Annotated in this window: 62 protein-coding genes, 1 pseudogene and 1 riboswitch (1 of these 64 running past the window's edge); of the genes and pseudogenes, 19 read left to right on the top strand and 44 right to left on the bottom strand. The window is 31.1% G+C overall.

All coding sequences use genetic code 11. From position 1 onward, the window contains the following. The 4 genes from ACO6VN_RS02035 to ACO6VN_RS02020 all read right to left on the bottom strand — a co-directional run. Nucleotides 1-162, bottom strand: the beginning of a protein-coding gene (locus tag ACO6VN_RS02035) for an SA0632 family lipoprotein (protein WP_194201054.1). The gene continues 696 nt to the left of window position 1, outside the view; the window shows 162 of its 858 coding nt (coding positions 1-162); it begins with the start codon at nucleotides 160-162; the stop codon falls past the left edge of the window. A 70-nt stretch (nucleotides 163-232) separates the two neighbouring features. After that, the gene (locus ACO6VN_RS02030) at nucleotides 233-2,275 is read right to left on the bottom strand and encodes a cation:proton antiporter (protein WP_194201055.1); all 2,043 of its coding nucleotides are present in this window, start codon (nucleotides 2,273-2,275) and stop codon (nucleotides 233-235) included. 19 nt (nucleotides 2,276-2,294) lie between these two features. Further along, the gene (locus tag ACO6VN_RS02025; RefSeq protein ID WP_135031332.1) at nucleotides 2,295-2,732 is read right to left on the bottom strand and encodes a GNAT family N-acetyltransferase; all 438 of its coding nucleotides are present in this window, start codon (nucleotides 2,730-2,732) and stop codon (nucleotides 2,295-2,297) included. 13 nt (nucleotides 2,733-2,745) lie between these two features. Then, nucleotides 2,746-3,489, bottom strand: coding sequence for a sulfite exporter TauE/SafE family protein (locus tag ACO6VN_RS02020; RefSeq protein ID WP_194201057.1), 744 nt, complete (start codon nucleotides 3,487-3,489; stop codon nucleotides 2,746-2,748). Nucleotides 3,490-3,642: 153 nt separating this feature from the next. On the opposite strand from ACO6VN_RS02020, the gene ACO6VN_RS02015 reads away from it, so the two are divergent. Beyond that, the gene (locus ACO6VN_RS02015) at nucleotides 3,643-4,326 is read left to right on the top strand and encodes a DUF1129 family protein (RefSeq protein WP_064204672.1); all 684 of its coding nucleotides are present in this window, start codon (nucleotides 3,643-3,645) and stop codon (nucleotides 4,324-4,326) included. Between the two features lie 87 nt (nucleotides 4,327-4,413). Here the strand turns inward: ACO6VN_RS02015 and ACO6VN_RS02010 are convergent, their stop codons facing one another. Then, nucleotides 4,414-4,977, bottom strand: a complete 564-nt coding sequence (locus tag ACO6VN_RS02010; protein ID WP_017000985.1) for a hypothetical protein — start codon at nucleotides 4,975-4,977, stop codon at nucleotides 4,414-4,416. Between the two features lie 18 nt (nucleotides 4,978-4,995). Then, on the bottom strand, nucleotides 4,996-5,520 hold the full coding sequence (locus ACO6VN_RS02005; RefSeq protein WP_422404182.1) for a GNAT family N-acetyltransferase: 525 nt from the start codon (nucleotides 5,518-5,520) through the stop codon (nucleotides 4,996-4,998). A gap of 183 nt (nucleotides 5,521-5,703) precedes the next feature. Here ACO6VN_RS02005 and ACO6VN_RS02000 point away from each other — a divergent pair, with 183 nt between their 5' ends. Then, entirely contained in the window at nucleotides 5,704-6,987 is a 1,284-nt protein-coding gene (locus ACO6VN_RS02000; RefSeq protein WP_194201060.1) for a homocysteine synthase, read from the top strand. Nucleotides 6,988-7,211: 224 nt separating this feature from the next. Further along, the gene (nfsA, locus tag ACO6VN_RS01995; RefSeq protein WP_194201061.1) at nucleotides 7,212-7,967 is read left to right on the top strand and encodes an oxygen-insensitive NADPH nitroreductase; all 756 of its coding nucleotides are present in this window, start codon (nucleotides 7,212-7,214) and stop codon (nucleotides 7,965-7,967) included. A gap of 91 nt (nucleotides 7,968-8,058) precedes the next feature. Here nfsA and ACO6VN_RS01990 read toward each other — a convergent pair whose 3' ends face one another. Both ACO6VN_RS01990 and ACO6VN_RS01985 read right to left on the bottom strand, forming a co-directional pair. Continuing rightward, nucleotides 8,059-8,736 (bottom strand): ABC transporter ATP-binding protein, encoded by a 678-nt coding sequence (locus ACO6VN_RS01990; protein ID WP_016998403.1) that lies wholly within the window; start codon nucleotides 8,734-8,736, stop codon nucleotides 8,059-8,061. Between the two features lie 2 nt (nucleotides 8,737-8,738). Beyond that, nucleotides 8,739-9,791, bottom strand: a complete 1,053-nt coding sequence (locus tag ACO6VN_RS01985) for an ABC transporter permease (RefSeq protein ID WP_016998404.1) — start codon at nucleotides 9,789-9,791, stop codon at nucleotides 8,739-8,741. 200 nt (nucleotides 9,792-9,991) lie between these two features. Between ACO6VN_RS01985 and ACO6VN_RS01980 the strand changes: the two genes are divergently transcribed. Continuing rightward, the gene (locus ACO6VN_RS01980; RefSeq protein WP_194201062.1) at nucleotides 9,992-10,408 is read left to right on the top strand and encodes an OsmC family protein; all 417 of its coding nucleotides are present in this window, start codon (nucleotides 9,992-9,994) and stop codon (nucleotides 10,406-10,408) included. 153 nt (nucleotides 10,409-10,561) lie between these two features. Here ACO6VN_RS01980 and ACO6VN_RS01975 read toward each other — a convergent pair whose 3' ends face one another. After that, nucleotides 10,562-11,467: a DNA-3-methyladenine glycosylase family protein gene (locus tag ACO6VN_RS01975; RefSeq protein ID WP_422404181.1), complete on the bottom strand. Its 906-nt coding sequence runs from the start codon at nucleotides 11,465-11,467 to the stop codon at nucleotides 10,562-10,564. A gap of 102 nt (nucleotides 11,468-11,569) precedes the next feature. Between ACO6VN_RS01975 and ACO6VN_RS01970 the strand changes: the two genes are divergently transcribed. Beyond that, on the top strand, nucleotides 11,570-12,469 hold the full coding sequence (locus ACO6VN_RS01970) for an ABC transporter substrate-binding protein (protein ID WP_216683413.1): 900 nt from the start codon (nucleotides 11,570-11,572) through the stop codon (nucleotides 12,467-12,469). Nucleotides 12,470-12,663: 194 nt separating this feature from the next. Here ACO6VN_RS01970 and ACO6VN_RS01965 read toward each other — a convergent pair whose 3' ends face one another. The 3 genes from ACO6VN_RS01965 to ACO6VN_RS01955 form a co-directional block, all read right to left on the bottom strand. After that, nucleotides 12,664-12,990 carry a hypothetical protein gene (locus ACO6VN_RS01965; RefSeq protein ID WP_016998408.1) on the bottom strand — a complete coding sequence of 109 codons (327 nt, stop codon included), beginning with the start codon at nucleotides 12,988-12,990 and terminating at the stop codon, nucleotides 12,664-12,666. Between the two features lie 78 nt (nucleotides 12,991-13,068). Then, nucleotides 13,069-14,502, bottom strand: a complete 1,434-nt coding sequence (locus ACO6VN_RS01960; RefSeq protein ID WP_216683414.1) for a sucrose-specific PTS transporter subunit IIBC — start codon at nucleotides 14,500-14,502, stop codon at nucleotides 13,069-13,071. Between the two features lie 203 nt (nucleotides 14,503-14,705). Further along, nucleotides 14,706-15,557 carry a hypothetical protein gene (locus ACO6VN_RS01955; RefSeq protein WP_194201066.1) on the bottom strand — a complete coding sequence of 284 codons (852 nt, stop codon included), beginning with the start codon at nucleotides 15,555-15,557 and terminating at the stop codon, nucleotides 14,706-14,708. A 136-nt stretch (nucleotides 15,558-15,693) separates the two neighbouring features. On the opposite strand from ACO6VN_RS01955, the gene ACO6VN_RS01950 reads away from it, so the two are divergent. Further along, complete coding sequence (locus ACO6VN_RS01950; RefSeq protein ID WP_064205356.1) at nucleotides 15,694-16,635, top strand: agmatinase family protein; 942 nt, start codon at nucleotides 15,694-15,696, stop codon at nucleotides 16,633-16,635. Between the two features lie 77 nt (nucleotides 16,636-16,712). Beyond that, on the top strand, nucleotides 16,713-17,885 hold the full coding sequence (locus tag ACO6VN_RS01945; RefSeq protein ID WP_216683415.1) for an Nramp family divalent metal transporter: 1,173 nt from the start codon (nucleotides 16,713-16,715) through the stop codon (nucleotides 17,883-17,885). Between the two features lie 403 nt (nucleotides 17,886-18,288). Here the strand turns inward: ACO6VN_RS01945 and ACO6VN_RS01940 are convergent, their stop codons facing one another. Beyond that, nucleotides 18,289-18,810: a GNAT family N-acetyltransferase gene (locus ACO6VN_RS01940; RefSeq protein WP_216683416.1), complete on the bottom strand. Its 522-nt coding sequence runs from the start codon at nucleotides 18,808-18,810 to the stop codon at nucleotides 18,289-18,291. Between the two features lie 110 nt (nucleotides 18,811-18,920). On the opposite strand from ACO6VN_RS01940, the gene ACO6VN_RS01935 reads away from it, so the two are divergent. After that, nucleotides 18,921-19,364, top strand: a complete 444-nt coding sequence (locus ACO6VN_RS01935; RefSeq protein ID WP_016998414.1) for a YtoQ family protein — start codon at nucleotides 18,921-18,923, stop codon at nucleotides 19,362-19,364. 58 nt (nucleotides 19,365-19,422) lie between these two features. On the opposite strand, the gene ACO6VN_RS01930 is transcribed toward ACO6VN_RS01935, so the two are convergent. Both ACO6VN_RS01930 and ACO6VN_RS01925 read right to left on the bottom strand, forming a co-directional pair. Beyond that, a complete protein-coding gene (locus ACO6VN_RS01930; protein WP_064205335.1) occupies nucleotides 19,423-19,878 on the bottom strand; it encodes a threonine/serine exporter family protein in 456 nt (151 codons plus the stop codon). A 13-nt stretch (nucleotides 19,879-19,891) separates the two neighbouring features. Then, nucleotides 19,892-20,650, bottom strand: a complete 759-nt coding sequence (locus tag ACO6VN_RS01925; protein ID WP_216683417.1) for a threonine/serine exporter family protein — start codon at nucleotides 20,648-20,650, stop codon at nucleotides 19,892-19,894. Between the two features lie 224 nt (nucleotides 20,651-20,874). Here ACO6VN_RS01925 and ACO6VN_RS01920 point away from each other — a divergent pair, with 224 nt between their 5' ends. Next, nucleotides 20,875-21,312, top strand: coding sequence for a MarR family winged helix-turn-helix transcriptional regulator (locus ACO6VN_RS01920; RefSeq protein ID WP_422404180.1), 438 nt, complete (start codon nucleotides 20,875-20,877; stop codon nucleotides 21,310-21,312). A 117-nt stretch (nucleotides 21,313-21,429) separates the two neighbouring features. On the opposite strand, the gene ACO6VN_RS01915 is transcribed toward ACO6VN_RS01920, so the two are convergent. From ACO6VN_RS01915 to ACO6VN_RS01905, 3 genes are all read right to left on the bottom strand, one after another. Continuing rightward, nucleotides 21,430-21,555 (bottom strand): alcohol dehydrogenase, encoded by a 126-nt coding sequence (locus tag ACO6VN_RS01915; RefSeq protein WP_194201070.1) that lies wholly within the window; start codon nucleotides 21,553-21,555, stop codon nucleotides 21,430-21,432. Nucleotides 21,556-21,569: 14 nt separating this feature from the next. Further along, nucleotides 21,570-22,457 carry a permease gene (locus tag ACO6VN_RS01910; protein WP_422404179.1) on the bottom strand — a complete coding sequence of 296 codons (888 nt, stop codon included), beginning with the start codon at nucleotides 22,455-22,457 and terminating at the stop codon, nucleotides 21,570-21,572. An 82-nt stretch (nucleotides 22,458-22,539) separates the two neighbouring features. Then, entirely contained in the window at nucleotides 22,540-22,860 is a 321-nt protein-coding gene (locus tag ACO6VN_RS01905; protein ID WP_194201072.1) for an ArsR/SmtB family transcription factor, read from the bottom strand. Nucleotides 22,861-23,063: 203 nt separating this feature from the next. Here ACO6VN_RS01905 and arsC point away from each other — a divergent pair, with 203 nt between their 5' ends. Beyond that, complete coding sequence (gene arsC / locus ACO6VN_RS01900) at nucleotides 23,064-23,465, top strand: arsenate reductase (thioredoxin) (RefSeq protein ID WP_194201073.1); 402 nt, start codon at nucleotides 23,064-23,066, stop codon at nucleotides 23,463-23,465. 44 nt (nucleotides 23,466-23,509) lie between these two features. On the opposite strand, the gene ACO6VN_RS01895 is transcribed toward arsC, so the two are convergent. Both ACO6VN_RS01895 and ACO6VN_RS01890 read right to left on the bottom strand, forming a co-directional pair. Next, nucleotides 23,510-23,860: an ArsR/SmtB family transcription factor gene (locus ACO6VN_RS01895; RefSeq protein ID WP_064205337.1), complete on the bottom strand. Its 351-nt coding sequence runs from the start codon at nucleotides 23,858-23,860 to the stop codon at nucleotides 23,510-23,512. Between the two features lie 18 nt (nucleotides 23,861-23,878). Beyond that, the gene (locus tag ACO6VN_RS01890) at nucleotides 23,879-24,496 is read right to left on the bottom strand and encodes a CadD family cadmium resistance transporter (RefSeq protein WP_064205338.1); all 618 of its coding nucleotides are present in this window, start codon (nucleotides 24,494-24,496) and stop codon (nucleotides 23,879-23,881) included. Between the two features lie 246 nt (nucleotides 24,497-24,742). On the opposite strand from ACO6VN_RS01890, the pseudogene ACO6VN_RS01885 reads away from it, so the two are divergent. Both ACO6VN_RS01885 and ACO6VN_RS01880 read left to right on the top strand, forming a co-directional pair. Next, nucleotides 24,743-25,561 (top strand): annotated as a pseudogene (locus tag ACO6VN_RS01885) (MFS transporter). Beyond that, on the top strand, nucleotides 25,546-26,031 hold the full coding sequence (locus ACO6VN_RS01880) for an MFS transporter (protein WP_265588712.1): 486 nt from the start codon (nucleotides 25,546-25,548) through the stop codon (nucleotides 26,029-26,031). The pseudogene ACO6VN_RS01885 and the gene ACO6VN_RS01880 overlap by 16 nt, the downstream one beginning before the upstream one ends. A gap of 132 nt (nucleotides 26,032-26,163) precedes the next feature. On the opposite strand, the gene ACO6VN_RS01875 is transcribed toward ACO6VN_RS01880, so the two are convergent. The 4 genes from ACO6VN_RS01875 to ACO6VN_RS01860 all read right to left on the bottom strand — a co-directional run bounded on the left by ACO6VN_RS01875 (nucleotide 26,164) and on the right by ACO6VN_RS01860 (nucleotide 28,932). Next, a complete protein-coding gene (locus ACO6VN_RS01875) occupies nucleotides 26,164-26,724 on the bottom strand; it encodes a DNA-3-methyladenine glycosylase I (protein ID WP_422404178.1) in 561 nt (186 codons plus the stop codon). Nucleotides 26,725-26,732: 8 nt separating this feature from the next. Beyond that, nucleotides 26,733-27,218, bottom strand: coding sequence for a DUF1648 domain-containing protein (locus ACO6VN_RS01870; RefSeq protein ID WP_422404177.1), 486 nt, complete (start codon nucleotides 27,216-27,218; stop codon nucleotides 26,733-26,735). 94 nt (nucleotides 27,219-27,312) lie between these two features. Further along, entirely contained in the window at nucleotides 27,313-28,527 is a 1,215-nt protein-coding gene (locus tag ACO6VN_RS01865; RefSeq protein ID WP_016998425.1) for a NupC/NupG family nucleoside CNT transporter, read from the bottom strand. 186 nt (nucleotides 28,528-28,713) lie between these two features. Beyond that, nucleotides 28,714-28,932 (bottom strand): hypothetical protein, encoded by a 219-nt coding sequence (locus ACO6VN_RS01860; protein ID WP_016998426.1) that lies wholly within the window; start codon nucleotides 28,930-28,932, stop codon nucleotides 28,714-28,716. 234 nt (nucleotides 28,933-29,166) lie between these two features. Here ACO6VN_RS01860 and ACO6VN_RS01855 point away from each other — a divergent pair, with 234 nt between their 5' ends. The 3 genes from ACO6VN_RS01855 to ACO6VN_RS01845 all read left to right on the top strand — a co-directional run bounded on the left by ACO6VN_RS01855 (nucleotide 29,167) and on the right by ACO6VN_RS01845 (nucleotide 32,292). Beyond that, the gene (locus ACO6VN_RS01855; RefSeq protein WP_422404176.1) at nucleotides 29,167-29,997 is read left to right on the top strand and encodes an aldo/keto reductase; all 831 of its coding nucleotides are present in this window, start codon (nucleotides 29,167-29,169) and stop codon (nucleotides 29,995-29,997) included. 138 nt (nucleotides 29,998-30,135) lie between these two features. Continuing rightward, entirely contained in the window at nucleotides 30,136-31,068 is a 933-nt protein-coding gene (locus tag ACO6VN_RS01850; RefSeq protein WP_194201076.1) for an aldo/keto reductase, read from the top strand. A gap of 183 nt (nucleotides 31,069-31,251) precedes the next feature. Then, nucleotides 31,252-32,292 carry an FAD-dependent oxidoreductase gene (locus ACO6VN_RS01845; RefSeq protein WP_194201149.1) on the top strand — a complete coding sequence of 347 codons (1,041 nt, stop codon included), beginning with the start codon at nucleotides 31,252-31,254 and terminating at the stop codon, nucleotides 32,290-32,292. Between the two features lie 204 nt (nucleotides 32,293-32,496). On the opposite strand, the gene ACO6VN_RS01840 is transcribed toward ACO6VN_RS01845, so the two are convergent. From ACO6VN_RS01840 to glpT, 3 genes are all read right to left on the bottom strand, one after another. Beyond that, the gene (locus ACO6VN_RS01840) at nucleotides 32,497-32,667 is read right to left on the bottom strand and encodes a hypothetical protein (RefSeq protein WP_194201077.1); all 171 of its coding nucleotides are present in this window, start codon (nucleotides 32,665-32,667) and stop codon (nucleotides 32,497-32,499) included. Between the two features lie 15 nt (nucleotides 32,668-32,682). Next, nucleotides 32,683-33,612: an AraC family transcriptional regulator gene (locus ACO6VN_RS01835; RefSeq protein ID WP_194201078.1), complete on the bottom strand. Its 930-nt coding sequence runs from the start codon at nucleotides 33,610-33,612 to the stop codon at nucleotides 32,683-32,685. Nucleotides 33,613-33,811: 199 nt separating this feature from the next. Next, the gene (gene glpT, locus ACO6VN_RS01830) at nucleotides 33,812-35,170 is read right to left on the bottom strand and encodes a glycerol-3-phosphate transporter (protein ID WP_016998432.1); all 1,359 of its coding nucleotides are present in this window, start codon (nucleotides 35,168-35,170) and stop codon (nucleotides 33,812-33,814) included. A 275-nt stretch (nucleotides 35,171-35,445) separates the two neighbouring features. On the opposite strand from glpT, the gene ACO6VN_RS01825 reads away from it, so the two are divergent. Both ACO6VN_RS01825 and ACO6VN_RS01820 read left to right on the top strand, forming a co-directional pair. After that, a complete protein-coding gene (locus tag ACO6VN_RS01825; protein ID WP_216683421.1) occupies nucleotides 35,446-35,988 on the top strand; it encodes a hypothetical protein in 543 nt (180 codons plus the stop codon). A gap of 212 nt (nucleotides 35,989-36,200) precedes the next feature. Beyond that, nucleotides 36,201-36,845 carry a FusB/FusC family EF-G-binding protein gene (locus tag ACO6VN_RS01820; RefSeq protein ID WP_064211160.1) on the top strand — a complete coding sequence of 215 codons (645 nt, stop codon included), beginning with the start codon at nucleotides 36,201-36,203 and terminating at the stop codon, nucleotides 36,843-36,845. Between the two features lie 192 nt (nucleotides 36,846-37,037). Here the strand turns inward: ACO6VN_RS01820 and ACO6VN_RS01815 are convergent, their stop codons facing one another. The 8 genes from ACO6VN_RS01815 to ACO6VN_RS01780 all read right to left on the bottom strand — a co-directional run bounded on the left by ACO6VN_RS01815 (nucleotide 37,038) and on the right by ACO6VN_RS01780 (nucleotide 45,109). Further along, entirely contained in the window at nucleotides 37,038-37,640 is a 603-nt protein-coding gene (locus ACO6VN_RS01815) for a response regulator transcription factor (protein ID WP_147641082.1), read from the bottom strand. A gap of 6 nt (nucleotides 37,641-37,646) precedes the next feature. Continuing rightward, on the bottom strand, nucleotides 37,647-38,744 hold the full coding sequence (locus tag ACO6VN_RS01810) for a sensor histidine kinase (protein ID WP_422404175.1): 1,098 nt from the start codon (nucleotides 38,742-38,744) through the stop codon (nucleotides 37,647-37,649). Continuing rightward, nucleotides 38,745-39,476, bottom strand: coding sequence for an ABC transporter permease (locus ACO6VN_RS01805; protein WP_194201082.1), 732 nt, complete (start codon nucleotides 39,474-39,476; stop codon nucleotides 38,745-38,747). A gap of 6 nt (nucleotides 39,477-39,482) precedes the next feature. Next, nucleotides 39,483-40,343 (bottom strand): ABC transporter ATP-binding protein, encoded by an 861-nt coding sequence (locus ACO6VN_RS01800; protein ID WP_422404174.1) that lies wholly within the window; start codon nucleotides 40,341-40,343, stop codon nucleotides 39,483-39,485. Between the two features lie 172 nt (nucleotides 40,344-40,515). Next, nucleotides 40,516-42,210, bottom strand: coding sequence for an FTR1 family iron permease (locus ACO6VN_RS01795; RefSeq protein ID WP_216683424.1), 1,695 nt, complete (start codon nucleotides 42,208-42,210; stop codon nucleotides 40,516-40,518). Further along, entirely contained in the window at nucleotides 42,185-43,423 is a 1,239-nt protein-coding gene (efeB, locus tag ACO6VN_RS01790) for an iron uptake transporter deferrochelatase/peroxidase subunit (protein WP_216683425.1), read from the bottom strand. Before efeB ends, ACO6VN_RS01795 begins: the two co-directional genes overlap by 26 nt. A 6-nt stretch (nucleotides 43,424-43,429) precedes the next feature. Next, the gene (efeO, locus tag ACO6VN_RS01785; RefSeq protein ID WP_422404173.1) at nucleotides 43,430-44,281 is read right to left on the bottom strand and encodes an iron uptake system protein EfeO; all 852 of its coding nucleotides are present in this window, start codon (nucleotides 44,279-44,281) and stop codon (nucleotides 43,430-43,432) included. Nucleotides 44,282-44,464: 183 nt separating this feature from the next. Continuing rightward, nucleotides 44,465-45,109: a PepSY domain-containing protein gene (locus ACO6VN_RS01780; RefSeq protein ID WP_064204803.1), complete on the bottom strand. Its 645-nt coding sequence runs from the start codon at nucleotides 45,107-45,109 to the stop codon at nucleotides 44,465-44,467. A 130-nt stretch (nucleotides 45,110-45,239) separates the two neighbouring features. Beyond that, a riboswitch (SAM riboswitch) is annotated at nucleotides 45,240-45,340 on the top strand. 74 nt (nucleotides 45,341-45,414) lie between these two features. Between ACO6VN_RS01780 and ACO6VN_RS01775 the strand changes: the two genes are divergently transcribed. After that, nucleotides 45,415-45,624 carry a hypothetical protein gene (locus tag ACO6VN_RS01775; RefSeq protein WP_064204802.1) on the top strand — a complete coding sequence of 70 codons (210 nt, stop codon included), beginning with the start codon at nucleotides 45,415-45,417 and terminating at the stop codon, nucleotides 45,622-45,624. 95 nt (nucleotides 45,625-45,719) lie between these two features. Here the strand turns inward: ACO6VN_RS01775 and ACO6VN_RS01770 are convergent, their stop codons facing one another. The 7 genes from ACO6VN_RS01770 to adcA form a co-directional block, all read right to left on the bottom strand. Continuing rightward, complete coding sequence (locus ACO6VN_RS01770) at nucleotides 45,720-46,631, bottom strand: NAD(P)/FAD-dependent oxidoreductase (RefSeq protein ID WP_422404172.1); 912 nt, start codon at nucleotides 46,629-46,631, stop codon at nucleotides 45,720-45,722. A 71-nt stretch (nucleotides 46,632-46,702) separates the two neighbouring features. Continuing rightward, nucleotides 46,703-47,083 (bottom strand): RrF2 family transcriptional regulator, encoded by a 381-nt coding sequence (locus ACO6VN_RS01765; RefSeq protein ID WP_422404171.1) that lies wholly within the window; start codon nucleotides 47,081-47,083, stop codon nucleotides 46,703-46,705. Between the two features lie 131 nt (nucleotides 47,084-47,214). Continuing rightward, complete coding sequence (locus ACO6VN_RS01760) at nucleotides 47,215-48,939, bottom strand: ABC transporter ATP-binding protein (protein WP_026023582.1); 1,725 nt, start codon at nucleotides 48,937-48,939, stop codon at nucleotides 47,215-47,217. A 375-nt stretch (nucleotides 48,940-49,314) separates the two neighbouring features. Then, nucleotides 49,315-50,229 carry a haloacid dehalogenase-like hydrolase gene (locus ACO6VN_RS01755; RefSeq protein WP_194201087.1) on the bottom strand — a complete coding sequence of 305 codons (915 nt, stop codon included), beginning with the start codon at nucleotides 50,227-50,229 and terminating at the stop codon, nucleotides 49,315-49,317. Between the two features lie 64 nt (nucleotides 50,230-50,293). Beyond that, the gene (locus ACO6VN_RS01750) at nucleotides 50,294-51,025 is read right to left on the bottom strand and encodes a class I SAM-dependent methyltransferase (protein ID WP_194201088.1); all 732 of its coding nucleotides are present in this window, start codon (nucleotides 51,023-51,025) and stop codon (nucleotides 50,294-50,296) included. Nucleotides 51,026-51,132: 107 nt separating this feature from the next. After that, nucleotides 51,133-51,891 carry a class I SAM-dependent methyltransferase gene (locus ACO6VN_RS01745; protein ID WP_194201089.1) on the bottom strand — a complete coding sequence of 253 codons (759 nt, stop codon included), beginning with the start codon at nucleotides 51,889-51,891 and terminating at the stop codon, nucleotides 51,133-51,135. A gap of 133 nt (nucleotides 51,892-52,024) precedes the next feature. Further along, nucleotides 52,025-53,626 (bottom strand): zinc ABC transporter substrate-binding lipoprotein AdcA, encoded by a 1,602-nt coding sequence (gene adcA, locus ACO6VN_RS01740; RefSeq protein ID WP_194201090.1) that lies wholly within the window; start codon nucleotides 53,624-53,626, stop codon nucleotides 52,025-52,027. 184 nt (nucleotides 53,627-53,810) lie between these two features. Between adcA and ACO6VN_RS01735 the strand changes: the two genes are divergently transcribed. Further along, complete coding sequence (locus ACO6VN_RS01735) at nucleotides 53,811-54,755, top strand: nucleoside hydrolase (RefSeq protein WP_216683432.1); 945 nt, start codon at nucleotides 53,811-53,813, stop codon at nucleotides 54,753-54,755. 81 nt (nucleotides 54,756-54,836) lie between these two features. Here the strand turns inward: ACO6VN_RS01735 and melB are convergent, their stop codons facing one another. Next, nucleotides 54,837-56,210 carry a melibiose:sodium transporter MelB gene (gene melB / locus ACO6VN_RS01730; protein WP_194201092.1) on the bottom strand — a complete coding sequence of 458 codons (1,374 nt, stop codon included), beginning with the start codon at nucleotides 56,208-56,210 and terminating at the stop codon, nucleotides 54,837-54,839. 89 nt (nucleotides 56,211-56,299) lie between these two features. Continuing rightward, complete coding sequence (locus tag ACO6VN_RS01725) at nucleotides 56,300-57,598, bottom strand: alpha-glucosidase/alpha-galactosidase (RefSeq protein ID WP_422404170.1); 1,299 nt, start codon at nucleotides 57,596-57,598, stop codon at nucleotides 56,300-56,302. Between the last annotated feature and the right edge of the window lie 73 nt (nucleotides 57,599-57,671).

The raw sequence follows: 57,671 nt of genomic DNA, 5'->3' as shown, positions 1-57,671 counted from the left end.
TTTATCATTTTCTTTTTTTAATTTCTCTTTGTCTTTTTTATAATCACTAGATGATTGTTCCAATGATTTAATTTCTTTTTCTAAATCTTCCTGCTCATTATCTTTACCACAAGCAGCTAAAATAACTGTTGTCATCACCATTAGTAAAAATGCCTTCTTCATAGGTGCCGCCTCCTATACATATTCTTAAATATTTTACCATACTAATGGTGAGCTATCTATTGATAACAGGTTAGATACTGTTACCTAATACAATCATTTCATCGTAATTGACAGATTCTCTCAATTTAATAGCAAGAGCACGTGTTATTTTCTCATCATCAATTAATTCATTAATCATTTCTCTTTGAATTCTTAAAGCATATATTTCCATTTCTGTATAAATAGCAGTGTGATTACTCACGAAATTATCAGGCGTTAGTCTTTCAACTTTGTTTAAGTAAGAATCACATACAATACTAATTTCAAATTCGTTTTCTTCATTCATTTCTTTAGATAATCTTTTTACAATTTGGAAATGAACTTCTCGTGTAATATATCTCATTTCTCTTAAGTTTGCTTCTATTGATAATGAACTTGTCGCATTAATATATGTTTTAATTTTTCTACGACGAACAAATAATTTCATCATCAATTTAACTTTTGTAACAAGTGATGCATTTTTAAATGTAGATGATCTCTCTGTAATTTGAGTGTAATTATCAAATGTGTTTTGCGATATCTTGTCATTCTTTATTAAATTATCTAAAGTTCGAAACTCTGTATCTATCGCGATTCGTTGAAGTCGCTCTAATTCTTTTAAGTCTTCATCTTCTTCATTGCTAGCTTTTAAAAATGATAATTGCATATGATAACTTCGGGTGATTTTACCATATACATAGCTCGTTTCTTTACTATAAAATTCTTGTAATTTTATTAAAGCACGTTCAATTAACAATACTTTTGCTTCGTTAAATGTAAGCTGACTTTGTTCTTTAACTTTAGCTTTTGGCGTAATAAGCGGTAGTACAACTTGAGCTAGCACTAAACTGATTAAGATAACTCCTGTAGCTATGAATAATAAATTATCTCTATATATAAAATCTGTATGTTCTGATAATTTATAAGGCAACATCAATGCGATTGCTAATGAAATAGTACCGTGAACGCCACAAATAGTCATAATAAAAGCATATTTAAAACGATTCGGTTTATCGGCTTCTGTTTGAGGTTCAATATCCTTACCACTCGTTAACATTTTTGAAAATCTGCTTTCTGGTAAATAAAAATATGGATATGAAAATAGTACCCAAATGTATCTAAACGAGTATACAAGCACAGTCACAAATAACGTCATACCGATAACATGTAATATTTCCTGATTAGATTCTTTTAAAATATTAATCAGTACTTCTGGTATTAAAAATCCTAATAAAATGAATACAAAACCATTTAATAAGTAACTCAATAATTCCCAAGTGTGGTTGTAAGTAACTTGTTCTTTCGTAGTTGCTTGAGCTATTCTATCTTTTTCAACGCCATGTATTAAACCTGCAACAACTGCTGCAATAATACCTGATGAATGAAAAGTTTCAGCTATAATATAAACTAAAAACGGGGTAATAACCTGAATAAAAGTTAACATGTTACCATTATTAATACCGTTTTTCGTTAAATAAACACGTAATTGTACTAGTCCATAACCAAGTATAAGCCCAACAATTGCGCCTCCAAATGCTGTTAAGAAAAATTGACCTACTGCTCCTGTAAGTGAGAATGAACCGCCTACTAATGCAGCTAATGCGATTTTGAATGATAAAATTCCTGCCGCATCATTTAATAGTGATTCACCTTCTAATATTGTCATAGAACCTTTTGGTAACATTTTCCCTTTAGCTATTGCTTGAACAGCTACTGCATCAGTTGGAGAAACAATTGCACCAATTGCAAAACATGCCGCTAGTGGTAATTCTGGCCAAACTAAATGTATTAAAAATCCAATACCTAAAACTGTTGAAAATACAAGTACCATAGCCATAGACATAACCGGCTTTAAATACCTGGCTAAATGTACACGTGATACTGATATACCTTCTAAGAATAATAAAGGCGCTATTATCCCCATCATAAACACTTCAGATTCAAAATCTAATGCCACAGGTATCGGAGATAAAAATATAACAAAACCTATAACAATTTGAATGAAACTTAAAGGTATTTTAGAAATATAATGGTAAATTATTGAACTGAGGATAATTCCCATGATGAACCATAAAAACCCTTCAAATATTGCCATCAAATACCTCCCTTCTTAACTAAAATAAATGTTTCCTCATGATGTATTTTTCCGTTTCATACCCCATTGATTCATTGATATGCAACATACTTTTATTTTGGGCATGAACTGTAGAAACGATTGATGATGCACCTTTATCGATTGCCCACGTTTCTAATTTTTTCTTTAATTTCGCTGCTATCTTATTGTTTCTATAAGATTCACTAACAAATAGATTATAAACTTTAACTTCATTATCCTTATTATCAAATTTAGCCCATATAAACCCAATACATTTTTGATTATCTAATGCACCGAAAACAACGCTTTCCTCATATGCTAAAGAACGTTTAATCGCTTCAAACTCTAAAGATTCAGCAACTTTAGTACTCTGATCTTCCCTTTTAAAGTACGCAGCCGCCATCTGACTTATCTCATACAACGTGCTTTCGTCACGTATTTGTTTAAATTCAATCATTTTTATCACCTGCCTAGTTATTTTCTATTAAAAGTTTAACTGCTAGTATAAAAATAACGACAAACATTATTGCTTTTAATTTTTTTTCGGGCAGTGAAACCGTTAGTCTCCCACCTATAAAACCGCCTATCCCACAACCTAATGCTAAACTTATAGCAAATGGCCAATTGACGTATCCTTGAAAAATAAATACAAATGTAGATAATGATAAGTAAATGGTAATAATTAAAGTCTTCATACATTGAACTTCCGCATAATTTAAGCGTGGTATTAATAAATTAAGTGCGATAATAAATAAAAATCCAACTGCAGCTTGAACCATTCCACCATAAATACCAAGTGCAAGGAAAACTAAGACAAGCATGACTTTTCTAAAAGAGGATAATTTTTCAGATTGATTATGACCATCTTTCCATTTCGTAGGCATAATCATAATTATTAAGACAAGAAGCATAATGATGCCTAACATTCGATTAAAAACATCGTCTGGAAGGCTTATAGCGTAATGAACACCTATAAAAGAGCCTATAATGGCAGGAATACTTAAAATAATACTTAATTTAACGTTTTTCATGCCTTTTATATAAAATACATATAAGCCCATTATATTTTGTACTAGAATAGCAACCCTGTTTGAGGCGTTAGCAACAGTGGTTGGTAATCCGAAGAAAATCAATAAAGGTAAAACAATTAGAGAACCACCTGCTGATACAATATTAATAGTGCCAGCAAAAATACCAACTAAAAAAATGATCAATAACGTCAAAATCTCCAATATTACACCACCAGTCATTATTAATGATAGCGAAAAATTTATCATCTGTAAAAAGTATAAACCTGATATTAATAATGTTTTTATTACAAAATACTTGTTAGAATATAATTAATGAATATAGAAAGGAAAACGCTGATGAAAAAATCAACACGTGACCTTATTATTGAGAACAACGTAAAACGGTTAAGATTGAATTCACACGATAAAGAAGTTTACGAAAACTATTTAACTTATGTACGTGCAAATTTAAGTATCAATGAGCATGAATCAGAGAAGATGTTACTGGATATATTGAACCATTTGTTAAAAGCAGAAAAAGATGGCATGCTCGCGATGGAATTTTTCGACCACGATCCAAAGAAACATGCTGATAATATGATTAATAATATGCCGAATCGAACAATTCAGAATATATTTAAATTCATAGGCCTCCATATTTTAATATTGCTTGGTGTCTTTTCATTTATTAGAGGTTTTACTGGATTTTTCACTCAAATAGAATACACATATTTATATACATTTATCATCACATTTATTACCGGTTTTTCTATGATATTCTTCTTTATATGGATGATATTCAAAGTTGTACAAATTAGAATATACAGTTTATCTAACTGGACCACTATGCTTACGAACATTTTAATAGCTGGATCATTTATATTAACGATTTTGTCCTTTTATTTACCCGGCTATTACTTGCAACTTGGTCCAAAAATATATACATCTAATTGGATGTACATTATCATTTCTTTAATACTTACACCACTTGGTCTTTATATAGACCATCGTAGAAAAATTAACCAACCTGAAACAAGATAAATAAAAAAAGATTCTGAGACAATTATTCATGTCCCAGAATCTTTTAATTTTATCCCCTCTTTCAAAAGTGTACGCTTACTTATCATATTAAATAATCATCAATCCTATGTATAAAATAATAAAGCTTATAAAAGTTTCAATATTGATAATAAATACATTTGGCTTAAACCCCATTTTATGTTTAGTTATGTAATAAGCGAGTATACTGACATAATAAAAAATAAATAAACTACTTATTAATATAATGATGCCTAATAATATATTAGCATTTTGAATTACGGTGATGCCTAACAATAATAACCATATTACTTTAAATATATTTGCAATCATTTCTATAGGATCTGATGCGATTTTAAATATTTTTTCTATATACTTTTCACTAACAAGTTGTGTGTTAGACAATATATTACATATAACCTGAATAAACATCGAAAAACTAATCAGAAATATAAAGACTAAGCCGATAGTTAATGCGGCGGTATTTAATGTGCTATTTAATTTTTCATAATACATAATTGGCACTTGGCTGAAACTAAGAAATATAAGAACAAATGTAAAATGTATCGTTGTATATTTCTTTTTCTCAAGTAAAAATTTATATGTTGCAAACAGCATCAAGTATAATATCAAACCAATTAATACAATATTCAATATGTTTCTATCCCTTCCTTAAAACTTATCGTTGACGATAGCGTATAAATAATGATCTTTCCATTCACCTTTAATACGTACGTTAGCTCGGTTTAAACCTTCTCTTTTCATTCCTATTTTTTCTACCACTCTGACTGAAGCGATATTAGATGGTTGGACGCCCGCTTCAACACGATGAAATCCTAATTCTTCAAATGCGATTCTTATAATTTCTTTTGCAGCATATGTCGTATAACCTTTGCCGCTATATGCTTCATCAATTGCATACCCTATCATACAACTTTGAATATTATGTCTGACCACGCTAAATAAATCAATAGTCCCTATAACCTTATCTTCGTCACTAACAATGACATAGTGATACCCTTCGTCATTTTTCATATTTTGTAATTGCTTATCAACCTTTTTTCTATAGTTATATAAACGATAATCCGAGTCTTTTTTATCTGCTGCTGAAAATGTTTCAAACAAAGTTCTATTTCTATAATCCATATTCAAAATTTCTTCTGCATCATGGATTTTAACTCTTCTAATGGCTACCATATACTCTCCCCTTCAATCACTACATATATAATTATTATACACCTGTTAATATAAAATCTAAAAATTTAACCTATCTATAAATTATTAATATTTTGTTATTTTCTTATCTTTTTACTCAGAATTGATTGAAACTTTTGAATTATCTGATTATAATGGCAGATATAACTAAAGGAGGTTAACACAATGACTCAAGAAAATTGGAATAAAGAAACATTAGCAATTCATGGGGGTCAAGAACCAGATCCTGTTACAGGCTCAACAGCCGTTCCTATCCATCAAACGACTTCATTTACATTTAAATCTACAGAACACGCTCAAAATTTATTTGCGTTAGCTGAAGAAGGCAATATATATTCTCGTATTATGAATCCAACAAATGATGTATTCGAAAAAAGAATCGCCCTTTTAGAAGGTGGCGTTGGTGCACTTGGTGTTGGAAGTGGACAAGCTGCTATTACATTAAGTATTTTAAACATCGCTGAAAGTGGTTCTGAAATTATCGCTTCTACTAATTTATATGGTGGTACTTATAATTTATTTGCAGTTACATTCAAAAAATTAGGTATCAAAGTTAATTTTGTAAATCCAGATGATCCTGAGAACTTTAAAGCTGCAATTAATGAAAATACAAAATTAATTTTCGCCGAAACAATAGGTAACCCTCGTATAGATGTTTTAGATATAGAAGCTGTATCTAAAATCGCGCACGACAATGGCATTCCTTTAATTGTTGATAATACATTTGCTACACCACATTTATTACAACCTATAAAACACGGTGCTGATATCGTAGTTCATTCTGCAACAAAGTTCATTGGTGGACATGGTACTTCAATTGGTGGTGTTATCGTAGACAGTGGTCAATTCAATTGGGACAACGGTAAATTCCCAGGTTTAGTTGAACCTGACCCTAGTTATCACGGTGTTTCATATGCAAGAGATGTAGGAGCTGCTGCATACATAACAAAAGCGCGTGTTCAATTGTTAAGAGACTTAGGACCTGCTTTATCACCTTATAACGCACATCAATTTTTATTAGGTTTAGAAACATTACACTTAAGAGTAGAACGTCATTCTGAAAACGCTCAAAAAGTAGCTGAATTTTTAGAAGCACATGACAAAGTAAGTTGGGTTAATTATCCTGGATTAAAATCTAATTCGTATCATGAACTATCCAACAAATATTTACCAAAAGGACAAGGCGCTATTCTAACATTTGGTGTTAAAGGCGACGTTGATTCTATAGCTAACTTTGTAGAGTCATTACAATTATTCTCACACTTAGCCAATGTTGGAGATTCGAAATCGCTAGTCATTCACCCAGCGAGTACAACACATCAACAACTCTCAGACGAAGATCAAATAGCTTCAGGAGTAACGAAAGACTTAGTACGTTTATCAATAGGTACAGAATCTGTTGATGACATCATTAATGACTTGGAAAAAGCATTAAATCAAGTTTCATAATCAATATTTAAGGGTGAGACATTGAATGATGTCTTACCCTTATTTCAATTTTGCGGTTCGATATTTTATTTTATCGACCTGTATTTCGTGTTTGCGGTTCGATAATTTCATTTTATCGAACCGCATTTACCTATCTACAAAAAACGCTGAGCTACTTAGTATGAGTTTCTTTATTATTTTTGCTAAAATTTAATTATATAAATTGTTAAAGGAGTAACTTACGTATGAAGCAATCAGTATATGATTTAACACAACAACATCGTTCTATAAGGAATTTTAAAGATGAACCATTATCAGATGAAACAGTAAAACAATTAGTGGAAGCTGGGCAAATGGCTTCAACTTCAAGCTATGTTCAAGCTTATTCAATTATAGGTATTCGTGACCCAGAAATTAAGAAAGCTTTAAAAGAAGTATCCGGACAACAACACGTAATAGACAATGGCTATTTATTCGTATTCGTCATAGATTATTATCGTCATAGCCTAATTAATGAAGAAGTAGAAGAAAATATGCAAGATAGTTTTGAATCTGCTGAAGGTTTATTGGTCGGCACAATTGATGTTGCTTTAGCTGCTGAGAATGTCGCATTAACTGCAGAAGATATGGGCTACGGCATTGTATTCTTAGGTTCTTTAAGAAATAACGTTGCACGTGTAAGCGAAATTTTAGACTTACCTGAGCATGTCTTCCCTCTATTTGGAATGGCAATCGGTGTACCTTCTGAAGATGATCAAGGTTCACCTAAACAAAGATTACCTTTTGAACATGTGTTCCATGAAAATAAATACAACGCAGATAAAGTTCAACAGTTGAATCAAATTAAAGACTACGACAAAGATATACAAACATATTATGAACAACGTACGAATGGACAACGTTCTGAATCATGGTCACAACAAATTGCTAAAATGATGAGTAAAAAATCACGCCCAGATATTTTAGATCGTTTAAATCAAAAAGGATTTATCAAAAAGTAATATAAATATTAAAAACGCCCAATCCGATGTTCACGGATTGGGCGTTTTATTTTGAATGCTTGATTTTTACATTTTCTTCAATTATAAAATATTATGAAACTTGTTCTTCAATTTTTCCATCACTTAGTTTTATTACTTTATCAGCGAATTCAAAAATTCTTTCATCATGAGTAATCATAATTCCTATTGATTGATTATTTTTAACATTATCTCTAATCATTTTAACTACTTCTATTGCACGGTTAGAATCTAGACTTGCTGTTGGTTCATCAGCTAAGATTAATTTAGGTTCATTCATCCAAGCTCTCATGATAGCTACACGTTGTTTTTCTCCTCCTGATAATTCATTCGGATAAGATTTTAATCTGTGTTCTAACCCTATATCTATTAATAATTTCTCAGCTCTTTTTTTAGCTTCATTCTTACTCATTCCGGCCATTTGTCCAACGTACATAAGTTGATCAGTAACATTTAAATAAGGTATTAAATGTGACGATTGAAAAATAAATCCGATTTGATTTAATCTCATATCTGTTAATTTTTTATCTGATAAATCAACATAGCTTAAATCATCTAAAGTTATATCTCCAGAACTTTTATCTAATAAGCCACCTATAATAGATAATAATGTTGATTTTCCAGAACCTGATGCACCATTTAATACAATGAGTTCACCTTTGTTTGCTGTAAAATTAATATCATTCAATACTTGAGTTTTTGCGTCTTTTTCACCAAATGATTTTGTAACATGTTCTACTACTAATCCCATTATTATTCTCCTCCTATAGCTTCTAGTGGTTCTATTTTCATTACTTTAATAAGTGATAATACTGCACCGATTAATGAAACAACAATAAATACACCAACCATCAATAACATTAAGTTTGTATTTAAGTAGAATGGCATTGTCACTGGCATTACAGTATTTAGTCCTAAGATAATTGCAATAGCTATTGCCACACCTATTAACGTTATGATTAAAATTTGAATCATTAATGAAGAAATAAGTTGTTTGTTCTTAGTACCTATTGCTTTCAAAATACCAAACTGGCTTGTTTTTTGAATTGTCATAACATAGAAGAATGCTGTAATCACAATCGCAGAAATTACGAATAAAAATACAATCATAAGATTTAAAGGTTGTTGCTCAGCATTATAACTTGGTATTGCATCCATCAAATCAGATTGTGGAATGACTTTTACATTTTCTAAATCATTAATTTGATTTTTTTGATCACTATTTAAATTATCATAAGCGATTAAAGCAATATGATTGCCTTTCAAATCATCCATTCCCGCTTCATTCACATAAGCCATTGAAGTATGTGAATACATTAAATTATCTGCAAATCCTACAATTTTAAACGTTTGATTTTCATCAGATAATTTAATTTTGTCACCAATCTCAAATCCTTCAGCTTTTAATTTTTCATTTAATAGAACTTCGTTACCGTTACTAGGTAATTCTCCTTCTGAAGGTTTGGGCTGAATGTTATTTGTAAGTTGTGTAAACATGATGTCTGCTTTACCATCATCTGTATTAATTTTTTGCATTGCAGTTCTAATCGTGTCACCTTTTGCAATGTCTTGTACTTTTGCTTCATTTTTACCCGAAATGTCAGATTGTCCCAAATTATTATCCGCATCGTTAGCAATTACATATTCACTTTTATTCCATTGTTCTACTCCAGAAACGTTCTCTTTAGCTAACCCTTGTGCTAAAGCTGAAATAAATAACACTAAAAATGCTAATAAGAATAAAATCAATGTTACAAGTAAGTATTTAAATTTGTAATACTTAAGTTCTTTTAATGCTAGTTTCATGCTTATCCGTCCTTCTCTCTTGAATTTATATATATATCATATCTTCGCAATGTGAACTGAATATGAACAAATGAGAGAAAAACAAAAAATAAATAATTAAATTAAAAATTATCATAAATAGCTACACCTTTAGTCAATTTGTTAGTGTAGTTACACGCCTCTTGATACAATGAAGTTAAATATTATGAGGAGGACTTAAGATGATTAAATCTATATGGCAAGGCAACAAAACATTTACAGCACAATCTAAATTCGGTCATGATATCATTTCAGATGCACCAGTCGCATCCGGTGGCGATGATAACGGGCCATCTCCAGTTGAATTGATGTTAAGCGGATTAGCAGGATGTACTGGAATTGATGTGACAAACATAATGAAAGAAAGATTAGCAGATGTAACAAAATTTGAAATCACAGTAGATGATGAACGAGAAGACACTACATCCCGTGCAGTAAAACACGTTACACTTACTTTTGTTGTTGAAGGAGAAGTAGATTTAAAAAAATTAAAACGCGCAATCTCATTAAGTGTCGAAAAATATTGCACAGTTGCACACTCACTTAAAGCATCTATAGGTCCAAAATTATTCTATAATGGTACTGAAGAAGAACTTTAAATAAAAGCTTCTATATTTTACTACTCTCAAAATATAAAATATCGAAATCATATATATTTATAAAATAAAAAATAACCATTCTAGATACATGTCAAAAGTATTAACTAGATGGTTATTTTTTTGATTATTATTACTAATTTACGCTAAATATCCCTATTTAATATTCCTCAAATACGGCGCTCTCCAAATGTAAAACGTTGCATAAGAGCTCCACTTTTCCCAATCTTTATTAAGTTCTATCATAAATTCTTTAGAAGGTTTCTGTTCTAATTCTAAAATTAATTTTAAAGCATTTTGCAAACCAACATCTCCTACAGGATAAGCATTTTTTATACCTAATGATCTCATCATGACGTAGTGTGCTGTCCATGGTCCTATACCTCTTAAATCTGTTAAAGCTTTCTCTATTTCTTCTTTATCTGTTAGATTTAACAACATTTTTTTCGTTATAATTTGTGATTGAATTTTATTTGCAATATCTATAAGATATTCTGCTTTTCTACGTGAAAATTTCAGCTCCATTAATTCTTCAATTGTGACATTTGATATTTTTTCTGGTGATGGATGAATGTAATATTGTCTGCCTTTATATGGTATTGATTCACCATATTTTTCAACTAACCTTCGTTTTAATTTATAAGCAAATGATAAATTGATTTGTTGTCCTATGATTCCCCATGTAATAGCTTCGAAAAATTCTGGAATTCTAATTATTCTTAATCCATATAACTCTTCAATTAATGGTGCTAATATTTTATTATCTTTAACATCATTATAAAATGAAGATAAATCTGTTGAGAAGTCAAACCATTCTTCTATATATGAAATAAGTTTTTCTACGATTAAAGGCGTAATCAAATCTTGATTTAAAATTTCTACTTTTAAGTAATGTGGTACGTATGATACGTGTATTAATATATTAAGGTTATTTATTTTAACTGCTTTATAAATTTCTTCATCAACTACGCTAAATAAAATTTCATTTTCATTTCTTTTAAAGTATTCTAAACATTGTTCAAAATCGAAAATCTCTGGACATTCTATTCGAATTTCTTCCACTTCAACCCAACCCCTTTTATTTAACAAATACTAAAGTTTTAAATCTTTGTTTTTAGAAAATATGTTATAATCGAAATCTATTATCAATTAGGAGAGATACATATGTCTAAAAAAATACTTGTTTTCTTAGCTACCATTTTACTGATTTTAGCTGGATGTAACAACAAAGATGACGATTCATCGAGCAACAAGACTCATAAATATAAAACAGACGAAGGTAAAACAATCAAAATTCCAAATAATCCAAAACGTGTTGTCGTATTAACAACTAACCAAGGAAACTTCCAAAAACTTGGTATAGATCCAGTCGGTGTGGATGCAGATTTTCCTAAATCTAAATTTGTAGATGATAAAGATGCTAAACGCGTAGGTTCGGAAGATATAGAAGCAGTAACGAAATTGAAACCAGATTTGATTATCACATATAATGCAAATCCTCAAATTAAAAAGTATGAAAAAATTGCACCTACAGTACCTTTCGACCATAGTAAACGTACTTTTAAAGAAGTTCACGTTGAAATAGGTAAATTGTTAGGTAAAGAAGACAAAGCTAAAGAACAAGTAAAAGAACTAGAAGATTTAATGACTAAAGAAGGAAAAGACGTAAAAGAAAAATTAGGCAAAGATAGCACAGTTTCTATAATGGAAGTCGGGCCTAAAGAATTAACGTTAATCGGAAATAACTTTGGTCGTGGTTCGGAAGTTATATATCAAGGCTTTGGGTTTAAACACCCTAAATCAGCAGAAGAAGATATTCCTAAAGAAGGTTGGTTATCAACTTCATTAGAAAACTTTAGTAAATATTCCGGAGATTATTTATTAATCCCTACCGAAGATGGTAAAAAACCAAAATCTTCACTAATTGACGGAAGCATATGGAAAAATACTAAAGCTGTCAAAGAAGATCAAGTTTACTATTATCCAAAAAACTTGTTTATGTATTCTGACCCGATATCTATAGAAAAACAAACGAAATATTTAAAAGACATGCTTACAAAATAATAAAAATTTAAAGAGTTCGAGACATAAATCATTGTCTCGAACTCTTTCTTTGTATTGGCAGAAATGGACTGGATAATTATGTTGCACGTGGAACTCGTCTTGCAACATCTACGATTTTATTTACTAAAACAAAAAAAGGGTGGAACTACGAAATCTTTTTATCAAAATAAGATTTCTGTCCCACTCCTCAATTTTTATTGTACGCGCTCGTTTACGTAATCTTTGAAAGCTTCCACGTCGCCTTCTTCAATATCGATCATTGCTACTTTTCCTTCTGGAAATTCGATGAATAATACACCTTTGTCTTCAATCGTTACCGCTTTAATATCTTGGTAACTGAAAACTCTTCTGTATGGTTCACCGTTCATATCGACACTCATTATTACGCGTTCATTTGTAGTAATATAAGCACCTTTAAATTGTGATTGTTCTCCTACTTTATAAATAATTGTACCAAGTACACTTGGTCCTAATTTTTCAGTAGGATATAATTCATTTACATCTATTTCATTTAATTTCATGATTTATACCTCCATTTTATCTTCAATACTATTGTACGAGAATACATGACCATGAAACAAATATTATGTTTACAAACTTTAATTTTCTAATTCTTTATATGCTTTTCTTCTTGAAAGTACAATAGTTACTACAAATGCAACAATTATAGCTATTGCCATACCTATAATATAGTTTAACCAACTACCTGTCGCAATTGAAATAAATCCAGGTAACCCAGCTGTACCTAAAGCAATTGCCTTTACTTTAGTCGCTGCAATATAGCACGCTCCTGCTCCTGAACCAACAATAGCTCCTATAAATGGATAACGTAGTTTCAAGTTAACACCAAACATAGCAGGTTCTGTGATACCTAATAATGCTGAAATACCAGCAGCTGATGCTACACCTTTTAATTTTTTATTCTTAACAATAAAGAAAGCTGCTAACGTTGCTGCCCCTTGAGCCACATTCGACATTGCTGCAATTGGGAAGATAAATGATCCGCCAGTTTTTGCAGTATCAGCTATCAATGTAGTTTCAATTGCAATAAAACTATGGTGCATACCAGTTATTACAATCGGACCATATAGTAGACCAAATAACAATCCTCCAATTGCTCCACCTGATTCGTACAACCAAGTTAAGCCATCAGATAATAAGTAACCACCTGAACGCGTGATTGGTCCTACTGCAGCAAAAGTGATAAATGCAGTAAAGAATATTGATAATAACGGTGTTAATAGATTATCTAATGTTGAAGGAATGACTTTTCTAAACCCTATTTCTAATTTAGCAAGAATATATGAAGCTACCAATATCGGTAAAACTTGTCCTTGGTAACCTACCATTTTAATAGATAAACCGAAAAATTCCCACGTCGGAATTTTTTCGCCTTTCGCTAAAGCTTCTGGGTACTCATAACCGTCCATTAAACTAGGATGTACCAATATCATACCTAAAGCAGCACCTAAGAAGGCGTTACCTCCAAACCGTTTTGCAGCACTAAACCCGATAAGTACTGGTAAGAATACAAATGGTGCATTAGCAAACACGTTAATCATACTTGCTAAACCTGAAAATTGATCATGTACTTCTATAAAAGATTGATTATCATAAAATAAATTTTTTGCTGTTAAGATATTGTTGAGTCCCATCAATAAACCACCAGCAACTATGGCTGGAATAATTGGAACAAATATATCTGATAACATTTTCACGAATTTTTGTATTGGATTTAACTTTTTAGAAGATTGATCTTTCACTTCTGAAGATGTTGAAGCTTCAAGTCCTGTTAATTTTTCCATTTCATTAAATACTTTATTAACTGTTCCTGAACCAATAATGATTTGATATTGTCCACCCGTTGAAAAAGTCCCTTTTACAACTTCCAGATTACTTAACTTATCTTCATCTACTTTACTTTCATCTTTTAATACTAATCTTAACCTAGTCGCACAATGTGCAATAGCATCTATATTCTCTTTACCGCCTATCGCATCAATTATGCTTTCAGCTTCCTTTTTATAATTCATTTAATTCACTCCTCTATAATGGTACCGGTTCCCAAAACTTATAAAAAAATAAAATATCCACTTTTCATTGTAACCGGTTCCATTCACTTTGTCAATATCCAAATAATGCATTATTTTGCACCTCCAATAACTACAAAATAAAAAAGGCACTGCTTCTTTAGTTGATTTTTTCAACTTTACAGTGCCTTTAATAAATTATTATTTTAGTCGTTAAGATTTATATAGCCGGCTCTTATTTTATTACCTTTTTCATCAAAAGATTCCACATATCCATCTTCTCTAACGTTGTAAGAACCTAATAATTTCCCGTTCTTATCAGTATATGAGAATCCAAAAGTATCATCTTTTTTCTCAGGTTCTTTCCAAATTGTTTTGTCAGTATCTACTTTATCAATACCTTCAAATGCTTCTACTGCATCAAAGACATTATCTCGAGTGATGACTGTATTTTCATCATTGCTTGAATTTGAGAATTCAAAGTCATCAGGATATTGCATAATATATCTTATTTCATCATCTTCATTACTGTTTTCAGTATAAACTGCTATTTGATAACCGTTATTCGGCGTTTTATTGTAAATAACGAATGAGTGTCCTTGCCCTTTTCTTAAGTCTTGTGTAGGTTCGCCATGAAAATCAACAAACTCTTTATAAGTCACATTCTGATTCGGTATAATACTATATTGTTCAATTGGATTCCCTGCTCCTAAGTAATACATAACCATAAAGTTTCCATAAACATAGCCTTCTCTTCCTAAAAAGTTTCTTATATCATCTTCTTCACCATATTTTTGTTGAACTTCTTTTTTATTCATATTTTTTATTAGACCTTTGTAGCCTGTAACATGATTAGCATTCATATAATTATCGGAAAAATCTTGTGACAATATATCAATATTAGGAGTGGATTGTTTGTTGTTTTCATTATTTGTGTCATTATTCTCCGATTTATCCTCCTGTTTAGCATTATTATCTTTGGCTGGTTCGCCTATCGTAATACTACAACCAGATAAAATTATTATTGATGCAAATAAAAATGACACTTTATTTTTCATCTCGTTAAATACCTCCGAATCTGTATTAATATTTAATTTATTATTCCCATTATACCAAATAATATTCAGAAAAATTTGATAACTAGTGAATACTTTTATATAATTACCATTATTAAGAGAAAGGAGTATTATTACAATGAGTGAACGAATTTATGGCAATACACCTTGTTTTTTAGGATCACAAAATTTATCAAAGAGTAAAGATTATTCAACTGATGTATTAGTTTATGGTGTTCCATTTGAAGGCCCGTGTACTTGGGGAGACTACACAGGTTGTGAATTAGGTCCTAAGCAAATTAGGCTGTCTTCAGCAAGATACAGTGGTTATCTTCCTGAATTGGATCATATTGATGTACACGAACATTTAACAATCGGTGATGTAGGCGATGTTTCAACAGTACCTCATGACGTTGATGAAACTGTACAAAACATAGAGAAATTTGCCGAAAATTTATGGCGTTCTGAAAAGTTTCTAGTAGGTTTAGGCGGCGATCATGGTATAACTTATCCAATTTTAAAAGCCTTAACTAACACTGGAAAACGTGTAGGTATCATCCATTTAGACGCACATTATGATAATATGCCGAATTATGAAAATGAGCAATTCGCTCGTAATACACCTTTCATGAGACTTTATGAAACTGAAGGTATTCGTAATGAAAGCCTTATTCATACAGGAATACACGGTCCAAGAAACCAGCCTGAAACAGGAAAGTTCGCTAAAGAAAATGGCGCAGTTACGATTACAATCAATGATATACGTGAAACTGACGATTTACGCAAGTTCGCTAAAGATATATATTTGCAAGCAAGTAATGATGTAGATGTTGTATATTTAACGATTTGTAGTGATGTGTTGGACTTTGCTTTTAATCCAGGAGGCCCTGTAGATGGCAATGGTTTAACAAGTTATGAATTATTAACAATGATTTATGAATTTGGAAAATTAGGTTTAGTTGGTATGGATTTTGTAGAAGTCTATCCAATGCAAGACGCTAATCAAAATTCATCACACTTTGTATCTACAGCTGTGCTTTACGTATTAGCAGGACATATAAAACATTTAAATAAAGCTTAATGTTTTTGCAAACGAAGGGAATGGTTTAAATCGTAGAAAAGAAAAGGAAAAGTAACTTTGGTATATTCGGGCCAGGTATGATTATAACCGCTTCTTTCATAGGTCCTGGAACTGTTACAACGATGACTCAAGGGGGAGCAGGGTTTGGATATAGTCTGCTTTGGGCAGTCTTATTCTCTATTATCGCGACCATTGCGCTTCAAGAAATGGTTGCACGTTTAGCACTCGTTACCAATGAAGGCTTAGGTGAAGCAATCCGGGATATATTCAATCATCATTTACTAAAACTCATCACAGTATGGTTTAGTATGATAGCTGTTGCTGTTGGTTGTGCTGCATACATATCCGGAGATTTGCTAGGGACTTCTTTAGGTGCCGCCTATTTAATAGGTGTGCCTGAAAATGTTATCGCACCTATTATTGGCGTTATCATTTTATGCATAGGTTTAATTGGTAGTTACGATTTAATCGAGAAAGTCATGACTGTTCTTGTATTAGTAATGGGCGTTATATTTGTTACGACAGTTATTGTTATACAGCCAGACTTCGGTGCAGTACTCAAAGGAGCATTTGTACCAAGTATACCTAATGGCTCTTTATTAACAGTTATCGCGTTAATAGGTACAACTGTCGTACCTTATAACTTCTTTATACACGCGAGTTCTATTCACGAACGATTTAACGGTATTAAAGATTTAAAAGCAGTACGTATAGATACAATCGTTGCGATAGGTTTAGGTGGTATCATATCCGCTGCAATACTGATCACAGCTGGTACATTAATTGAAGGAGATGAAGTATCAAGTCTTGTTCAACTATCTGAGCCTCTTAAGCCAATTCTCGGAGACTTCGCGCCATTATTTATGAGTATTGGATTATTTTCAGCAGGATTATCCTCAGCAATAGCCTCTCCAATGGGCGCAGCAGCAACAATAAGCAGTTGCTTACGTTGGAAAGGCGGCGTTAAAAGCAAAAAATACCGCTTCGTATTCGCTGTTGTTATATTTATCGGTATATTTACTTCAGCACTTGGGTTTGAACCACTTGAAGTATTGTTACTCGCACAAGCTTTAAATGGCGTTATTTTACCAATCATTGCGATTTTAATATTTATCATTTTAAACAAGAAAAATATGATGGGAAAATTCGCAAATGGTATCGTATTGAATATTATCGGGCTGTTTGTAGTACTTGTAGTATCATTCTTAGGTATTTACAGTCTAATCGATGCTATTCAAAGTTTATTATAGTAAAAAGATTTCGTAGTCCCACCCCGACAAGGATGACTAGAGTTGAAAAAATCTTGATATAAGCGTATTTTTAACCCATTCAGCTACTGCCATTATAATGACATAGACTGAGACATGTATTTATGTCCCAGTTTCTATTTTTTATTGCCTTTTCTCGTAAAGCGTGTCAATAACGGTGGCCTTGTTGTCTTTTCTTGATAGTCTTGGCAATAAGGAGACTATTATGTTGCACGTGGAACCCGTCTTGCAACATTCGAGGGCATTATGTCTCACGTGGACCTCGTCTTGCAACATAGCTACCTTCTCAGCAGTGAAAATCTGAACTCAAATTATAAAAATATAATAAAAACACCTCCGCATTGATTCATACTACATGAATCTATACGGAAGTGTTTTTCTATAATCAACTTATATTTGTTTCTACTATATAGTCTGTAGATATGTCATTCCCTGCATAAAATTGATGTGATCCTGTTATTTTATAGCCATGTCTTTCATAAAATTCTATAGCTCTGTGGTTATTTTCCCACACGCCTAGCCATAATTTTTTCTTTCCATTGTCACGCGCAATTTCAAATGCTTTTTCCATAAGTATGCTACCTATACCTTTGGATTGAAATTCGCGATACATATACAATCGCTGTACTTCCAAATAGTCTTCACCTTTTGGTTCTGTTTGAGCGTCTCCAATGTTTAATTTCATATAACCTGCTACTTCTCCATTATATCTGGCAAAAAAGTACCATGATTGTTTGTTACTCATTTCATCTAGTAATGCCTCTGTACTATAAGACTCTTTGAAAAATGTTTTTAAATCTTCTTCAGACATTGTATGTTTAAAAGCATCACTAAAAGTTTGTTTACAAATTTTAGATAAAACCGTAACTTCTTCATTTTTAATTTTATCAATTGTTACTGAACACATATTTAGGACCCACTTTCATAATTTTTGAACTATTATATTTTTTACAATCATATCAAATATGTAATCCTTTTTGCATATGTTAAACTTAGTTAAAAGGAGGATTTTATTATATGTTAAATTTAACTGTTTATTTAGCAGGTCAAATTCATGATGATTGGCGCGATGAACTTGCACAAAAAGCTAAGCAACAAGATTTACCACTAACATTTGTTGGTCCACAAACAAACCATGATCGTTCAGATAACATTGGAGAAGATATCTTAGGAGAGCAACCTAACAATTATTATAGAGATAACGCTGCTTCTGATATCAACAACTTACGTACACAAGTATTGATGAATAAAGCAGATATCGTTATCGCTTTATTTGGAGAAAAGTATAAACAATGGAATACAGCAATGGATGCGTCTGCTGCGATTACTCTAAATAAACCATTAATTATTGTGAGGCCTACAGATTTAATCCATCCACTTAAAGAACTATCTAATAAAGCAAATGTTACAGTAGAAACAATTGAGCAAGCATTGGAAGTTATACAGTACATTTATGAATAATATATTTCCTAGGAAATGATAAAATCAGGCGAGATGATTAACTATCTTGCCTGATTTCTTAATTTCTTTTTAATTTTATTTGTTTACCATAAGTAAAATATAATTTAGATAACAAGTCAGATATTAATAATCCTAGAGCTATAGCGCTAGATATTAAAGCAACTTGTATCATTGTGACTAATGCTTCATGATAATTGTTAAGCACTAAATTTCTAATTGCTTGATAAGCTGTACCACCGGGAACAAGTGGGATAATCCCTGGGATAATAAAAAGGATGGCAGGAGAGAAAAATTTTCTCGACATATAATGACTCATGATACCAACAAAAAATCCACCAAAGAATGATGCCTGAATATCTGAATAATCATAGAATATACTAATTTGAAACATTCCCCAGCCAACAGCTCCAACTAGACCAGCTGGTACAAGTAAATATTTTGGCGCGTTAAACAATAATCCAAAAAAACAAGATGCTCCAAAACTAAATACTATATTTAAGATTATTGTTATCAACGTACCTCACCTCTCAAAAGAAAATTAATAATATAATACCTACACCTGTTCCGATGGCAATAGAGGTAAAGGTCGCTTCTAACCCTTTAGAAATACCTACCAACAGTTGTCCTAGGAATAAATCTTGTATTGCACAAGTTATTAATACACCTGGTACAATTGGCATGACTGCTGATATGATAACGATATTAAGTGTATCTCCACCTAGCCACATTTGATTATAGATGGCAATTAAGGCAATTGCGGCGGCTGCAATAATCTCTGCAATAAATTTCACTCTCGTCCAAGAGTGCACTAATTCTACTATAGTATAACCTATAGCACCTGCTAAAAAGGTAGCCAATATATCTTGCATATCCCCACTATATAAATATAGAAAGAACAGTGATATAAATCCCGCTATAAAAAATTTAAGTTTCAGTGGGTAAGGTAAAGGTGAAGCATGTATTTTATTCAGTCTTTCCAAAGCATCTATAGCAGTAATTTGTTCGTTCACGAGCATTCGTGATACATTATTCGCACGATGAATATCTCCCAAATTTGTATCTCTTTTACTAACACGATATACCCTAATATTATCGTTTACATCTAAAGCGAAGTTGATGAATGTGGAACTAACATAACACTGGTTATTTGGATAGCCTAGATGTTTTGCCATTCTATACATCGTATCTTCTACTCTGAACGCTTCTGCTCCAGCTTCCAAAAGGACACGACCAGCTTTCATTACAATTTCTTGAACTAACTCTTCAGGAACATTCTGTTTATCCATCCACCCACCACCTCACTTTGCTATACCTATAAGAATATCAAAAAATCAGCTGTAATTTAACTGAAAATTCAATATTTATTTATTTTCTATCTTATTTCCAAAAAATTCATATAACTAGTAAATTGAGCGCCATAATTTATGCAATTTTATGAACATTTTTGTTACAACTTGACTTTGAACCCATTTCATAATAGGCTTAATTTTGACGTAAGGAGGATGATAAAATGGGTTTACCACCTATTGATAAACAAATTGGTTTCTTATTATATGTTGCGTCAAAAGAATTAATTAAAAAGTATACACCGTTATTAAAGAAATATAATTTAACTTATACTGGATATATCGTTCTTGTAGCTATAGATGAAAAAGAAGTAATCAATATCAAGACATTAGGTGATAGATTATACCTAGATTCGGGTACTCTAACACCACTTTTAAAAAAATTAGAAGAAAAAGGATTCATTAACAGAGAAAGAGCGGTTAATGATGAAAGAAATCTACGTGTTTCTTTAACTCAACAAGGAATTGAAACACAAAGTGCCATTTTAGACGAAGTCGTCACTTCATTTAAAAAATTAGACATGGATAATGAACAATACACAGAATTAAGAGACTCATTAGAGTACTTTATTGATAATACTTTAAGCAAAGATATTCAATAGAAAATTCACATCCACTAATTATTAAAACGCCCTTCAAAGTATACACTAAAAAAGTGAAAACTTAGAGGGCGTTTTTGTGTAGAATGAGAAACATATTAAGTAAAAATTACTATACCTTTATTCATTAGCTTGATTTTTGTTATCTTCTTTGTTATCTTTACTATCATTTTTTTCCTCGAATTCTACGGAACAACACTCTTGTTCTTGAGGTTTTATCTTTTTAAACATATCTTTAATACTCAATTATCTCACCTCCTTTAAATAATAAGGTTAACGATTAAACCTGTTCCTATAGCTACTACTAAGATTGCCATAATAAAAGAAATTACAAATTTCTTCTGAAATAATTTAGATAGCAAAATGACTTCCGGAATACTAGCTCCTGCACCACCTATTATTAAAGCTACTACTGTGCCTACAGACATGCCTTTAGAAACTAACGCTTCAGCTATAGGGAGCATCGTTTCTGGTCTTATATACATCGGTATACCGATCACAGAAGCAATAATGACAGAAATAATACTGTCGCCACTCGCATATTGAGTAATGAATGCGGCTGGTATAAAACCATAAATGAAAGATCCTATAAACACGCCTATTAATAAATAAGGGAGCATTGGATATAAAAAAGCCCATGCATCATTCAATGCTTGCTTAAAACGAGACCCTGTTTTATTAGCAAAAAATCCATCACCTTTTACATTTATACCTTTATAACTATTCGCTAATTTCATTTTTGAAAATACAAATCCTGTTAAAATACTCAAAATCGCTATTACGATTAAATAAACAATCGCAACTCGCCAACCTAATAACACCCATAACATAAATATCATAAGCGGATTCATTAAAGGAGAAGCTATCAAAAAGCTAATCGCTGGTCCAAAAGATACTTTTGAGTTCAATAGTCCCGCAAGTATAGGAATTGTAGAACAAGAACAAAAAGGTGTAATAGCACCAAATATCATCCCATATATGTAATTAATGGTTTGATTAGGCTTACTTAAGAAATTTTTAATCTTTTCTTCTGAAACTATTTGTTGAATCAAACTCACAATGAAACTAACTATTATAAATAAAGTTAATAGTTCTAAAAATAACATTACAAATGTTTTCAAAAATTCTATTATTTGCTCCACTTTCACATCTAACCTCCATTTTAATTAATCAATTTTTATTGATATATAAATCAATAAAAATTGATTAATTGTTTTTAAAAGAAGATACTTAAAGTATCTTACAACAAGTATCTTCATTTAATACTACCTGTATTTGTTTTTCATTAATTTTATAATAATTCCAAGTACCATGCTTTTCAGCAATTAGAATATTCGCATTCACTAATTTCTTTAAATGATAAGAAAGTTTAGATTGTTTCAAATTCAATAATTCCTCTAAATCACAAACACATAAAGATTTGGAAGTACTTTGACTTATAGATTTCAATATTTTAAGTCTAATCTTGTCAGCAAGAGCGTTAAACAAATTTTCATAAAAATCTAATTGTTCTTCGTCATCTAAATTTGAATTGGCTTTAATAATTTCCATAAAACACACTCCTCCCTTATATATATTTAATATAGTTATTACATCAACTTTTTTTGATATAATAACTATAAATTAGATTTTCCAACATTGCAAGTCAAACAATTAACATAGACCTATACCTATATAGATGGTATTCTATTAATAGTTTAGGTTATATATTTATACCTAATGTTTACTATATACTAAAAATGAGGACAATAATTATGACTAACAAAACAATTTATTTTATATGTACTGGTAACTCTTGTCGTAGCCAAATGGCTGAAGGTTGGGGTAAATCTTTACTAGGTGAAGAATGGAATGTATATTCTGCTGGTATAGAAACGCACGGTGTAAATCCTAAGGCAATTCAAGCTATGAAAGAAGTAGACATTGATATTTCAGAACAAACGTCTGATTTAATTGATAATAATATCCTGAAACAATCTGATTTAGTAGTAACATTATGTAGTGATGCAGATAATAACTGCCCTACTATACCAGCCAGTGTCAAAAAAGAACATTGGGGATTTGATGATCCAGCAGGTAAAGATTGGTCAGAATTTCAACGCGTCAGAGATGAAATAGGCGACAGAATAAAACAATTTAAAGAAGTATCGGAATAATAATCTTGTTTGTAACTAAAGGCTGAGACATATGTCTCAGCCTTTTATTTTATAATTATTAAATGTTGTAATAACAATGATTTTATTTCGTTATCTTTAATAAAATAGTAAGCCATCTTCCCCTTTTTATAAAAATTAAGTACATCATTTTTATATAAACTTCTCAAATGATGAGAGGTAGATGCAATACTCATATTTAATGTTACCGATAAATCGCATACACACAACTCTTTTTCTTGAATTAAAGCTAATATAATTTTCAATTTGTTTTCATCACTTATCTTTAGTAATGTATTAATTAATTTTTGTGATTTATCTTCATTTATAAACTTCATAGCATTTTCAACTTTCTCTTCATGAATACAAATCACATCACAAGTAATTGTTTTATCCATTTAAATCACTATCCTTTATCATAATATAAAGCTTAACAATGTTGAAATAGTTTTATTTTCAATAACAATAAATACTCCCAAGGCTATATAAATAACAGCCATAATCCAACGACTAAATTTCTCTACAACTTCACCAATTCCAGGTATATTTGCTAAATTCTGAGCTGTGAATACTAAAATAAAAATTAATGTCACAAATACTAACAAAGTGGTTAACAATTCAATACTATTTAACGTTACAAAATATGGAACAAAAAGCCCGATATTATCAGCACCACAACTTGCTATCGTAACTAAAACTACAGTACCAACTAATTTTGATAAACCTTTATTATTTAATTCTTTCTTGGCTCTTTTTTCTCCCTCACAATCATCATAAATAGCTACTTTAATACCTAAATATATAGGAATTAGACCCAGCAAACCTAAAATCCATTTTTCTGGAACATAATTTAATACAAATGCTAAAAATAAACTCACAATTATTAATATGAGAGAACCTAAATATTGTCCAATATAAATATCTTTATATTCTTTTTTAGTGTTTGCCTTAGCAAAATAAATTAAAAGAATTACTAATAAATCAACTGCAGTAGCAACATAAAGCACTGTAGCAGTTATTATTGTCTGAAACATAACACACCTCATTCAAATATATATTTGAATGTATTATAACACTATCCATTGTAAAATCATAAACAGCTATACTCTATTCCCTCTTTAACCCCCTTCTTACTCACTCCTTTTATACATATATCCTCTTTATTATTTGGAATCAAGGCTAATATTATATTTATATCAACCGGTTGACATAAAATTATTGCAAAAATATAATACTTTTAACGAAAACGTTTTCAAATAAAGTTAAAGAGGAGAATTGGTATGAACAAGTATTTTCAAAACTTCCAAAATGTTTCTTATTTACAAAATTCTATGACAATATTTTTATATTTTGCATCATGGTCTATTTGGTGGTCTCTATTCCAAATTTGGCTTGCATCAAAAGATAATGGTTTAGGATTATCAGGTAGAGAAATCGGTATAATATATTCTGTAAACTCATTTGTAACAATTTTATTTTTATTTGGTTATGGAATAATACAAGACAAGCTTGTTATTAAAAGAACACTAATTATTTTCTGTGCTTCTATGTCTGTATTAGTTGGTCCATTTTTTACTTTAGTATATAAAAGTTTGATTTAAAATCATTTCTTTATTGGTTTAATAGTAGGTTCTATATTTCTTTCTGCTGGATTCCTCTCTGCAACTGGTGTTTACGAAACAGTTGCAGAGAAACTAAGCCGTTTATTTAATTTTAAATACGGTCAAGCTAGAGCTTGGGGTTCTGTTGGATATGCGATATCAGCTTTAGTTGCAGGTCATTTGTTTGTTATAGATCCTGAACTTAATTTTTGGTTAGGTTTTTTAATAGCTTTAGTACTATTATTAATTCTTGTTTTTTGGAGATCTAAAAGTGAGAAGATTAAAATTAGAAATTTACGAGATAATCCTGGGGACGATGCTATACCATCAGCTCGAGACTTCATGAGGACACTTAAAATGAAACATCTGTGGATTGTAATGTTGTTCATTATGTTTACAGCTACTTTCTACGCTATTTATGATGGAAAATATTCCCAGATTTCTATACAAAACTATTTGATGATCCAAAAACTGGGCAAACTATGTACGGTAATTTAAATGCTATTCAAGTATTCTGTGAAGCTTTAATGATGGGGGTTGTTCCTATTATCATGATGAAAATAGGAGTAAAACCTACATTGATGCTTGGCGTTTCAGTCATGTTTCTTAGAATAGGTTTAAGCGCTGCTATTAATAGTAATGTTTTAATGTCTATGATTAACATGATGCATGCGTTAGAAATACCATTATTTATGTTACCGCCATTTAGATATATCACATTACACTTCGATCCAAAGTTATCAACAATACTATATCTAGTAGGTTTACAAATATCTGGACAAATCGGTTCAGTAATACTTTCTACACCATTAGGTATGTTAAGAGATGCTGTTGGTTACAATTATACATTTATCATTATTTCTGTCATCGTAATGGTTGCAGGTATATTCGGGCTGTTTATGCTGAAAAATGATGATGAAATGGTCGATGGAGATGCGTTTATTAGAAATGCTCAAATAACGAATTAATATAGTTCTTCTTTTCTCTTGGAAACAAAAAAGATAAATAAAACGAGTCTGGAACATATTTAATGTCTCAGACTCGTTTGTTATATTGTAGGAAATGTTTTTTAAATAAGGTTTCTTTCCCACTCCCTAATTTTATCTATTATAAGTATGGAAAGGACAAGTCATAATATGATCATCAATTATGCCTATGCTTTGTAGAAAAGAATATACGATTTTTGGGCCGACAAACTTAAATCCACGCTTTTTCAAGTCTTTACTAAGTTGAATGGATAGTTCTGATTCTGCAGGTACTTCATTAATATTCTTCCATTCGTTTATTATAGGTTCATTTTTTACATAAGACCATAAAAAGTTAGATAAACTGCCCCACTCTTCTTGAAGTTTTATCACTTGCAATGCATTGTTTCGAACGGACTTTAACTTTCCCATATGTTTTATGACATTATATTGTTCTTTAATGTCTTCAATTTCTTTGTCTGTTAGTTCGGAGCATTTTTTAATATCGAAGTTATGAAAGGCTTCTTGATAATCTTTTCGTTTTTGAATGACAGTTTCCCATGACAATCCTGATTGAGCGCCTTCTAGCGATAGCATTTCAAATATATATTGGTCATCTTTACTCACCCTACACCATTCATTTTTGTGATAATCTTTCATTAAGTCGCTTTTAGGCCAAGTGCATTCTTGAATCATTCCATCACCTATTCTTCTTTTTTCTTCTTATCTAAATCATAATTATGTATCATAGATAATAAAATTGTTACACCAAATATACCTAATATAATTATTGCTTCCCACATTCCTAGGTTAAATGGCTTACCGTATGCCGTATATATATCTTTAATAGCTAGATATGAAAATAAGGCAACTGTTTCAAATTTCAGAACATCTATTAAAAACTTAGCGCTTGAAATCTGCTCGTTACTCGGTGGACCATATAATGTAGAAACATTTATATACCGATCCAATTTAGTTCCACGTGTTATGAAATGTAATACTCCCCAGATTATTAGACCTAAAGTTGGTAAAAAGAAAATAAAGGCTTTTGTAGCCCAAGCATCCGCTTTGCCTGAGACATTATAATGACTTGGAATTTCACTAGGCAAAGAAGGATAATTAATCAATATAATTAATAAAGTAGTAATCCATAAACATATACCAGAAATATCTAAAACACGTTTAACCACGGTTTGCCCTCCTTATTAAAAAAGCAACAAGTACACTATATGTGCTTGCTGCTTTTAAAATTAACTTATTAAATAGATTATCGCTTATTTAAGTTTACCAAGCAAATAATCCGACGAATGCTGCTGTTAATAGTGATACTAATATACCTGATAACAACATCATTGGCACATATTTAGAAACAAAGTTAGATACATCATCTTTAACTATACCTTTTAAAGTACCAATTATCATTCCAATTGTAGAGAAGTTAGCAAATGATACTAAGAATGTACTGATAACTGCAGCTCTATGTGTAGAATATTCACCTATTTCCTTACTGATAGTGCTCATAACTACGAACTCATTCGTTACAATTTTGAGCGCCATTTGTTGTGCTACAACCCAAGCTTCTCCGAACGGCAAGCCTAATAGCAATGCAAATGGATACATAAAGATACCAAGTATATACTCTAATCTTATTTCTGGTAAATATGGAATAGGATCCATAATTCCTAATAATTTATTTATCAAGTCTGCTATTGCAACAAATGCAATAACGAATGCGATAATGATTAATACCAATTTACCGGCGTTAATAACTGAATCTCCTAAGAATGAGAAGAATGGTTGTTTTTCTCCTTCGTCTATTTCAGCTACCACATCCTCTTCTGGATCTAAATCAAATGGATTTAATATTGTTGTAACGATGATTGCATTAATGATGTTTAATGGAATCGCTGTTAATACAAATTCTCCCGGAATCATTTGTATGTAAGAACCAACAATTGCACCTGAAACGGAACTCATAGACATCATTGCAACTGTTAATACTCTCACTTTATTCATAGATGTTAATTGTTTAGATGATACTGCTAAAGCTTCTGTGTTTCCTAAAAACATCATTTCAATTGAGAAGAATGATTCAAATTTAGGTTGTCTTGTTATTTTTGAAATGACTAAACCTAAGAATGAGATGAATTTAGGTAATATACCTAAGTACATTAAAATATCAAATACTGGTACTACAAGTAGAATTGGTAATAAAGCAGAAACTGCCATATCCATTTTTCCTGGTCCCGGTGCTACAAAACTTCCGAATGCAAACCCAATACCTGAGAATGCAGACTCTAATAACCATGACACGCCATCTGCCGCACTTTTAACAAATTTTGCCCCGAATGAAAATTGAGTGAAGAACCATGCTAATACTAAGTTAATAACAATAAGTATTAGAACCGATTTCCAATCAATATTCTTCTTATCCCTAGAAAAAAGAAAAGCGACTCCAATGAATATTAACAAACCAATTATATTGATGATTAAAAACATCGTTATTTGTCCACCTTTATGATTAATTAAAAACAACATCATTATACCATGCATAACCTATGTATGTTACTAGATTTAAGAAAGAATTTTACAAATTTTTAATAAATTATGACATATAAAAAGCAATTGAGCACAGTGGCTCAATTGCTATAACTTTTAATCATTATTTGCTTTATATTCTTTTTGTTATTTGTATGTTTGGTCAAATTGATCAAATTGATTAATAGATTGATCGCATTTCATACTTATAGCTAAATACACTATATAACCAGAAACCAGTACCATGATTAAAGTATAAACTGTTAACACATAAATATTTGAAATAATAAATGTATTAAACAGCAACAACATGAGTATCAATATCGCATCTATAATGCTTAATGAAATGACACATACGCGTTCCATACTAACCCTTCTTTACTTCATAATATGACCTCTAGCTCATAGCTATACTGTCTTACGCAATGAGATACATGTTACTACAAAGTTATAGTGAATTCAATACGTTTTTAAGAAGTTTTTTTAAAAGAATTTTACCGACTTTTATTTATTTTTGAAATCTAAAAATTCAATCTATTTATTATAATATGATATAGTTTGATATATAGTAATCATAAAAATATTGGAGGCGTTTTTTTCATGGAAAATTATAATTTAATTGATGGACACGTAATACCTCAAGTCGGTTTTGGTACATATAAATTGAATGGCGCATCAGGTGTTCATGCAATTGTAAATGCACTTAACAATGGTTATAGAGTATTAGATACTGCATATAACTATGAAAATGAAGGTACTGTAGGTAAAGCGATGCAGCAAAGTCATGTTAGTCGCGATCAAATTATTGTTACCTCTAAATTACCTGGTCGCTATCATAGTTATGAACAAGCAGCTAGAACAATTCAAGAATCTATATACCGTCTTGGCGTTGAGTACATTGATTTATATTTAATTCATTGGCCAAATCCTAAACAAGGTTTATACGTAGAAGCTTGGAAGGCATTAATTGAAGCTCAAAAAATGGGACTGTTAAAATCAATTGGTGTTTGTAACTTCTTACCAGAACATCTTGAAACTTTAGAAAAAGAAACAGGTGTACTACCGGCTGTTAATCAAATTGAACTGCATCCGTACTTTAATCAGAAAGATGCTATTAAATATCATGAAGAAAAAGGCATCATAACTGAAGCATGGAGCCCGTTAGGTCGTGCATCAGAAGTTATTCACGATAAAAACATCGAACAAATCGCAGAAAAATATAATAAAACAATTCCACAAATTATATTAAAATGGCATGTGCAAAATGGTGTAGTTCCAATTCCTAAGTCAACATCAAACGCAAGACAAATACAAAATCTTGATATTTTCGACTTCTACTTAGAATCAGAAGATTTACACACTATAGACGATTTAACTAAATCTGATGGTAGACTAAAAGACCAAGATCCAGCAGAATACGAAGAGTTTTAATAACAAAATTAATTAAAGGGGTTGAGACATTTATTTATGTCTCAACTCTTTTTTTAGTAAGTAGCTTTAAGCATTAACCTTTAAATAAGTCTTAGTTAAATGATAAGGTATATATATAAAAGATAAGGAGTGATTTTTGTGACAGAGCTTTCAAAATTAGGTAAAACAGATATCAAAGTTAATCCAATTGGTTTAGGTACAAATGCTGTTGGTGGGCACAATTTATATCCAAATCTTGATGAAGAACAAGGTAAAGATGTTGTGAGAGCAGCAATTGAAAATGGTGTTACCCTTCTAGATACTGCGTTTATATATGGACCAGGTCGTTCTGAAGAACTCGTTGGAGAAGTTGTCAAAGAATACAATAGAGAAGATGTTGTAATCGCAACTAAGGGTGCTCATTATTTTGACGGCGATGAAACAAAACTCTCCAATGACCCTGAATTTTTAAAAGAACAAGTGGAAAATAGTCTAAAAAGATTACAAACTGATTATATAGATTTATATTATATACATTTTCCAGATGAAGACACACCAAAAGATAAAGCAGTAGCAACACTACAAGAATTAAAAGAACAAGGTAAAATTAAAGCAATTGGTGTTTCAAACTTTAGTTTAGAACAATTAAAAGAAGCAAATAAAGATGGACATGTTGATGTCGTACAATTGGAATATAACTTATTAAATAGAGAAAACGAAGAAATTTTAAATTATACAGCAGAAAACAATATTACTTTTATACCTTACTTCCCATTAGTTTCTGGACTATTAGCAGGTAAATATGATGAAAATACAACATTTAATGACTTAAGAGCAGATAATCCAGAATTCCAAGGTGAACGATTTAAAGAAAATCTTAAAAAAGTCGATAAATTACGTGATATTGCTAAAGAACACAATGTTGAAGTTGCACACATTGTACTTGCTTTCTATTTAACAAAACCATCATTAGATGTTATTATTCCAGGTGCTAAACGTAAAGACCAAGTCATCGATAATTTAAAAACTTTAGATGTAAAATTAACAAAAGAAAACTTAGAAACAATTGAAGAATTATTCCCAGTTGAATAATTTTTAGGATTTAACTGAAAATAAAATATTATATATTCGAAATTACCCACCTAAATTATAACTTTAGTGGGTAATTTTTTATTTATTAAATTATTACAATCTATTCAATGATATTGATTATCATTTGCAGATGTAGGATAATACTCGTAAGTAGAAAAATAGGAGGAATCACGATTTATGAATATAACAGACGTTACGATTATAGGCGGGGGTCCAGCAGGTTTGTTCGCAAGCTTCTATTCGGGATTAAGAGGAATGAGCGTAAGAATTGTTGATTTCCAAGATAAATTGGGTGGGAAAATGCATGTGTATCCAGAAAAAGTTATATGGGATATTGGTGCACTTGCTCCAAAACCTTGTTATGAAGTTATACAAGATCTAGTAGAACAAGGATTACATTTTAATCCTGAAGTATGTTTAGGGGAAAAAGTAGTAGACATTCAAAAAGTAGAAGAACAACATTTCATAATATCTACAGATAAAGAAAATGAATATCATTCAAAATCTATAATTATTGCTGTCGGCGGCGGAATTATTAAACCACTTACACTTGATATAGAAGGTGCAGAGCGTTTTGAACTATCAAACTTAAACTATGTTGTACAATCTATCCAAAAATATAAAGATAAACATATATTAATTTCAGGTGCTGGGAACTCAGCTCTAGACTGGGCTTGTGACCTATCTGAATATGCTAAAAGCGTTACAATCTGTTATAGAAAGGAAGAAATATCAGGTCACGAACACATGAAAAATCTCCTAGAAAAATTAGACATTATTAAGAAACCTAGTATGGTCATCAAACAGTTAAACAGTCAACCAGATAAACCTGTTATTTCAGAAGTTGTATTAGAACATGTTGAAACGAAAGAACAAGAAGTGGTTCCAGTTGAAGAAGTGATTATTAGTCATGGTTTCGATCGTGAATCTGAATTGCTACACAATGCACAAACAAAAGTTAACTTAGTAAATGATTTCTTTATTGAAGGTTTAGGTAATACACAAACGTCAGTACAAGGTATCTTTGGTGCTGGAGATATTCTTAAACACGACGCAAAAGCACACCTTATCGCATCATGTTTCAATGACGCAGCTAATGCAGCAAACTTAGCTAAAAGTTATATAGATCCTGAAGCACAGGCAGGCGGCCGTGTATCAAGCCACAACGATATTTTCAAAGAAAAAAATAAAGAAGTTATTAAAAAATATATTTCACAATCATAAATGTATAGTAAACCACCGATTCATTAGTTGAATCGGTGGTTTTAATTGGACTGACTATGTTAGTGGTAGATCAAATGTTGCACGTGGAACTCGTCTTGCAACATTTTGACCTTCTATGTTGCACGTGAACCTCGTCTTGCAACATTCCCACCTTATATGTTGCATGTGAACCTCGTCTTGCAACATATAGCTTCATATATGTGTTCAACTTAAATATACTAAACTATAAACAAGCATGATAATACCTCCAAGCAACATAGCTATACTTGGCAAAAGGTTCTTTTTCTTATTTTCTTTACCATCTGTTATGTCTTTTATTATAGAAGTCACCGCTATGATAATTAACATTATCATAGCAATATATGCTACTATCATCTTCTTGTCTCCTTTTTATTTTAACAATAACATTTCTTTATCTTGTTGAATATCTGTATTTATATATGTTGTTTTAAAATATTTTAGATACGATTTAATTTCATCTATACTTAGTTTCTTTTCGTAGTCTATTTCATTATAAAAATTTTGTCTTGCAAATTTCGTGTTTTCACTCTGAAACATTGTTCGATACTTTTTAGGTGTTATACCGTAATGTAATTTAAATGAGCTAATGTATGCTGACACGTTATAAAATCCATGTTTTTCTGATATATCAATAACTTTTTCATTTGTATGAATCAAATCGTAAGTACTGTTCAATAACCTAATATCCGTTAAATAATCTTTAAAATTCATACCCATTTGTTCTTTAAACATTTTTGAAAAATAAGACTCCGATAAATGATATTTAGATGTAAAAGTGTTCATAGTAATTTTCTCATTATAGTTAATATAAATATAGTTCTTGATTTCTTCGATGACAGGGTGTAAACCTTCAGGAGAAATTGTGTTCATATCATTAGAAAATTCGAAACTCGTTTTTATATTCTCTACTATATATAGTAATGTTTTTAATATTTTAATATTTTTATCGTCATCTTTTGTTAAATATATACTGCAAAGTTGAATTAACTGCTCTCTCAATTGAATCGTTTCTGATTGGTTTTTCAATTGGAATTGATTAGTTAATAATTCAGGAATAAGGTTATCAAGTAGTGATTCATAAAAATGTATTTGTACGACGATATTTCCTTCAGAAACATCCAACTTATAACATTCATTATGCTTTAATAAAAATATTTCTCCTTCTCGATAAGTTGTACTTTCAGAATTGATGGTCAACATAACTTGCCCTTTTAACACCACAAAGAAAGATAATCCATTATGATTTCTATATTTAGTTGCAGAGTATTTAAAGTATTTGATTTCGTATATATTTTTCATACCAAAAACTCCTAATAAAATATTTTTTTATTTTTAAAAGCATTGCTAAATTTAGCATTAATATTTTAACTTGTTTTACAATAAATTGAAATTAAATTCTTTATATTTTTTGAATTTTTTGTTTTATTAGATAATGAAAATACACTCTAAACAATGAAACCATTCATCTTTTAGAGTGTATTATATATTTTATAGTATTTTATTTTACAATTTCTTGTCCACGTTTATTCCATGTGAATATAAAGCTTAACATTGCTAACACACTTACAATTGTTAACAATAAGAAACCAGAATCCCATCCTAAGTTATCTACAACAAGACCCATGATGATATTAGCCATAACTGCACCACCTAAATAGCCAAACAAACCTGTTAGTCCTGCTGCAGTACCTGCAGCTTTTTTAGGTACATAGTCTAACGCTTGTAAGCCAATTAACATTACTGGTCCATAGATTAAAAAGCCTATTGCGATTAAAGCAATATTATCCACTAATGGGTTTCCAGGAGGATTTAGCCAATAAATAACAACGGCTATTGTTACACCTAACATGAATATAAAGCCAGCTGGTCCCCTTCTACCTTTAAATACTTTATCTGAAATATATCCACATAATAATGTACCTGGTATACCTGCCCATTCATATAAAAAGTAAGCCCAACCAGATGCATTTAAATTAAAATCTTTTTCTTCGCTTAAATAAGTTGGAGCCCAATCAAGCACACCATATCTTACGAAATAAACAAATATATTTGCGATTGCAATCATCCAAACCCATTTGTTATTTAGTACATATTTAAACAATATTTCTTTAGTTGTTAGTTCTACTTCTAATGTTTCTCTGTTTTCATTTGGATAATCTTGTCTATAATCTTCAATTGGTGGTAATCCCATCGATTGAGGTGTATCTCTAACAAGAATATATGAAACTAAAGCAATAATTAGTGCGAGTATTGCTGGATAAATAAATGCCCCTTCGAATCCTTTTAAATACCCAAATGAAAGTGTACCTGTGATAGAGATACCTAATAGAGCAAGTGGAGCCATTAATCCGCCACCCACATTATGTGCAACGTTCCAAATTGCAGTCTTACTTCCACGTTCACTCACACTATACCAATGTACAAGCACTCTGCCTGATGGCGGCCATCCCATACCTTGGAACCAACCGTTTAGGAATAGCATGATAAACATAATCGTAACGCTTGATGTTAAGACAGGAATAAAACCCATCAATAAGTTAACAATAGCAGTTAATACAAGTCCTAAAGTTAAAAATATTCTCGCATTACTCCGGTCACTAATGGTTGCCATAACAAATTTACTAAACCCATAAGCGATTGAAATAGCTGATAAGGCAAAACCTAATTCTGATTTGCTAAATCCTTCATCAATTAAAGCAGGCATCGCGAGTGAAAAGTTCTTACGTAATAAATAATAACCTGCATACCCTAAGAAGATCCCAATAAATACTTGGAGTCTCAGTTTTTTATACGTATCGTCTACCTCTTCTTTAGGTAAAGGTTCAATATGTTTAGCTGGCTTTAGAAAATTGAACATGCTTTAAACCTCCTCGAATATTAAGTTTTTGTAAAGTTTGTTAAGAAATTGTAAAATATCATTTCTTAACCCAATAATAGATATTGGTATTGCTAAAGTCAATGACATTTAAACTATTTTATTTTGATACTTTTATTAAATGCAGTTATGTTAAAATGTCTTATATATGGTCAAAATACGTTAGATAATGATTTGGACATACTTTCTAATAACGATATTGAAAAAATTATTCGTACTGAAATACATATTTTAACGAATACGAAGGAGGACAAATCATGAACTTTATTGTCTGGCTTATTATCTTCTGTGAAATCGCATTTTGGGTAGTTATCTTATTAGGTTTGGTTACAAGATATATACTTAAACGTAAAAATCTCGGTTTATTCTTCTTAGCATTAACACCCGTGCTAGATTTAATATTGCTTGTTTCAACAAGTTTAGATTTATACCACGGTGCTACCGCAGAACTACCTCACGCTATTGCAGCAGTGTACATTGCAGTTTCAATTGTGTTCGGTAAAAGTATGATTCAATGGGCGGATGAGAGATTTCAGTATTATATTATGAAAGAAGGTCCAAAACCTTATAAGCCAAAAGGCATTGCTTATGCTAAACAATACGGAAAAAGCTGGGTTAAACACTTAGTATCCTATATTTTAGGAACTGGTATATTACATCTTATTATTTTTATCATTCACGACCCCAAACGTACAGAAGCAATGGAAGATGTCATTAATTTATGGACAATTGTAATTATAATAGATTTAATCATCGCAATAAGTTACTTCATATGGCCACCACGCGATAAAAAAGCTTAAAATTATAAGCGTCAAAAATTTAAAACAGATAAAGTATATAGCAAAATACTTTATCTGTTTTTTTCTTTCTCCAATTTTGTATGTTGAAATGCTAACTAATAAAGACTATACTTGTTTCTGATAAGGAGGGATCTCAAGATGCTATTAAATGTGTCATGTTCTCTACAATTATTCATACCCAAAGTTCAAATTAAAATAAGAAGGGATTAATTATGAATAATTTTATTCAACCATATCAATATGTAAGTATTAAAGAACATTCAGAAAAACTATTTAACGTATATAAATCAGTCAATGACCCAAAAACAATCGATACTTTTCAAGCAATAACAAACGATCATATAGAACAACTTTTCACAGAAAAATATTCTGAAGTAGATAATTTCATAAACATCATTATGAATCCAAAAATCAATCGTTCACAAATTGAAAAAGTATTGCTTGGCTTAAAAGTTTATGTCATTCCTTTTCAACAACCGTCATCTAAACAAATAGAAAAAGTCTTCAAAAAGACTAAAAAACTTAAACAACCAGATTGGGATAACATTGATTTAAAAGAAACATCATATATCGGATGGAACGATTCTGGAAAACAGAAAAAATATATCATCATGTATGAAGATGATAAATTGACTGGTGTAGTTGGTGATTTATCTACAACTATTAAACCAGGTGTATGTAGTATTTGTAAGAAAGAATCTAATGTTTCCATGTTCTTATCAACTACGAAATCTAAAGGCGATGGCACATATACAAAGAACGGCAATTATATATGTCACGATAGTATTCGCTGTAACCAACAATTAGATCAACTAGAAGGTCTATACGATTTCATACGCACAGTAAAAATGAAATAATGAATGAAAACAAAGGATCCAGGACAAATTTATGTCTTGGATCCTTTGTTATATATGAGGGTATTATATTGCCTCTAACGGGCAAGAAATTTCAATCTAGCACGTTACGTTTTCTAACGAGCTAGTGAATGTAAACAAGCACGTTAGCGCATTATTCTTCATCGTTATTTAGATTTATATACTAAACTCTTTTTATATCCAACCTTTTTCTATAGCAATTTGCCAAGCGTCGAAACGGTTTTCCGCTTCTAATTTTTCTATGATTGTCGATGTGTAATTTCTAATCGTTCCATCTGACAAAAATAGTTCTTTAGAAATCTCTTTGCTCGATAATCCTTTTCCAATCTTTTTAAGTACTAGTTGCTCTTTAGGATTTAAAGGGTTTTTATATTTAAGCATAGAAGTCATTAATGTTTCGCTATATTCCTTTTTACCATCCATTACATTTTTTATAGTTGTAACTAATTCATCTATTGAACGCTCTTTAAGTACGTATGCATCAATATCGTTTGCAACTGCACTTTCAAAATATCCGGGGCGCTTAAATGTAGTCACGATAATAACTTTCGTATCCATATTAGACTCTTTAATTGCTTTTAATACTTCTAGACCTGTCATTTTCGGCATTTCTACATCTAATATCGCTACATCTGGTTTCTTTTCTTTTATTAATGTGAGTGCACTTTCTCCATTTGCAGTATCACCCAAGATTTCTAATTCATCGTTTAATTCCATAAGCTGTACCATGGCTTTTCTCAACATTTCTTGATCTTCAGCTATGACAATTGAAATCATAATGTATCATCCCCCTTTTGGTAAGCTAATTGTCATTTTAAAGCCATCATCTATATTATTCACTTCAAAATCCCCATTAAATACATTGATTCTTTGCTTAATGCTATTAAAATCATTATCGTTTATTTTTTTCATACCTTTGCCATCATCTTCAATAACCATAATAATATTTTGATCATTTTCTATAATTGTCCCTGTTACTTTTGTTGCTTGAGCGTGTTTTATCACATTATTTATCGCTTCTCTTAAAACCATAGATAATGCTGATTGCTTTGTAGGGCTGAGTATACTAGCACGAATTGCATGATTAAATTCAAACGATAAATTTGCATTTTTTAATAATGTGTCCATTGTTTCTACTTCTTCTTCAAAAGATTGAAGTTTCAAGTCATCAACTATCGCTCTTACTTTTACTAGAGCTTCCTTAGATAATTCATTAACTGATGCCATTTCTTCTTTAGCTTGTTCGATATCATTATCAGCTAACTTCATCGCTAATTCAGACTTAATACTTAAACTAGCAAATACATGACCTAAAGTATCATGTAAGTCTTGACCAATACGATTTCTTTCTTGTTCAGCAATTAATATATTAATATGTTCGTTTTTACTATTAATTTCTTCTTTTAACTTATCAGCTTCAATAGCTTTAAAGTTACCTAACAAAAGCAAAATAAAAACAATACTCATAGGAGAAAGAATAAACAAATAATCTTTATAATCAAGTAAAACTATCGTTAGGCTCAATGAAAATGCAATGAAATACATAAGCACTTCAATAGAATTTAGCTTTACCTGAAAAGCATAAGGTATAATGAATGCCCCATAAAAGAAGAACATAATATCAAAAGCATGGAAAAATGCCACAAAATATATAATTCCTAAAAAGTGAATCAATAGTAATACTCTTCTTAATTTAACCTTTTCCGTTAGATCTTCATAAATCATAACCAAATAACTTAAAATAAAAAGGATGGTAACAAAAATACCACCCCATAAAGGACCTTTATAGCCTAATACAGTTAAACTCAGTATTGGAAAAATCAAATAAACGGTGTTTGCAGTACCTATTGGATTCGCTTTAACTTTATCTAATATGGACAATTAAATCACTTCCGTTTTTTTACGTATAAATAATGCAGTACTTATAAATATTATACAATAAACTATTAAAATAAATAGAGATTCATAGTGAAAGCTACCGCTCTTTGTAAAAGAAAGTGAGAGCTCTCTTAAATTATAAGTTGGTGTTAAATAAGAAATTTCTTTTAGCCAATTTGGAAATTGGTCTGTAGGAAACCATAGTCCTCCTATTACAGCAAGACCTAGATACAGGATATTCGCTATTGCACTAGCTTTTTGAATATCTTTAATTTGTGATATAAGCACTCCTATAGATAAGAACATGCTTGATCCTATCCATAATAAAATAGCTGACCCTATCCATTCTCCTATAGACATCTCAACACCTTTATACAACGCTCCAGTTACAAATAACGCAATTATAGACATACAAAACATGCACATTAATTTCATAATTTTACCAGCATAATAATGTATTGGAGATAAAGGTGTTTTAAACAGATTTTTAGCCCAACCTAATTTCTTATCTTCAATCATTTCAAGTGGGAAAGTCATGATACAGAAACTGCTTAAACTAAAAGTCGCCATGCTAAACATATATTCTTTATAAAACTTTGCTTCATATTCCTTTGGTAAATCTAACATAGCTGTGAAAATTAAATAAAAAACAAGTGGTAACATAATTGAAAGTATTAAATATGCTTTCTTTCTAGATAATAAAATGAGTTCAGATTTAAAGTAAGCCCATAACATAGGACATCAATTCCTTTCTTCATCTTTTTTGAATATAGTATCCATTAATGACTCTTTCGTAATTTCAATTTCGTTAAAATCAACATTATTATCTATCAATTTTCTTATTATTGGATTCACATCTTCAGTTTTTATATTCAGAATATCTTTTAGTTCTTCAATTTCGATATCTTTAAGATTTTCGATGATTTTTTTGTTTTTTAAAGGAATTTGGATATTTGTTTTATGGTCACTATGACGAATTTCACGTGGCGTGCTATCGACTATAAGTTCACCTTTATTAAGTACTATGACACGATCAGCCATTTTTTCCACTTCTTCAATATAATGAGATGTATAAAATATTGTTTTTCCTTCTTTTTTCATTTGGTCAATTACTACCCAAAAATGCTTTCTCATTTCAGTATCCATTGCACTTGTAGGTTCATCTAAGATTACAAAGTTAGGCTTTCCAATGATGGATAATGCAAAATCAAGAATTCTACGCTCACCGCCAGATAATTTGGAAGCGAATTGTTCTAATTTTTCATCATTAAATCTAGTAATTTTTTTAAAGTCTTCAATTGAAATTGTTTGTTTATAAAACGATTTATATAAATTAAATAATTCTTTTACTTTCATCACATCTAGAAATGCTGACGTTTGAAATAATATGCCCATATATTTTTTATCGAGTTGGTATTGGTCACTTTCAATCGTTCCATTGTTTGGCTTTCTATCACCAATAATCATATCTATTAACGTTGATTTTCCTGCACCATTCGGCCCAATTAAAGCTGTACATTCACCTTTATTAATTTGAAAAGAAACATCATTCACAACTTTTTTACCATTATAAACTTTCGTTACATTTTGAACTTTAATCACTATGGCCACCACCTTTTATAAGATTGGTTTAAGTATAAATTATATTAGCTGTATGTATAAGTACAAATTGTCACGAATACACTATGACAATTGTCATAAAGTTAGTACATTTCACACTTTTCACATAAAAAAACCAACCTATCGAGTGATAGATTGGGGGCTAAACTCTTATTTATTTCTTGCTCATCATATAATAAATCATAACAATCACAATTAAGATTAATTGTGGTATAACCGTCTCATATGTTGGATATAATCCTAGAAAATCTATAAATGGTAAATGATTAATTGTGTGTTGAGGCAAAATGTTGAGAATTTGTAGCGTGTGTACACTTACGCCTAATATTTTAAATGCTAATAGGAATATAAATAGTGACATAATAAAGAATAGTCTATGTATTGGTATCCATTTTGTAATTTGATTAAAGAATACGGCTATTAAAATTAAAATAAATACTGCTACTAATATTCCAAGTATGAGAGACCATGTTGAAATCTTACCTACTATACCTAAATAGAAAATAATAGTCTCCGCACCTTCTCTAAATACTGATAAAAATGCTACTAAACCGAATGTTAGTAAACTACCTGTAGACATCGCTTTATCCATGTTTTTATTAATAAATTTTTCCCATGATTCTAAACTTGATTTTGAATGTAACCAAGCACCTACAATAACCATCAAAATAACCGAGCATATACCCACTATACCTTCTGTTAATTCACGTGTAGATCCTAAATTTTCAAATATTGCCTTAAATATGAATGCTAAAGCTATACTTAATATAATTCCTAGCAAGCTTCCACTCATTATACATTTAGATGCTTTTGTTTGTTCTGCTTTACTAGTAACTGTTAACAAAGCCATAATAATTAGCAATGCTTCTACACCTTCTCGTAAAAGGATTAAAGCTGCGTCCCAAAATGTATATCCTGCTTTAGAAATAGTTGATTTAATTTCTTGATTCAATGTCTCAAGTTCTGCTTGTATATCATGTTTATTGCTTTCATTTATTTGCCCTACATATTGTGGTATTTTCTGTTCTATTTTTGTGTACAGTTCACCATTTCTTGTGCCAATTTCATTTTCCACGTTTGGCCAAGCAACAATAAAGCTTTGTAAATCTTGTTTTGTTTTACTTAGTTTATTATTTTTGATATTTCTGATTGCTTCATCTAGATACTCATTTAAAACCGTTACATCTTGGTTGCTCGTTTTTGCATCTGACTGCTTACCTGCATGATAGTCATCAAGTTCTTTTTTGAGTTGGTCTACTTGCATTTGGGCACTACCTTGCTCGATTTTATCTTTTGTAAGTTCTATTCTAATAAACATCAATGCTGTTTCTATTTTACCGTAACGCCCAATATCTTCTTCTCTCACAATTTTTTCATTGTTTGTCCAAGTTGAATTCAGTTTATTATTAATTACCAACGCTTTGTCAAAATCTTTGTTAGAAATAGCTGTACCCATCTCTTTAATCAATGGTTGCATTTGATTTTGCAATTTATTTCTTTTTGCTTGTTTGTCTACTGGATTTAATACTTTTTCATAATCTATCAAATCTGTTGTTAAAGTATTAAGCGATTTTATTTTTTCATCATTTGAGTTACTTTTTTCGATATTTTCTATATCATTATTAATTGTTTCAACTAATTTATGGTCTTTTTTGTTAACTTTTGACCAGTTTTCTTTAATATCTTTAAAGTGTACTTCAAAAGCTTTTGTATCCTTATCTTGGAGTGCTGTTTTGGCGTCTGTCACACTAATATAAATATTACTTAAACTTATTTCCGCTTTAACAGTTATAGGGATAACTAGGCACATTAATATGGTAATACTAAATGCGATTAAATAACGCTTCACCTAAATATCCTCCTTCTTGAACACCAGGTAAACATAGAAAAATACCTGAACCTCTATGTGTGATATATTCATTCAATTTATCTTGAGCGCCCATTTTACTTTGAATTTTAATGAATTGTTCCGGTGCTCTTTGGAATGATAAAAATAATAGCCCTGCATCAAATGCGCCAGTTTGTTCATTAATACCATCTGAGTATGAATAAGAACGTCTAAGCAAATTAGACTTCGCCTGTTTTGCTAAACTGACATGTGATTCATCCTCTATTAATTTCTCTCCATTTTTATCTTTTATATTTCTATCAAACTCGTCAAATTCTTTCTCTTTACCTAATGGAGCTCCGGAATGTCGATACCTTCCAAATGTAGCCTCCTGTTCACCAAGTGCCGTTCTATCCCATGTTTCTAACAACATTTGTATTCTTCTTACAACTAAATATGAACCGTTTTTCGCCCACCCGTCTTGAATAAATACATACTTATCTAATTCGGTTTGATTATGTATAGATGGGTTTCCAGTACCATCTTTAAATGAAAATAAATTTCTAGGCGTTTCCATTTTTCCATCTTTTACTTTGATAGAATTAAATCCAGATTGACTCCATTTCATAGAAACTTCACCTTTAGCTACTCTTATCAAATTTCTAATAGCATGGAAATTCACTTGTGGATTATCAGAGCAAGCTTGTATACATATGTCTCCGCCAGTATATTGTTTATCTAATTGGTCTTTAGGAAAATGAGGTAAGTCTTTCAACAATTCAGGTTTATGCTTTTCAAGTCCAACTTTTTCGAAAAATGATGGACTTATACCAAAAGTTAACGATAAATGATTAGCATCTATACCGATTGTTTCACCGGTATCTGGACTTGGTAACATTTTATTTTGCCCTAACTCTTTTACTGGTTCCCCATTCATTAAATGAACGCTATAATTCGTCCAAATTTTAAACATTTCTTTAACATCAGAAATAGACATTTTATTAATCGTTAACACTACAAAATAAATATGTTTCTGCAAATCAGTTGTAATACCCGATTGGTACTTACCATAAAATTTCACTTTATTTTTTACATATGTTTTATCTTTTGCAAAATATTGAGAAGCTAACAAGGTTCCACCGACACCGGTAGAACCTAAAATGAGGCCAGCACCCCCAACTCCAGCAAGCTTCAAAAAATCCCTTCTTGCTATATGGTTGTCCTTGTTAGTCATAAGTTATCACTCCGTAATGACTGCCATCTGACTTAATGATTCACCTAATTTATCAACCGCTTCAGATAATTTTTTCGTATCCTCTTTTGATAATTTAGTATAGTCGACATAGCCGCCATCTTTCGTTTCATATTTTGCTAATAATTTGTTAACGTTATCAAATCTTTCTTGCGTTGTTTCAGCAACTTTTTTATCTTTTTCAGTTACTTTATCTTTAAAGATTTCAAAGATTTTTTCTGCTCCTTCAATATTTGCTTTGAAGTCATATAAATCTGTATGTGAATAAATTTCTTCTTCACCAGTTATTTTTGAACTTGATACTTCATTTAATAAGTCGATAGAACCTTGCAACATTAATTTTGGTGTTACGTCTACAGTATCAACTTTTGCTCTTAACTCTTTTACATCTTTAAGTAATTGGTCTGCAACAGGTCCCATATCTTTTGTAGAGTTTTCTTCCCATAAAGTTTTTTCTATTTTATGATAACCTGACCATTCGTTTTCCTTTTTCTCTTCCTTCATATCAGCTAAGCGCGCATCAATTTTAGGATCCAGTTCGCCAAAACTTTCCGCTACTGGCTCTGATCTTTCATAATACATACGCGCTTTTGGATAAATCTCTTTAGCTTTTTCAACGTCGTCAGCTTTAACAGCCTCTACAAACTTTTCAGTTTCAGTTAAAAATGTATCTAATTGTTTCGTTGTGAAATCTTTATATGCTTTTGTTTCTTTAGAAAAATCAACTTTTGTAGTTTCTTTCGCTTCTTTATCACTATTAGTTTCTTTTTTCTCATCATCATTACTACAAGCAGTTAATATTAAAGTACTTGCTAAAAGTGTTGTTGCTATTCTCTTCATGATTGGATTCTCCCCACCTAATTGATATTCATTATCACTCTTTTAATTTATTCCTATCTTTACTATTAGTCAATAAGAAATTTCAATAAAATGTAAATTAAATTGAGGGTAATCAAGGTAAAAAAGCATAAAAAAATAGGCTGGGACATTTATTTATGTCCCAGCTTATCCAAACATTTCATATTAGTCTTGTTCTTGTTCTAATATTTCTTTCGTTTTAGCATCAATCGTAAATTCTGTTGTGTCTTTATTTCCTTCTTTTAAGTCAATAGAATAAACAAGTTTACCGTTTTCTCTACTTAATGACCATTCTTTTAAATCTCCTGATGCTTTATCTTGAGCTACTTTTAAAGCATCTTCGAATTTAGCTGCATCAGATAACTTAAATGTTTTGTCATTGTCGTCATCATCTTCTTTTTCGTTTTCAACGTTAGTAACAGAATTATCTTCTGCATTAATCAAGACTTTATTTTCATCTTGTCCATCTAATAATTCAACTTTATAACTCCACTCACCAGTTTCTTTTTCGAATGATATGTCTTTCAAACCACCTTTTTCTTCTTTTTGAGCTGTTTTAACTGCTTCTTCAGGTGATACTTTCACATCATTCCATTTTACAGTTTTTTCAGTTGCTTTATTATCAGATTTATTATCTGACATTGTAGAATCATCTTTATTATCATTATCTTGACTGTCATTTTCTTTTTCAGTTTGTTCTGATTTTTGATCTTTTTGATCGTCTTTCATATCGTCGTCATCATTATCATTTCCGCAAGCAGATAATACTAGACCTGAAGCTAAAAGTAATGACATCCATTTAAATTTCATAATTATACCTCCTCAAGTTGATTACTATTTATATATTCACAGTTTCTTAATATTTTAAACATTTATTTATTTTATTAGACAAATATTGAATTATCAGTTATATTAATAGAAACAATAAAATAGCTCGTAAGTCTTATTAAGAGTAGGCGGAGGGAATTGGCCCGATGAAACCTCAGCAACAGGCGTAAGTACTGTGCTAAATCCAACAAGTATCAACTTGAAAGATAAGAAGATTCTCTAAACAGCTCTTCTTAATCTTAAGATGAGCTGTTTTATTGTTACTAAAAAATTTAGGAGGCAATATTATGAGAACAAGAGACGACATTTTATCAGAATTAGTGGAGTTAAAACAAAACCCACCACAAAGTTTTTCAGGATCTATGTATAAAACAAATAAAAAAAATGCTTTGATTGGTGAACTGGTGGATTTAGAGAATGAACAAAATCCTGAACGCTATAAGCATAAATCACAATTCAATGAGTTCGATATTCATATTACGATTACTAAAAAATAATTAAAAACCCCGCTAGCGTATAAGCAGAAATCTTTATACGTTAGCGTGGATTTTTTATTTACAAAGAATTAAATAAATATTTGAAGATACTCAGGCTAACCTTTTAATGTTTCACCTTCTGCTTCTAATATAATTTGCAATGCTACTAATTTAGCAATATGATTACCACTTGCAGCAGAATCGATAAGTTGTGAAGGCATTGCACCATTTGTTTCACCAGCTACAAATAACCCTGGAATAGAAGTTTCTCCAAAGTCATCTTTTTTAATACCTCCATTTTCATCTCTTTCAATTTGAAGTTCTTCTAAAAATGAAAATTTTGTATCCCATTCAACTGATATAATCGCACCATTCCTAGAAATTCTAGTACCATCTTCATATATCACTTCATTTATCATTCCATCATCATGTTTAAATTCCGATACTTTACCTTGAATAAGCTTTATATTTTTCTTTTTTAAAAATGATTTATCATCTTCGGTTAATTCTGAAAAGTCTTGTGAACTTATAACTAAATCATTAGTCCAATTGCTAACTAATTTAGCCATATGCATCACTAGTTCTGATGATACATCTACGAGTAATGATTTATTTCTTAATTCATAACCGTCACACCAAGGACAGTAAAATGCAGATTTTCCGTAAATTTCTTTCACACCTTTTATATTAGGTAATTTTTCTCTTAATCCAGTACATAACATAACTTTCTTAGCTTTGTATGTTTCATTTTTCGTTTTCACTATAAAAGTGTTATCTTCTTTAATAATCTTTTCAACTGTATCTTGCACGCGCGTTACATCTTCATATTTATCAACGTCCGCTTGTGCTTTTCCCCTTAATTCTTCTGGTGTTACACCATCTTGTGTTAAAAAAGCATGTGAAGTCTGTGTCACTTTATTTCTCGCATTATCATTATCTATTATCAATGTTGTTTTTAAAGCTCTTCCTAAAGTTAAAGCACTCGCTAATCCAGCTGGACCTCCACCTACTACTATACAATCAAACATATTTATACCACCTTTTCGCATATATTAAAGAGTTTTAATATCTATAATTAGCTGTTAAAAAAAGATTTAATTTACATTAAATCTTTTAACGTCTTCGATTTTAAAGATTTCGTCATTTCATCCTCCGCAGAGTTTAAAATAGATTGAACTTTACATTCCGGACCATGATTAAAACTATCTTCTATCGTGCTTCTATGACCATCGATTGCAGTAATGATGTCATATATTCTAATGGCTTCCCAATTATTCACTAAATAATAACCACCCTTAGCACCAGAAGCCGATTTAATCACACCAGCTTTGACAAGTTGAGTTAAAATTTTAGATAAATACGTAACAGAAACATTTAGCACGTCAGATAACCTCTTTACAGTTACAGGCTGATTATCACCATTGCTTATTAAATATAGTAATGAATGTAAAGCATAATCTGTACCTTTAGATATCTTCATGTTACACCTCTGTATTATAGACATTGTGTGTCTATAATATCATATATATTATTATTGTCTATAGATAAGCTTAAAGATTTAATGAAAATAAAAGAGCGGAGATATTAATTTTGTCTCCGACTCTCCACTTATTAAAAATCTTCTAATTGTTCAAATTGCGACATATATAAGTCTTTATATTTACCGCCTTGGGCCATCAGTTCATCATGGCTACCCATTTCCTTAATTTGTCCTTGTTCTATAAATACAATTCTATCTACGTGTCTAATCGTACTTAATCTATGTGCAATGATTAATGATGTTCTACCTTGTGATAGATTTTTGAATGCTGACTGTATTTTATTTTCTGTTTCTACATCTAGAGCACTTGTTGCTTCGTCTAATATAATGATTGGTGGGTTTTTCAAGAACATTCTCGCGATTGAAATACGTTGTTTTTGCCCACCTGAAAGTTTCGTTCCTCGTTCTCCAACAACTGTATCTAAGCCAGCTGGTAACTCATCTACAAATGATCTTAACTGCGCTTGGTCGACAGCTTCATTGATTTCTACTTCTGTTGCATTTAAGTTACCATATATTATATTATCTCTTAACGTTCCACCAAATAAGAACACATCTTGTTGAACAACACCAATTTGTTTTCTTAAAGATTCTAATGTATAAGATTTAATATTTTTATTGTTGATTTTAACTGCACCTTCTATAGGATCATAAAACCTCGGTAATAACGAACAAATCGTTGTTTTACCTCCCCCACTCGGTCCTACAAGCGCTATTTTCTCACCTTGTTCAATTTTAATTGATAACTGATCTAGCACTAACTTTTCGCCGTATTTAAATGATACATTTTCATATTCTATGATGTCCGGTTCATCAGTGAATTCTACAGCATCCTCACTATCTTTAATTTCAGGATCCATATTTACGATTTCTTTAAAGTTTTTAAACCCTGCAATACCTTTTGGGAATAACTCAATAATCATATTTATAGCTTCTAAAGGTTTAAATAGTAAATTCGTAATCATAATAAAAGCTACGAAACCACCGTAAGATAATGAACCATTTAACACGAAATAGCTTCCCATAATCAATACGAAAATCATAGTTAATTTTTGTGCAATATGACTGATTGTTATATTCCAAGACATGAACGAATACGCTTTTAATTTAGTTGCTCTAAAATTATCATTAACTTTTTTAAATCTTGATAGTTCATAACCTTCATTTGTAAAAGCTTGAACAAGTCTCATTCCACCAACATTATCTGAGATTAATTCGTTAAATCTAGATACGTTACTGAATAAACTTTTAAAAGCACCAGACATTTTATGGTTGAAATAAATAGTCAGTACAAAAATAATCGGTATAACACAGAAAGTAATCAATGCTAATTTCACATCAATCGTTAACATGATGACAAATGAACCAATCAACGTCATAAGTGCTACGAATATATCCTCAGGTCCATGATGGGCTACTTCCCCAATATCCATCAAGTCATTCGTTAAACGACCAATAATTTTACCCGATTTCTGGTTATCAAAAAATCCAAAATTCATTTTTTGAATATGTTCATACAGTTCATTACGAATGTCTCTTTCAATATTAGTCCCCAGTTTATGCCCCCAATACGTTACGATGAATTTTAATACAGATTCAACAACGTATATGAATAATAAAATAAAAACAAATATTACAATCCAACTCCAATTCTTAGTTGGTAGCAAACGGTCTATAAATATACTCGTAATTAATGGAAAAATGAGTTCTAATATACCTACAAACACAGCTGAACCAAAATCTAAGAAAAATAATCCTTTATAGGGTTTATAATATTGGAAGAATTCCTTCATAATTAACCTCCTATGAATAAATTTAATCAAAGACCATTATACTATAATTTTAAAATTTTACTTTAGTTTTCTAAAAATAAATAAATTTAATTATTATTGCAAACTAAAATAATATACTATTGATTAATAAAAAGAAGATATTGAGCATATATAGAGTTGGTTGGGCAAATCAGAATATTTTGGTGGATGCTTGTTGTCTTTTCTTGCCAAACGTGTCAATAACGGTAGCCTTGTTGCCTTTTTTCGCGAGTCTTGTCAATAACGATAAGCTAATTTGCAAGAGAACACCCACGTGCAACGTAGTTTATCCTTATTTCACATAAAACCACCACTCAATTCTTCTTTAATTGAGTGGTGGTTCGTTTTATTGTTTTCTTATTAACGATTAATGGATCGTGCTATTCTTGAGACTGTATGTCTTTGTCCTCTTATCGCTTTGCTTAGTGCGTATATGTTTTCGACTGGTGCTAGACCACCGTATCCTGCATCTCCAATATGCTGTATGTCTACGCCTAATGTTTTATTTTTTATAGCCATTTCTTTAATAGTAGATTCATCTGCGCTTTCTTGTGATGTTCCAATAGCACTCATAACAAGCGCTCCGTGTTGATGTGCAACTTTTACTGCTTCACGAACTTCTTCTTCGGACACACCCCAAACTGTTCCTACTGCTGGCACAAGTATGATATCAGCACCCGCTTCTACAAATCGCGTTATTACTTCTAAATCGACTACTGCTTCGTCTACACCTGAACCGTGCATTTTACCCGCTATAATCAATCCATCAAAATGATTTTTTGCTGTTTCGATTGCTTCTAATATATTTAGGTTCGTTACACCTGTAGCTGGATTACCTGTTAAACATACAAAATCAAATCCTAATTCATTTGCGTGCTTAAATGTTTTTTCTGTTGCTTTTCTACCGTACGATATTTCTAATTTCGATTCAGCCATTTTCGCTTCGTCATCTACAGGTTCTAAGTTAACACCAATAGGTCTCCCTACTAATGTTTTCAAATCATTAATCGGTTGTCCTGTACCTTGATATTCTTTGTTATATAGACCTTTTATTTCTGGATTCACGACATCAAAAGCATTTAATAAAATCATATCCGCGCCAAAAGCAGTTGCCATTTCTGCATTTGTAACATCTAATACAAGCGCTGGATCGTGTACAACAATGTTCTCACTTAACACTGTTCTACCTTCACTAGCTTTAATGCTTTGTTTTAGTTCTTCTTTCGTAAACTTCGAAATATCAGATGCATTAGCACTTATCAAACGTTTTACCACACAATCACCCTTCCGCATTTTATACAGTTTAACGATATATAGAAACACATGGTTAGTCAAATAATTATTGTTTCTTAGCTTTAACCATTAAAAATGGAGGAAATTGCTTTAATTTATTAATTCGTTTCTCATCAAAATATTGAAAAACTTCCTCTGATTGACCTAAATCTTTAACATATTGAATTTCGAGACCATGTTGAATTAAACTATTAAAAATCGTTCCAATTGTATGATGATATTTTTTAACATTTTGATCCAACCAATATGAAGTTCGACTCGTTTCATCAAAGTAATGTTCCATTCTTAAATAAACACCATCACTATCCTCTTTCTTTACTTCCGGATCCATTGTAGCCGTTTGTATAGGATGCTCCATTGTGAATAATAACGTTCCATCTTTATACAACAGTTCACTAATTTTTCGACAACATAAATTAAAGTCTTCGATATAATGTAATACGAGTGACGAGACAATAACATCAAAAGTTTCTTCACATTTAAAATCCATAAAATTTGTGCAATGAAAATCCACTTGTTCAGTGTTAAAATGTTTCCGACATTCGCTTATCATCTTATCAGATTGATCTATACCTACTACTCTTTGAGGTTCATAATCCAAAATGTATTGAATTAAATTCCCCATACCACATCCAATATCTAACACTGCTTTACCTTTTATCTCGGGCATAGCACGCTTTACTTCAGGCATCTCCACTACTTCATTGTAACTCAAATCATTTTGTCTTTTTTTCTTATAACTTTCAAAGAAATCTGGATGGTCATATATATTATTCACATTTAAGGCCCCTTTCAAATATTAATTATAATGGATACACCAGTCTCCTCACTATTGATGATTGTAGTCATGATGTGACCAATGATTTTCTTCAACTTCCGGTATCATTATTTATTAGCAGTAGCTTCAAATGTTATAGTTTGAGTTGAACTTGTAGGGTATTTTCCATGTTCATAGTCACCTGAAATTATTATATTTTCAAATCCAATATGTTCAAGTATCATTTTAAATTCTTCAATTCCATACCAACGAATCGAAAATTGTTCTAATTCTGTCTGTATCAAATCACCATTACGCCATTTTTCATATCTATTATGAGACGTTGTATGTTGATGAATATGATCGATTTCAATTAATTTACTCTCTAATGTGATTTTTTCGGAATTCTGATTTTCCCAAACACTAGTTGAGGTATTACCAACCTTTAAGTCCTTTTGTAAAAATACATCTACAATCAACTTACCACCATCAGCAAGATGATGATAAAAATTATTTAAAGCTTTAAAGGAATCTTCTCTCTCATGTAGTAATAAAAATGTTCCAGTAGGCACAATAATCGCTTCATATTCCGCATTTAATAAAAATGATTCCATTTTCCCTTTAAATATCTCAGGATTCAATCCTTTTATTTCGCAGTTTTTCCTACATATTTCTAACATTTCTTCCGAGAAATCCAAGCCAGTAACTTTCAAACCTTCTTCTAAAAGCGGAATGAGTAGCCTCCCAGTACCAACTCCCGGTTCAAGAATAGGTCCCGTACAAGATTTTAATCTATCTTTATAAAATTCTACATCACCAAATGAATGTCCGATATATTTATCAATATCGTAGACTTCTGAAGAAAGTTTACTATAATAACCAAACATACTATCTATCCCCTTTTTGGGTTATTTTACTATTAGTTTAAATCATTATCCTAAACTTGTCACAATATAATCAAATACCAAAAATAAAAAACAAAGAAACCCCAATTCAATAAGGTTTCTCTGCTTTTTGTTATTAATGAGCTAACATTTCTTCTTTAACTTCATCTTTAGACAGTTTTGACGGGTAATATGTTGGCCAGTTGTCTAATTCTTTTAATACTTTATCTTTGTCATTTCCAGTAAAGATATGGAAGTGAGCTGATTTTTTAGGATAGATATTGTGATCGCTAAATTGTACATATTTAGGTAAGTCATCGTTTGTTGAGTCACCTTTTAATTTAAAGGTATATCTTACGCCTCTATTTCCTTTGTCGTATTTAAGAATGTCGTAACCATCATATTCATATTCACCAGTTGATATTTTTCCATCTTTAGTGAAACTGATTTGATTACCTTCTATTTTAATGTTTTCTACGTCTGTTTTATATCCTTTGTCATAGTACTCTTTGTATTCTTTAGCTGACATTTTACCGTCTTCAGCTTTATGTTTAAATACTTCATCTAATGTACCGTCTTTTAAAAGTGGATAAACTGATTGCCAGTCACCTTCGTAATCTGATAGTTCACGATCTTTAACTTGTTTATCTTTGAAGTAGCCATTTTCAATTGCTTTATCATGTGCTGCTTCTTTTTTCTCGTCATTAGTTTTAATTTTATCATTTAAAGCTTTTTCGATGTTTTTAATGTTTTCTTTCATAAATGATTGATAAGAAATGTCTTTGTTATTTAATTGTTCTTTCGATAATGATTCCATGTTGTTAAATGTAAGTGGTTTAGCATCTGTTTCTTTTCTAATTGTGTCAGTTACTTTTCCTGAAATATTGTTTTCATACAATACATATTTTGCATCTGTATCTCTAATTTCTTTAACAATTTCAGTTAATTCTTTTTGTGATGGATCTTCAGCATTCATACTTTGTACGCCTTTTTGTACGAATCCATAACGATGAGCTAAATAACCCAATGATTCGTGAGAAATGAATACAGTATCTCCCTCATGCCCTTTTGTTGCTTTCTTCATATCTTTATCGATATTTTCTAAATCTTTATTTAATTTTTTGAAATTCTTTTCATATTCATCTTTGTGATCTGGGTCTTTTTTAACTAATTCATCTTTAATACCTTTGATGAAATCTTGGTCTATTTGTGGATCTAACCATACGTGTGGGTCATAACCGCCATGATGATGTTCATGTTCGTGATCATGTCCTTCATGTTCGTGTTCTTCATGACTTTCACCATGCTCATGGTCGTGCCCTTCATGGTCATGCTCTTCACCATGTTCATGTTGATCAGTTAATAATTCAGATTGATCAATACTATTTTGTAATGATAATTTTTTATCATCTTTCTTAATAGTAGATGCGACTTTTTTCGCAACTGGATCTAAATCGTCACCAGTGTATACGAATAAATCTGCTTTGCTCGCATTTAAAATATCTTTTTGTGTTGGTTCATAACTATGTAAATCCGTACCTGGTGGATAAATAGATTCTACTTCAACATGTTCTCCACCAATTTGTTCAATAAAAGATTTAAGCGGATAAACTGTTGTTTTAATTTGCAATTTATCTGAGTCGCTTTTACTACCTTTGTTACTGTCGCCTTGGTTACATGCAGCAAGTAACATTGCACAGACGAAAATGATTGCAAATAAGCCCGTCCATTTCTTCATCTAAAACACTCCTCTTCAAATAGTAACGTTTACGATTTAAAATTATAAACTTTAATTCACAAAAACACAAGACTACATTTCAAAATAATTACATTTATATATGAAGAAACGTTTACTTTGTTGTAATGTAAACGTTTTAGTATAATAGTGTAGAATCTTTTATAAAGAAGGAAGGGTTAATAAAATGGCAAAAGAAAGAAAAATTATTATGGACTGTGATCCAGGACACGATGATGCTATCGCTCTAATATTAGCAGGTGCTAAAACAAGTCCATTAGACATATTAGCAGTCACAACAGTTGCAGGAAATCAATCAGTCGATAAGAATACAAATAACGCATTAAACGTATTAGATATTATTAATAGAGGAGATATTCCAGTCTCAACAGGTGCTACAAGACCTCTTATTAAAGAAGCAGAGTTTGCTGAAAGTATTCACGGTGAAAGTGGATTAGATGGTCCAGAATTACCTAAAATACCTAATCTCAAATCTACTGGTAAACATGGTGTAGATGTTATTGTGGAAACTGTCTTAAACAGCGATGAAGCTGTTACATTGGTTGCTACTGGCCCACTTACAAACGTAGCAATGGCACTTATTAGAGAACCTAAAATTGCAGAGAACATTGATGAAATCGTAATTATGGGCGGTGGCACATTCGGTAACTGGACACCTACTGCTGAATTTAATATTTGGGTAGATGCAGAAGCAGCTAGAAGAGTTTTTGAAAGTGGTATCCCAGTTGTAGTCTTTGGACTAGACGCAACACATCAATTATTAGCAGATGATTTAGTTATCGACCGCTTCAGTAAAATAGATAATAAAGTTTCTAATTTCGTTGTAGAATTATTAAAATTCTTTAAATCTACATATAAATCACAATTTGATATGGATGGCGGTCCTATACACGACGCTTGTACAATCTTATATTTATTAAATCCAGAAATATTTGAGTTACAAAAAACATACATCCAAATTGAAAATCAAAGCGAATTAACATACGGTACTATGTCAGTTGATTTAAATGACACGTATAATAAAGAAGCAAACGCTCAATTTGCAACAGCTGTTAATCTCGATTTAGCATGGGATTTAATGGATAATACATTAAGAAGTTACTCAGAATAAAATACCTTTATCTAATAAAAACAAGGCTCCCAATCTAAGTGATTGGGAGCCTTGTTCATATTCTCCAAGACATTTCCTATATTATAACTTTCTTTTCTTATTACGAAGGTTTAATACATTTACTACATCTCTTATGTAGTCGCCTTTTAAGTTATAACTAAATTTATAAATGATATAACTAGCGATAACACTTATGATTGGCAAAGCAATCATAATAAAACGCAATCCATTTTTTGTGTGTTCACTTTGAACTTCGCCTGGCTGATAACCAAATAAATCTAGTCCCCAACCTGTAAATAGTGCTGCGACAGCCATTGCTGTTTTCATTAAAAATGTTTGTGTAGATGTAATAACACTTTCATTTCTTTGACCAAATTTCATATCACTATAGTCTATAACGTCTGCTATAGATACTGTAATAATTCCCATAATAAAGCCAGTTCCTATTTTAATAAACGCTGTTCCAACCATAACAGGGATTGCTGCTGTTGGTGCGATATAACCAGCAAATAATATAATAATTAATCCTATAGTTAAAGAAATTGCTGCTATTGGAAATACAGCTTCTCTCGTTAACCATTTAGCAACTTTAGGAAATAGTAATAATGCTATAATTTCCATGAATCCCATCGCATTAAATAATGCGAATAATGCTTTAGATTCTGCTACATAGCTAAAATAATATATAGCTACGTTACCTAGAATTTGCAGACTCAAGAAAAATGTAACTAAAATACCTATATATGCTAACAATTCTTTATTAGTAAATAAAATTCTCCATATGTCTTTAAATCTTAAAGTGATGCCTGTATCTATATTTGTAGGTGCTTCGTATACGTTTCTTACAGTAATTAATATCGCACTGACGAATATTACAGCTATAATAGCCGTCATAACAAAGAATCCTGCAGATTGATCGCCGTTACCAAATATATTGTCAAAATACATTACGATAGCTAGTCCAGCCGTACCGATAAGTAAATTAGCCATACTCGCGAATACACGTGGTATGATTGAAACTTCTTCTCTTTCAACTGGGTTATTCGTTAAATTAGGCAACCAAGACCAATAAGGAACATCCATCATCGTGTATGTCATTCCCCATAATATATAGAGTATTGATACAAATACATATAAACTTGTTCCTGTTAACCCAAAGTTTGTGAACATAATAACTGTTACAACAGAGTTGATTAACGTACCAATAACTAACCATGGTCTAAATTTACCCCATTTAGTTTTTGTTTTATCTACGATCATTCCCATTACTGGGTCATTAATAGCATCCCAAATACGCGCAACGAAAAATAATGTACCTACGAAACTTGCTGCAATACCTAATACATCAGTGAAGTAAAACATTAAAAATGTTCCTGTAAGGCCAACAACTAAGTCTTTACCAAACGCACCGATACCGAAAGAATATTTTGCTTTACGGGTTACTTGCCTTTCCAAAAAAAGCCCCCCTTGAGTTATAACACCATTTAAAAGCGCTTACAAAATAGTGTGATATTTTTGTCTGATATTATTGTTGATTTCACTATTTATTCGTAAGTTGGTAACCAGTCGCCATGTGCTTGTATTAAATCGTCACAAAGTGAAATAATGTCATCCATAGACAATTCAGAAGCTGTATGCGGATCTAACATAGCTGCTTGATAAATTTTTTCTTTCTTTTGTGTTAATGCCGCTTCAATTGTTAGCAACTGTGTATTAATATTCGTTCTATTCAGTGCAGCCAATTGTTCTGGTAATTCACCAACATAAGTAGGCGCAATTCCGCTAGCATCTACTAAACAAGGAACTTCCACTACTGTATTTTCTGGTAAATTACTAATCAATCCACCTGTATTTAATACGTTACCACCAATTTTATAAGGTTTATTTGTTTCCATCGCTTCGATGATATAAGAACCATATTCGTGTGAACGTTCATGCGTTAAGTTTTGATTGTTTACAATATCGTCACGCATATGTTGCCAATCTTCAATTTGATTTACACAACGTCTTGGATATTCATCCAATGGTATATTGAATTTTTCAATTAATTCAGGGTACTGACTCTTAATGAAATATGGATGATATTCAGCATTATGTTCAGATGATTCTGTGACGTAATATCCAAACTTATCCATTAATTCAAAACGAACCATGTCGTCATGTGTTGTTTTTTGTTTTTCTTTAGCACGTTTTTTAATTTCTGGATATAAATCTTCGCCATCGCGTGTTATTTCAAGCAACCATGCCATGTGGTTAATACCTGCAATTTTTGCTTGAATGCGATCAGTTGGTAGTTCTAATGCCTCTAACAGCTCGCTCGCACAAACTTGCACACTATGACAAAGTCCAATAGTTTTGATGCCTTCTTTTAACATGATGTTTGTTAAAACAGCCATAGGATTCGTATAGTTTAAGAACCAAGCGTCTGGACAAACTTCTTTCATGTCTTTTGCGAATTCTTGCATAACAGGTATTGTTCTTAAATTACGGAAAATACCTCCAATACCTAAAGTATCTGCAATTGTTTGTCTTAGACCATACTTTTTAGGTACTTCGAAATCAGTAATTGTAGCTGGATCATAACCGCCTACTTGTATAGCATTAATAACATATTTTGCTCCTCTTAATGCTTCTTTACGATTTTTATATGATTTTACTGTGACAGTAGAATCCATACCATTTTTTAAGTTATTTAACATCATTTCTGAATCGTTTAATCTTTCTTCGTCTATATCATATAATGCAAATTCAAAATCTTGTAACGCATCTACAGTCATACAGTCACCTAATATGTTTTTTGCGAAAACTGTGCTGCCAGCGCCTAAAAATGTTATCTTACTCATTATATTTACTCCTCCTAGCAATAGTTCATTCACTAAAATGTTTTATAAAACTAATATATTTTTAATTAAAAAA

The sequence above is a fragment of the Mammaliicoccus sp. JADD-157 genome (assembly GCF_049310805.1).
In the GTDB taxonomy this organism is placed as follows: domain Bacteria; phylum Bacillota; class Bacilli; order Staphylococcales; family Staphylococcaceae; genus Mammaliicoccus; species Mammaliicoccus lentus.
The sequence above is the reverse complement of the archived record's forward strand: the minus strand, read 5'-3'. Positions and strand labels throughout refer to the sequence as shown.

Bases quoted from the DNA above. Each gene is read 5' to 3' on its own strand.
- ACO6VN_RS01820 (WP_064211160.1), top strand. From the start codon at position 36,201: ATGAATAATTTTATTCAACCATATCAATATGTAAGTATTAAAGAACAT.
- ACO6VN_RS01840 (WP_194201077.1), bottom strand. From the start codon at position 32,667: ATGATAGTAGCATATATTGCTATGATAATGTTAATTATCATAGCGGTG.
- ACO6VN_RS01865 (WP_016998425.1), bottom strand. From the start codon at position 28,527: ATGTTTTTAATCATCAATATAATTGGTTTGTTAATATTCATTGGAGTC.
- ACO6VN_RS01990 (WP_016998403.1), bottom strand. From the start codon at position 8,736: ATGGGATTAGTAGTAGAACATGTTACAAAATCATTTGGTGAAAAAGAC.
- ACO6VN_RS01925 (WP_216683417.1), bottom strand. From the start codon at position 20,650: ATGGATAAACAGAATGTTCCTGAAGAGTTAGTTCAAGAAATTGTAATG.
- glpT (WP_016998432.1), bottom strand. From the start codon at position 35,170: ATGTTCAATTTTCTAAAGCCAGCTAAACATATTGAACCTTTACCTAAA.
- ACO6VN_RS01745 (WP_194201089.1), bottom strand. From the start codon at position 51,891: ATGTTTGGTTATTATAGTAAACTTTCTTCAGAAGTCTACGATATTGAT.
- ACO6VN_RS01950 (WP_064205356.1), top strand. From the start codon at position 15,694: ATGAGTGAACGAATTTATGGCAATACACCTTGTTTTTTAGGATCACAA.
- ACO6VN_RS01880 (WP_265588712.1), top strand. From the start codon at position 25,546: ATGTACGGTAATTTAAATGCTATTCAAGTATTCTGTGAAGCTTTAATG.
- ACO6VN_RS01985 (WP_016998404.1), bottom strand. From the start codon at position 9,791: ATGAAACTAGCATTAAAAGAACTTAAGTATTACAAATTTAAATACTTA.
- ACO6VN_RS01955 (WP_194201066.1), bottom strand. From the start codon at position 15,557: ATGAAAAATAAAGTGTCATTTTTATTTGCATCAATAATAATTTTATCT.
- efeO (WP_422404173.1), bottom strand. From the start codon at position 44,281: ATGAAGAGAATAGCAACAACACTTTTAGCAAGTACTTTAATATTAACT.
- ACO6VN_RS01980 (WP_194201062.1), top strand. From the start codon at position 9,992: ATGATTAAATCTATATGGCAAGGCAACAAAACATTTACAGCACAATCT.
- ACO6VN_RS01770 (WP_422404172.1), bottom strand. From the start codon at position 46,631: ATGTTTGATTGTATAGTAGTAGGTGGAGGTCCAGCTGGATTAGCGAGT.
- ACO6VN_RS01960 (WP_216683414.1), bottom strand. From the start codon at position 14,502: ATGAATTATAAAAAGGAAGCTGAAAGCATAATTGATGCGATAGGCGGT.
- ACO6VN_RS02015 (WP_064204672.1), top strand. From the start codon at position 3,643: ATGAAAAAATCAACACGTGACCTTATTATTGAGAACAACGTAAAACGG.
- ACO6VN_RS01895 (WP_064205337.1), bottom strand. From the start codon at position 23,860: ATGGATAAAACAATTACTTGTGATGTGATTTGTATTCATGAAGAGAAA.
- ACO6VN_RS01775 (WP_064204802.1), top strand. From the start codon at position 45,415: ATGAGAACAAGAGACGACATTTTATCAGAATTAGTGGAGTTAAAACAA.
- nfsA (WP_194201061.1), top strand. From the start codon at position 7,212: ATGAAGCAATCAGTATATGATTTAACACAACAACATCGTTCTATAAGG.
- ACO6VN_RS01860 (WP_016998426.1), bottom strand. From the start codon at position 28,932: ATGGAACGCGTATGTGTCATTTCATTAAGCATTATAGATGCGATATTG.
- ACO6VN_RS01890 (WP_064205338.1), bottom strand. From the start codon at position 24,496: ATGTTTCAGACAATAATAACTGCTACAGTGCTTTATGTTGCTACTGCA.
- adcA (WP_194201090.1), bottom strand. From the start codon at position 53,626: ATGAAGAAATGGACGGGCTTATTTGCAATCATTTTCGTCTGTGCAATG.
- efeB (WP_216683425.1), bottom strand. From the start codon at position 43,423: ATGACTAACAAGGACAACCATATAGCAAGAAGGGATTTTTTGAAGCTT.
- ACO6VN_RS02005 (WP_422404182.1), bottom strand. From the start codon at position 5,520: ATGGTAGCCATTAGAAGAGTTAAAATCCATGATGCAGAAGAAATTTTG.
- ACO6VN_RS01875 (WP_422404178.1), bottom strand. From the start codon at position 26,724: ATGATTCAAGAATGCACTTGGCCTAAAAGCGACTTAATGAAAGATTAT.
- ACO6VN_RS01835 (WP_194201078.1), bottom strand. From the start codon at position 33,612: ATGAAAAATATATACGAAATCAAATACTTTAAATACTCTGCAACTAAA.
- ACO6VN_RS01825 (WP_216683421.1), top strand. From the start codon at position 35,446: ATGAACTTTATTGTCTGGCTTATTATCTTCTGTGAAATCGCATTTTGG.
- ACO6VN_RS01970 (WP_216683413.1), top strand. From the start codon at position 11,570: ATGTCTAAAAAAATACTTGTTTTCTTAGCTACCATTTTACTGATTTTA.
- ACO6VN_RS02000 (WP_194201060.1), top strand. From the start codon at position 5,704: ATGACTCAAGAAAATTGGAATAAAGAAACATTAGCAATTCATGGGGGT.
- ACO6VN_RS02030 (WP_194201055.1), bottom strand. From the start codon at position 2,275: ATGGCAATATTTGAAGGGTTTTTATGGTTCATCATGGGAATTATCCTC.
- ACO6VN_RS01805 (WP_194201082.1), bottom strand. From the start codon at position 39,476: ATGTTATGGGCTTACTTTAAATCTGAACTCATTTTATTATCTAGAAAG.
- ACO6VN_RS01815 (WP_147641082.1), bottom strand. From the start codon at position 37,640: ATGATTTCAATTGTCATAGCTGAAGATCAAGAAATGTTGAGAAAAGCC.
- arsC (WP_194201073.1), top strand. From the start codon at position 23,064: ATGACTAACAAAACAATTTATTTTATATGTACTGGTAACTCTTGTCGT.
- ACO6VN_RS01945 (WP_216683415.1), top strand. From the start codon at position 16,713: ATGATTATAACCGCTTCTTTCATAGGTCCTGGAACTGTTACAACGATG.
- ACO6VN_RS01920 (WP_422404180.1), top strand. From the start codon at position 20,875: ATGGGTTTACCACCTATTGATAAACAAATTGGTTTCTTATTATATGTT.
- ACO6VN_RS01965 (WP_016998408.1), bottom strand. From the start codon at position 12,990: ATGAAATTAAATGAAATAGATGTAAATGAATTATATCCTACTGAAAAA.
- ACO6VN_RS01905 (WP_194201072.1), bottom strand. From the start codon at position 22,860: ATGGAAATTATTAAAGCCAATTCAAATTTAGATGACGAAGAACAATTA.
- ACO6VN_RS01780 (WP_064204803.1), bottom strand. From the start codon at position 45,109: ATGAAATTTAAATGGATGTCATTACTTTTAGCTTCAGGTCTAGTATTA.
- ACO6VN_RS02025 (WP_135031332.1), bottom strand. From the start codon at position 2,732: ATGATTGAATTTAAACAAATACGTGACGAAAGCACGTTGTATGAGATA.
- ACO6VN_RS01725 (WP_422404170.1), bottom strand. From the start codon at position 57,598: ATGAGTAAGATAACATTTTTAGGCGCTGGCAGCACAGTTTTCGCAAAA.
- ACO6VN_RS01940 (WP_216683416.1), bottom strand. From the start codon at position 18,810: ATGTGTTCAGTAACAATTGATAAAATTAAAAATGAAGAAGTTACGGTT.
- ACO6VN_RS01935 (WP_016998414.1), top strand. From the start codon at position 18,921: ATGTTAAATTTAACTGTTTATTTAGCAGGTCAAATTCATGATGATTGG.
- ACO6VN_RS01855 (WP_422404176.1), top strand. From the start codon at position 29,167: ATGGAAAATTATAATTTAATTGATGGACACGTAATACCTCAAGTCGGT.
- ACO6VN_RS01735 (WP_216683432.1), top strand. From the start codon at position 53,811: ATGGCAAAAGAAAGAAAAATTATTATGGACTGTGATCCAGGACACGAT.
- ACO6VN_RS01765 (WP_422404171.1), bottom strand. From the start codon at position 47,083: ATGAAGATATCTAAAGGTACAGATTATGCTTTACATTCATTACTATAT.